59 protein-coding genes and 1 tRNA gene (2 of these 60 cut by a window edge) are annotated in these 57,671 nt (G+C 32.8%); 33 read left to right on the plus strand and 27 right to left on the minus strand.

Annotated features, from left to right (window positions below; all coding sequences use genetic code 11):
- The 3 genes from QLQ96_RS08765 to QLQ96_RS08775 all read right to left on the minus strand — a co-directional run.
- A protein-coding gene (locus tag QLQ96_RS08765) for a hypothetical protein (protein ID WP_482496314.1) crosses the window boundary here: on the minus strand, positions 1 to 421 show its 5' portion. Its footprint begins 1,028 nt before the window's first position; only the first 421 of its 1,449 coding nucleotides appear in the window; the start codon lies at positions 419 to 421; its stop codon lies off the left edge, out of view.
- A gap of 3 nt (positions 422 to 424) precedes the next feature.
- The gene (locus QLQ96_RS08770; protein WP_482496315.1) at positions 425 to 994 is read right to left on the minus strand and encodes a YceI family protein; all 570 of its coding nucleotides are present in this window, start codon (positions 992 to 994) and stop codon (positions 425 to 427) included.
- 291 nt (positions 995 to 1,285) lie between these two features.
- On the minus strand, positions 1,286 to 1,846 hold the full coding sequence (locus QLQ96_RS08775) for a YceI family protein (protein WP_482496316.1): 561 nt from the start codon (positions 1,844 to 1,846) through the stop codon (positions 1,286 to 1,288).
- 372 nt (positions 1,847 to 2,218) lie between these two features.
- Between QLQ96_RS08775 and rlmN the strand changes: the two genes are divergently transcribed.
- The 4 genes from rlmN (at position 2,219) to QLQ96_RS08795 (ending at position 7,233) form a co-directional block, all read left to right on the plus strand.
- Positions 2,219 to 3,262, plus strand: a complete 1,044-nt coding sequence (gene rlmN, locus QLQ96_RS08780) for a dual-specificity RNA methyltransferase RlmN (protein ID WP_482496317.1) — start codon at positions 2,219 to 2,221, stop codon at positions 3,260 to 3,262.
- Positions 3,263 to 3,716: 454 nt separating this feature from the next.
- Positions 3,717 to 4,694, plus strand: a complete 978-nt coding sequence (locus QLQ96_RS08785) for a polyprenyl synthetase family protein (RefSeq protein WP_482496318.1) — start codon at positions 3,717 to 3,719, stop codon at positions 4,692 to 4,694.
- A 58-nt stretch (positions 4,695 to 4,752) separates the two neighbouring features.
- The gene (locus QLQ96_RS08790; protein WP_482496319.1) at positions 4,753 to 5,304 is read left to right on the plus strand and encodes a LemA family protein; all 552 of its coding nucleotides are present in this window, start codon (positions 4,753 to 4,755) and stop codon (positions 5,302 to 5,304) included.
- Between the two features lie 12 nt (positions 5,305 to 5,316).
- Positions 5,317 to 7,233: a DUF2207 domain-containing protein gene (locus QLQ96_RS08795; protein ID WP_482496320.1), complete on the plus strand. Its 1,917-nt coding sequence runs from the start codon at positions 5,317 to 5,319 to the stop codon at positions 7,231 to 7,233.
- Between the two features lie 130 nt (positions 7,234 to 7,363).
- Here QLQ96_RS08795 and QLQ96_RS08800 read toward each other — a convergent pair whose 3' ends face one another.
- Positions 7,364 to 7,876: a hypothetical protein gene (locus QLQ96_RS08800; RefSeq protein ID WP_482496321.1), complete on the minus strand. Its 513-nt coding sequence runs from the start codon at positions 7,874 to 7,876 to the stop codon at positions 7,364 to 7,366.
- A 282-nt stretch (positions 7,877 to 8,158) separates the two neighbouring features.
- On the opposite strand from QLQ96_RS08800, the gene QLQ96_RS08805 reads away from it, so the two are divergent.
- From QLQ96_RS08805 to dnaG, 4 genes are all read left to right on the plus strand, one after another.
- On the plus strand, positions 8,159 to 8,719 hold the full coding sequence (locus QLQ96_RS08805) for an RNA polymerase sigma factor (protein WP_482496322.1): 561 nt from the start codon (positions 8,159 to 8,161) through the stop codon (positions 8,717 to 8,719).
- Positions 8,706 to 9,446: a hypothetical protein gene (locus QLQ96_RS08810; RefSeq protein WP_482496323.1), complete on the plus strand. Its 741-nt coding sequence runs from the start codon at positions 8,706 to 8,708 to the stop codon at positions 9,444 to 9,446. Before QLQ96_RS08805 ends, QLQ96_RS08810 begins: the two co-directional genes overlap by 14 nt.
- A gap of 32 nt (positions 9,447 to 9,478) precedes the next feature.
- Entirely contained in the window at positions 9,479 to 10,567 is a 1,089-nt protein-coding gene (locus tag QLQ96_RS08815) for an OmpH/Skp family outer membrane protein (RefSeq protein WP_482496324.1), read from the plus strand.
- A 130-nt stretch (positions 10,568 to 10,697) separates the two neighbouring features.
- Positions 10,698 to 12,770, plus strand: a complete 2,073-nt coding sequence (gene dnaG, locus QLQ96_RS08820; RefSeq protein ID WP_482496325.1) for a DNA primase — start codon at positions 10,698 to 10,700, stop codon at positions 12,768 to 12,770.
- Between the two features lie 94 nt (positions 12,771 to 12,864).
- Here the strand turns inward: dnaG and QLQ96_RS08825 are convergent, their stop codons facing one another.
- Entirely contained in the window at positions 12,865 to 13,494 is a 630-nt protein-coding gene (locus tag QLQ96_RS08825) for a response regulator transcription factor (protein WP_008467169.1), read from the minus strand.
- A 92-nt stretch (positions 13,495 to 13,586) separates the two neighbouring features.
- Positions 13,587 to 14,393 (minus strand): NAD(+) synthase, encoded by an 807-nt coding sequence (gene nadE / locus QLQ96_RS08830; RefSeq protein WP_482496326.1) that lies wholly within the window; start codon positions 14,391 to 14,393, stop codon positions 13,587 to 13,589.
- A 100-nt stretch (positions 14,394 to 14,493) separates the two neighbouring features.
- Between nadE and gldB the strand changes: the two genes are divergently transcribed.
- Together gldB and gldC are read left to right on the plus strand one after the other, a co-directional pair.
- On the plus strand, positions 14,494 to 15,450 hold the full coding sequence (gldB, locus tag QLQ96_RS08835; protein ID WP_482496327.1) for a gliding motility lipoprotein GldB: 957 nt from the start codon (positions 14,494 to 14,496) through the stop codon (positions 15,448 to 15,450).
- The gene (gene gldC, locus QLQ96_RS08840) at positions 15,450 to 15,782 is read left to right on the plus strand and encodes a gliding motility protein GldC (RefSeq protein ID WP_482496328.1); all 333 of its coding nucleotides are present in this window, start codon (positions 15,450 to 15,452) and stop codon (positions 15,780 to 15,782) included. The genes gldB and gldC overlap by 1 nt, the downstream gene beginning before the upstream one ends.
- Before the next feature lie 783 nt (positions 15,783 to 16,565).
- Here gldC and QLQ96_RS08845 read toward each other — a convergent pair.
- From QLQ96_RS08845 to QLQ96_RS08855, 3 genes are all read right to left on the minus strand, one after another.
- Complete coding sequence (locus QLQ96_RS08845) at positions 16,566 to 17,123, minus strand: hypothetical protein (RefSeq protein WP_482496329.1); 558 nt, start codon at positions 17,121 to 17,123, stop codon at positions 16,566 to 16,568.
- A gap of 209 nt (positions 17,124 to 17,332) precedes the next feature.
- On the minus strand, positions 17,333 to 17,953 hold the full coding sequence (yihA, locus tag QLQ96_RS08850) for a ribosome biogenesis GTP-binding protein YihA/YsxC (RefSeq protein ID WP_482496330.1): 621 nt from the start codon (positions 17,951 to 17,953) through the stop codon (positions 17,333 to 17,335).
- 45 nt (positions 17,954 to 17,998) lie between these two features.
- Positions 17,999 to 18,763, minus strand: coding sequence for an alpha/beta fold hydrolase (locus tag QLQ96_RS08855; RefSeq protein ID WP_482496331.1), 765 nt, complete (start codon positions 18,761 to 18,763; stop codon positions 17,999 to 18,001).
- Positions 18,764 to 19,140: 377 nt separating this feature from the next.
- On the opposite strand from QLQ96_RS08855, the gene mraZ reads away from it, so the two are divergent.
- From mraZ to QLQ96_RS08935, 16 genes are all read left to right on the plus strand, one after another.
- Positions 19,141 to 19,614 (plus strand): division/cell wall cluster transcriptional repressor MraZ, encoded by a 474-nt coding sequence (gene mraZ / locus QLQ96_RS08860; RefSeq protein ID WP_482496332.1) that lies wholly within the window; start codon positions 19,141 to 19,143, stop codon positions 19,612 to 19,614.
- On the plus strand, positions 19,589 to 20,497 hold the full coding sequence (gene rsmH, locus QLQ96_RS08865; protein ID WP_482496333.1) for a 16S rRNA (cytosine(1402)-N(4))-methyltransferase RsmH: 909 nt from the start codon (positions 19,589 to 19,591) through the stop codon (positions 20,495 to 20,497). Before mraZ ends, rsmH begins: the two co-directional genes overlap by 26 nt.
- Before the next feature lie 22 nt (positions 20,498 to 20,519).
- Entirely contained in the window at positions 20,520 to 20,867 is a 348-nt protein-coding gene (locus tag QLQ96_RS08870; protein WP_482496334.1) for an FtsL-like putative cell division protein, read from the plus strand.
- A complete protein-coding gene (locus tag QLQ96_RS08875; RefSeq protein WP_482496335.1) occupies positions 20,858 to 22,864 on the plus strand; it encodes a penicillin-binding protein in 2,007 nt (668 codons plus the stop codon). The genes QLQ96_RS08870 and QLQ96_RS08875 overlap by 10 nt, the downstream gene beginning before the upstream one ends.
- Positions 22,861 to 24,324 carry a UDP-N-acetylmuramoyl-L-alanyl-D-glutamate--2,6-diaminopimelate ligase gene (locus QLQ96_RS08880; RefSeq protein WP_482496336.1) on the plus strand — a complete coding sequence of 488 codons (1,464 nt, stop codon included), beginning with the start codon at positions 22,861 to 22,863 and terminating at the stop codon, positions 24,322 to 24,324. Before QLQ96_RS08875 ends, QLQ96_RS08880 begins: the two co-directional genes overlap by 4 nt.
- 72 nt (positions 24,325 to 24,396) lie before the next feature.
- Positions 24,397 to 25,629 carry a phospho-N-acetylmuramoyl-pentapeptide-transferase gene (gene mraY, locus QLQ96_RS08885; protein ID WP_482496337.1) on the plus strand — a complete coding sequence of 411 codons (1,233 nt, stop codon included), beginning with the start codon at positions 24,397 to 24,399 and terminating at the stop codon, positions 25,627 to 25,629.
- Positions 25,630 to 26,961 carry a UDP-N-acetylmuramoyl-L-alanine--D-glutamate ligase gene (gene murD, locus QLQ96_RS08890; protein WP_482496338.1) on the plus strand — a complete coding sequence of 444 codons (1,332 nt, stop codon included), beginning with the start codon at positions 25,630 to 25,632 and terminating at the stop codon, positions 26,959 to 26,961. It abuts the gene before it with no gap.
- A 60-nt stretch (positions 26,962 to 27,021) separates the two neighbouring features.
- Positions 27,022 to 27,381, plus strand: a complete 360-nt coding sequence (locus tag QLQ96_RS08895) for a four helix bundle protein (RefSeq protein ID WP_482496339.1) — start codon at positions 27,022 to 27,024, stop codon at positions 27,379 to 27,381.
- Between the two features lie 51 nt (positions 27,382 to 27,432).
- Positions 27,433 to 28,743: an FtsW/RodA/SpoVE family cell cycle protein gene (locus QLQ96_RS08900; protein WP_482496340.1), complete on the plus strand. Its 1,311-nt coding sequence runs from the start codon at positions 27,433 to 27,435 to the stop codon at positions 28,741 to 28,743.
- A 45-nt stretch (positions 28,744 to 28,788) separates the two neighbouring features.
- Positions 28,789 to 29,874, plus strand: coding sequence for an undecaprenyldiphospho-muramoylpentapeptide beta-N-acetylglucosaminyltransferase (murG, locus tag QLQ96_RS08905; protein ID WP_482496341.1), 1,086 nt, complete (start codon positions 28,789 to 28,791; stop codon positions 29,872 to 29,874).
- 155 nt (positions 29,875 to 30,029) lie between these two features.
- Entirely contained in the window at positions 30,030 to 31,379 is a 1,350-nt protein-coding gene (gene murC, locus QLQ96_RS08910) for a UDP-N-acetylmuramate--L-alanine ligase (RefSeq protein ID WP_482496342.1), read from the plus strand.
- On the plus strand, positions 31,366 to 32,088 hold the full coding sequence (locus tag QLQ96_RS08915) for a cell division protein FtsQ/DivIB (protein WP_482496343.1): 723 nt from the start codon (positions 31,366 to 31,368) through the stop codon (positions 32,086 to 32,088). The genes murC and QLQ96_RS08915 overlap by 14 nt, the downstream gene beginning before the upstream one ends.
- 6 nt (positions 32,089 to 32,094) lie before the next feature.
- Positions 32,095 to 33,501 carry a cell division protein FtsA gene (gene ftsA, locus QLQ96_RS08920; protein ID WP_482496344.1) on the plus strand — a complete coding sequence of 469 codons (1,407 nt, stop codon included), beginning with the start codon at positions 32,095 to 32,097 and terminating at the stop codon, positions 33,499 to 33,501.
- Between the two features lie 78 nt (positions 33,502 to 33,579).
- Complete coding sequence (gene ftsZ / locus QLQ96_RS08925; RefSeq protein WP_482496345.1) at positions 33,580 to 35,559, plus strand: cell division protein FtsZ; 1,980 nt, start codon at positions 33,580 to 33,582, stop codon at positions 35,557 to 35,559.
- Positions 35,560 to 35,753: 194 nt separating this feature from the next.
- On the plus strand, positions 35,754 to 36,203 hold the full coding sequence (locus tag QLQ96_RS08930) for a GatB/YqeY domain-containing protein (RefSeq protein WP_482496346.1): 450 nt from the start codon (positions 35,754 to 35,756) through the stop codon (positions 36,201 to 36,203).
- A gap of 64 nt (positions 36,204 to 36,267) precedes the next feature.
- Positions 36,268 to 36,341 (plus strand) — tRNA-Arg (locus QLQ96_RS08935).
- 239 nt (positions 36,342 to 36,580) lie between these two features.
- On the opposite strand, the gene QLQ96_RS08940 is transcribed toward QLQ96_RS08935, so the two are convergent.
- The 4 genes from QLQ96_RS08940 to QLQ96_RS08955 all read right to left on the minus strand — a co-directional run bounded on the left by QLQ96_RS08940 (position 36,581) and on the right by QLQ96_RS08955 (position 39,652).
- On the minus strand, positions 36,581 to 37,339 hold the full coding sequence (locus tag QLQ96_RS08940; protein ID WP_482496347.1) for a hypothetical protein: 759 nt from the start codon (positions 37,337 to 37,339) through the stop codon (positions 36,581 to 36,583).
- Positions 37,340 to 37,626: 287 nt separating this feature from the next.
- Positions 37,627 to 38,520: a hypothetical protein gene (locus QLQ96_RS08945; protein WP_482496348.1), complete on the minus strand. Its 894-nt coding sequence runs from the start codon at positions 38,518 to 38,520 to the stop codon at positions 37,627 to 37,629.
- A gap of 324 nt (positions 38,521 to 38,844) precedes the next feature.
- Complete coding sequence (locus QLQ96_RS08950; RefSeq protein WP_482496349.1) at positions 38,845 to 39,207, minus strand: DoxX family protein; 363 nt, start codon at positions 39,205 to 39,207, stop codon at positions 38,845 to 38,847.
- Between the two features lie 7 nt (positions 39,208 to 39,214).
- On the minus strand, positions 39,215 to 39,652 hold the full coding sequence (locus tag QLQ96_RS08955) for a nuclear transport factor 2 family protein (protein WP_482496350.1): 438 nt from the start codon (positions 39,650 to 39,652) through the stop codon (positions 39,215 to 39,217).
- A gap of 98 nt (positions 39,653 to 39,750) precedes the next feature.
- On the opposite strand from QLQ96_RS08955, the gene QLQ96_RS08960 reads away from it, so the two are divergent.
- A complete protein-coding gene (locus tag QLQ96_RS08960) occupies positions 39,751 to 40,152 on the plus strand; it encodes a winged helix-turn-helix transcriptional regulator (protein WP_482496351.1) in 402 nt (133 codons plus the stop codon).
- A gap of 134 nt (positions 40,153 to 40,286) precedes the next feature.
- On the opposite strand, the gene QLQ96_RS08965 is transcribed toward QLQ96_RS08960, so the two are convergent.
- From QLQ96_RS08965 to QLQ96_RS09005, 9 genes are all read right to left on the minus strand, one after another.
- Positions 40,287 to 40,472, minus strand: coding sequence for a hypothetical protein (locus QLQ96_RS08965; protein ID WP_482496352.1), 186 nt, complete (start codon positions 40,470 to 40,472; stop codon positions 40,287 to 40,289).
- Positions 40,473 to 40,488: 16 nt separating this feature from the next.
- Positions 40,489 to 40,923: a hypothetical protein gene (locus QLQ96_RS08970; protein ID WP_482496353.1), complete on the minus strand. Its 435-nt coding sequence runs from the start codon at positions 40,921 to 40,923 to the stop codon at positions 40,489 to 40,491.
- Between the two features lie 2 nt (positions 40,924 to 40,925).
- Positions 40,926 to 41,783, minus strand: coding sequence for a hypothetical protein (locus QLQ96_RS08975; protein WP_482496354.1), 858 nt, complete (start codon positions 41,781 to 41,783; stop codon positions 40,926 to 40,928).
- A 96-nt stretch (positions 41,784 to 41,879) separates the two neighbouring features.
- The gene (locus QLQ96_RS08980; RefSeq protein ID WP_482496355.1) at positions 41,880 to 42,389 is read right to left on the minus strand and encodes a thioredoxin family protein; all 510 of its coding nucleotides are present in this window, start codon (positions 42,387 to 42,389) and stop codon (positions 41,880 to 41,882) included.
- A 50-nt stretch (positions 42,390 to 42,439) separates the two neighbouring features.
- Complete coding sequence (locus tag QLQ96_RS08985) at positions 42,440 to 42,904, minus strand: Mpo1 family 2-hydroxy fatty acid dioxygenase (protein ID WP_482496356.1); 465 nt, start codon at positions 42,902 to 42,904, stop codon at positions 42,440 to 42,442.
- A gap of 45 nt (positions 42,905 to 42,949) precedes the next feature.
- Complete coding sequence (locus tag QLQ96_RS08990) at positions 42,950 to 43,465, minus strand: DUF2199 domain-containing protein (protein ID WP_482496357.1); 516 nt, start codon at positions 43,463 to 43,465, stop codon at positions 42,950 to 42,952.
- Between the two features lie 2 nt (positions 43,466 to 43,467).
- Entirely contained in the window at positions 43,468 to 44,715 is a 1,248-nt protein-coding gene (locus QLQ96_RS08995) for a TMEM143 family protein (RefSeq protein ID WP_482496358.1), read from the minus strand.
- Positions 44,716 to 45,191: 476 nt separating this feature from the next.
- Positions 45,192 to 45,707: a hypothetical protein gene (locus QLQ96_RS09000; protein ID WP_482496359.1), complete on the minus strand. Its 516-nt coding sequence runs from the start codon at positions 45,705 to 45,707 to the stop codon at positions 45,192 to 45,194.
- 91 nt (positions 45,708 to 45,798) lie between these two features.
- Positions 45,799 to 46,263 carry a hypothetical protein gene (locus QLQ96_RS09005; protein WP_482496360.1) on the minus strand — a complete coding sequence of 155 codons (465 nt, stop codon included), beginning with the start codon at positions 46,261 to 46,263 and terminating at the stop codon, positions 45,799 to 45,801.
- 326 nt (positions 46,264 to 46,589) lie between these two features.
- On the opposite strand from QLQ96_RS09005, the gene QLQ96_RS09010 reads away from it, so the two are divergent.
- Positions 46,590 to 47,018 carry a DoxX family protein gene (locus tag QLQ96_RS09010; RefSeq protein ID WP_482496361.1) on the plus strand — a complete coding sequence of 143 codons (429 nt, stop codon included), beginning with the start codon at positions 46,590 to 46,592 and terminating at the stop codon, positions 47,016 to 47,018.
- Between the two features lie 168 nt (positions 47,019 to 47,186).
- On the opposite strand, the gene QLQ96_RS09015 is transcribed toward QLQ96_RS09010, so the two are convergent.
- The 3 genes from QLQ96_RS09015 to QLQ96_RS09025 all read right to left on the minus strand — a co-directional run bounded on the left by QLQ96_RS09015 (position 47,187) and on the right by QLQ96_RS09025 (position 50,415).
- Positions 47,187 to 48,404: a hypothetical protein gene (locus QLQ96_RS09015; protein ID WP_482496362.1), complete on the minus strand. Its 1,218-nt coding sequence runs from the start codon at positions 48,402 to 48,404 to the stop codon at positions 47,187 to 47,189.
- A gap of 239 nt (positions 48,405 to 48,643) precedes the next feature.
- Positions 48,644 to 49,357, minus strand: a complete 714-nt coding sequence (locus QLQ96_RS09020; protein WP_482496363.1) for a LytR/AlgR family response regulator transcription factor — start codon at positions 49,355 to 49,357, stop codon at positions 48,644 to 48,646.
- Entirely contained in the window at positions 49,333 to 50,415 is a 1,083-nt protein-coding gene (locus tag QLQ96_RS09025; RefSeq protein WP_482496364.1) for a sensor histidine kinase, read from the minus strand. The genes QLQ96_RS09020 and QLQ96_RS09025 overlap by 25 nt, the downstream gene beginning before the upstream one ends.
- Positions 50,416 to 50,517: 102 nt before the next feature.
- Here QLQ96_RS09025 and QLQ96_RS09030 point away from each other — a divergent pair, with 102 nt between their 5' ends.
- From QLQ96_RS09030 to QLQ96_RS09050, 5 genes are all read left to right on the plus strand, one after another.
- Positions 50,518 to 51,492 (plus strand): hypothetical protein, encoded by a 975-nt coding sequence (locus QLQ96_RS09030; protein ID WP_482496365.1) that lies wholly within the window; start codon positions 50,518 to 50,520, stop codon positions 51,490 to 51,492.
- Position 51,493: 1 nt separating this feature from the next.
- Positions 51,494 to 51,739 (plus strand): hypothetical protein, encoded by a 246-nt coding sequence (locus QLQ96_RS09035; RefSeq protein WP_482496366.1) that lies wholly within the window; start codon positions 51,494 to 51,496, stop codon positions 51,737 to 51,739.
- 239 nt (positions 51,740 to 51,978) lie between these two features.
- A complete protein-coding gene (locus QLQ96_RS09040) occupies positions 51,979 to 53,508 on the plus strand; it encodes a SulP family inorganic anion transporter (protein ID WP_482496367.1) in 1,530 nt (509 codons plus the stop codon).
- A 277-nt stretch (positions 53,509 to 53,785) separates the two neighbouring features.
- Positions 53,786 to 54,694: a helix-turn-helix domain-containing protein gene (locus QLQ96_RS09045; RefSeq protein ID WP_482496368.1), complete on the plus strand. Its 909-nt coding sequence runs from the start codon at positions 53,786 to 53,788 to the stop codon at positions 54,692 to 54,694.
- A gap of 92 nt (positions 54,695 to 54,786) precedes the next feature.
- On the plus strand, positions 54,787 to 55,626 hold the full coding sequence (locus QLQ96_RS09050; protein ID WP_482496369.1) for an SDR family NAD(P)-dependent oxidoreductase: 840 nt from the start codon (positions 54,787 to 54,789) through the stop codon (positions 55,624 to 55,626).
- A 297-nt stretch (positions 55,627 to 55,923) separates the two neighbouring features.
- Here the strand turns inward: QLQ96_RS09050 and QLQ96_RS09055 are convergent, their stop codons facing one another.
- A complete protein-coding gene (locus tag QLQ96_RS09055; protein WP_482496370.1) occupies positions 55,924 to 57,123 on the minus strand; it encodes an alkaline phosphatase family protein in 1,200 nt (399 codons plus the stop codon).
- Positions 57,124 to 57,456: 333 nt separating this feature from the next.
- On the minus strand, positions 57,457 to 57,671 hold the 3' end of the coding sequence (gene groL / locus QLQ96_RS09060) for a chaperonin GroEL (RefSeq protein WP_482496371.1). The gene runs 1,414 nt beyond the window's last position; only the last 215 of its 1,629 coding nucleotides appear in the window; its start codon lies beyond the right edge, outside the window; it ends in the stop codon at positions 57,457 to 57,459.

Raw genomic sequence — 57,671 nt, forward strand, 5'->3', positions numbered from 1 at the left:
CTTTCACATAAGAATCATTGTGGTGTCTAGAAGCTAAATAAATATCTAAATTTACTCTTACTCCGTCAAACAATTGAGCACCAATATACATATCAGCTCCAGGAAGAGTAAAATTGTTTTCAGTATTCATTAAACGATATCCAGTAATTGTTCTAACAGTTGTTGTACCTGCATTAGTCATTGTGGTAGTAGAATTAGCAGCTTGGTCGTTGAATGAATTTGTTGCTTGAAAATCCATGTTGAAAGCTCCACCAAGGTCAATGCTTAAACCTTTAAATTCTCTATCATCTTTTTGAACATCGAAAACGTTGATACCGTCTTTTCCTCGAGAGATTTGGTTTTGCATATTTCCAAAGCTAACTTGTGCCTGAACTGTAAATGTGCTAATTACTGTAATAAGTAGGATATAAATCTTCTTCATGGCTTATAAATTAAAGGTTAAATTAAATTTTATAGTTAGGTCCTGACCTGTTTTTATGGTTCCAAGCATTGCTGTTGGAGATTTCATTCCGAAGTCTGCAAAAGTGATTTTATTAGACCCTTGAAGGTTTAATCCGTCTTTTGTAACCGTTGTTTTTACAGAAGTTTTGTAAGCTTTGCTAACTCCGGCAATGGTATAAGTTCCAGTTAATTCCCAAGTCGTTTCGTTTACTTTTTCAGCAGATTTCAAAACATATTTAATTTGTTTGTTTTTATCTGTTTTTAAAGTCTCATAAGCCACTTTATCCATGCTTTTTTTCTCGCTTTTTACGCTTTCCGCTAAAAGAGTAATTGTCAAAGTTTCAATATCAGTTAGCTTTCCATTAGCGATGTTCAATGAGGCAGTTCCCGTTCCAGACGCTGATTTCATTTCCCAGTCATGAAGCGTAGATGTACCTGCTACAGAAAAAGTTGATTTGTTATCTAAAGTGTATGATTTTTGTGCTGTCGCAAGTGACGTAATTCCAAAAATTGCAAACACAAGGGCGAATAATTTAATTTTATTAGGTTTCATTTTAATTGTGATTTTGATTAAAAAAAATAGATAAACTCGGCCAATTCTATCTCTAAGTATTTATTGTTTACTTTTAACTTGTATCAAAGATCTACTTATAAACCAGCTTGGTACATGATAAAAATCATTGTTAAAATTTTATTAAATTGGTATTTAATAACTACAACGTTTTCATTTTTTGCAAAATCAGTAAACTGGGGATTGAATTTTATTAAATTGATAATTTTAACACTTGCTTGAATATGAGAAAATTTTAAAAGAATGTTATTTTTAACATTAGATAGAATTTTTTTAGCTTAAAATGATATTGAAGATTAGAGTTAAATCTTTTCCAGCTCTTACAACCCCAAGAGCAGCTTTAGGAGGTGTCATTTCAAAATCTCCAAAAGTAATTTGGTTAGAACCTTGCAGAATAATACTTCCTTTATTGGCAGTTACTTTTACCTGAGTTTTATATTCTTTGCTTACACCTGCAATGGTGTAAACTCCAGTTAGGTTCCAAGTGTTCTCGTCAATTTTTTCAGCAGATTTTAAAACGTATTCAATATGTTTATGAGTTTCGGTATCTAAAGCTTCATAAGCCACTTGGTCCATACTAGTTTTGTAGCTTTTTAAACTTTCTGCCAATAATGAAACTCTTAAGCTATTTATGCTAGAAATTTTAGAATCCTTAATGATTAAATTGGCCATGCCTGTTCCTTCTGTAGATTTCATTACCCAGTCGTGTACTGTAGAAGTTCCTGCTACTTCAAAAGTTGAGTTTGCAGCTACGATATAATTTTTTTGTGCATTTGCCTGTAATGCCATTGTTGTGAAAATTACTGTTAGTAAAAATGATTGAATTGCTTTCATGTTGATAAGTATAGGTTAGTCATTCAAATAAGGAAGATTAAAAATTCAATTAGTGGTTAAAGAATCAAAAGCTATCCGTATTTCTTAGACCAAAATTATCGCGCGCGCGAATAAAAAGGAATGATAAAAATCATGGCTAAAGTTTTATTAAATTCTTATTGTAAAGACAGCGAAGCCTTATTAATGCCGTGATTGTATCTTTGAGTAAAATAATTTGAAGCGTAAGTAATTGCTTGATAGTTTGTTGTGTGTCTTTAATTGAAACACGGAGTATTGTTTTTTTGAGCCCATTTTTTTCGGAAGAAATCAAGAAAAAAAGCTGTAAAGTGTTTTAAGTTTTAGAAAACACTGGAAATAAATTAACTTTGCAGCATGCAAATGGAGAAAAAAGACATACGAGCCTTATCAAAAGATCAGCTTCGCGATTTTTTTGTTGAAAATGGCGATAAAGCTTTTCGCGGAAATCAGGTTTATGAATGGTTATGGAGCAAAGGCGCTCATAGTTTTGAAGACATGACAAATGTGGCAAAAGCCACAAGGTCTATGCTTGAAAATAATTTTGTAATCAATCATATTAAGGTTGATACAATGCAGAAAAGTAGCGACGGAACAGTAAAAAATGCAGTGAGGCTTCATGATGGACTTGTGGTTGAATCTGTTTTGATTCCTACAGATACCAGAACTACTGCTTGTGTTTCTAGTCAAGTTGGCTGTAGTTTAGATTGTAATTTCTGTGCGACAGCAAGATTAAAGAGAATGCGTAATCTGGAACCAGGAGAAATTTACGACCAGGTTTTGGCTATCGATAAAGAAAGCCGTTTGTATTACAATCATCCGCTTTCAAATATCGTTTTTATGGGAATGGGAGAACCTTTAATGAACTATAATAATGTCATTAAAGCAATCGACATGATTACTTCAGAGGAAGGTTTAGGAATGTCTCCAAAACGAATCATGGTTTCGACTTCAGGAATTCCGAAAATTATTAAAAAAATGGCAGATGATGATGTTAAGTTTAAACTCGCAGTTTCTTTGCATTCGGCTATAGATGAGACTCGTGCGCGCATTATGCCTTTTAGTAAAAATTTCCCTTTAAAAGATTTGCGAGAAGCTTTAGAATATTGGTATAGAAAAACGAAAAGTAAAATCTCTTACGAATATGTAGTTTGGAAAGGAATTAATGATGATAAAGCTTCGGTTGATGCTTTAGTTAAATTCTGTAAATATGTACCATGCAAAGTCAATTTAATTGAATACAACCCAATTGATGACGGCGAATTCCAACAAGCTTCAGAAGAATCAATTATGGCTTACATAAAAGCGCTTGAAAATATTGGAATAGTAGTAAAAGTGAGAAGAAGTCGAGGAAAAGACATCGACGCCGCTTGCGGACAACTAGCGAACAAAGAAGCATAAAATATACTACTGAAGTTCTCATCACCAGATTTGCTTCGCTAGAAGCATTTCATCGGTAGGAAAAAAATGGAATGTATTTATAAAATGTTCCAGCGGAACATCTGATTTAATTGGTCTCAGATTCGGGTTTAAAACCCTGCAATTTATTGCAGTACTTTAGTAATGCGAAAAAATAAAATCTTTGAGTTTTTTTATCATTGCTAATAAGTTTTCGAAATTGAGAGACTTTCAGTCTCTCGTCAAACAAACCTCTGCACTTTCAGTGCAGAGTGATTTAGTTAATAAAAAAGCATTAAGAACAAGATTTTCATGTTCTTAATGCTTTTTTGTTAGGCAAAAAGGGTTTTTATTAATGCTTTTTTGCATTTTTTTTCAGTTAAAGGCATAAATTATTTAAATCCTAACCTAAAATACACAACGTATTTTTATTTAAAATAGTATATTTGGTGATTAAATGAATATTACGTCACAAATAAAGCAGCCTATTTTTAACGAGATGGAACTTTTCGAAAAAAAGTTCCATGAGTCGATGACTTCTAAGGTTGCATTACTAAATCGAATCACATATTATATTGTAAACCGCAAAGGAAAACAAATGCGTCCGATGTTTGTTTTTCTTACTGCAAAAATGGTTTCAGGCGGTACTGTGAACGAAAGAACCTATCGCGGAGCTTCAGTAATTGAATTAATTCACACGGCAACTTTAGTACACGATGATGTTGTAGATGATAGTAATCGCCGTCGCGGATTTTTCTCAATCAATGCGCTTTGGAAAAATAAAATCGCCGTTTTGGTTGGAGATTATTTATTGTCTAAAGGTTTATTGCTTTCTATTGATAATGGCGATTTCGATTTGTTGAGAATTATTTCCGTAGCTGTTCGCGAAATGAGCGAAGGCGAATTGCTTCAAATAGAAAAAGCAAGAAGACTTGATATTACCGAAGACGTTTACTACGAAATCATCAGAAAAAAAACCGCAACTCTTATTGCAGCGTGTTGTGCGCTTGGCGCGAAAGCCGTAATCGAAGATGATGCTAAGGTAGAAAACATGCGCAAATTCGGCGAATTGATCGGAATGGCTTTTCAAATCAAAGATGATTTATTTGATTATAGCGACGAAGCGATCGGAAAACCAACTGGAATAGATATTAAAGAGCAAAAAATGACTTTGCCTTTAATTCATGTTTTAAATACTTGCACTCCACAAGAAAAAAAGTGGCTGATAAATTCTATCAAAAACCACAACAAAGACAAAAAACGCGTAAAAGAAGTGATTGCCTTTGTGAAAAATAATAATGGTTTGGCTTACGCCGAAAACAAAATGGTAGAATTCCAGCAGGAAGCACTTGCATTACTTCAAAATTTTGACGATTCAGAATACAAAGACGCTTTGACTTTGATGGTGAATTATGTTATTGAAAGAAAGAAATAATTCTTGATTTATTAATATTTTTATTGTTAAATTTGGACTCCGAATTTAATTCTAAACTATGACTACCTTAATTATTACAGTTTCTTTTCTACTTATCATTATTTTCATTATTGTGCTTTACAACGGTTTTGTTTCCAAAAGAAATCGTGTAGAAGAAGCTTTTAGCGGCATCGACATTATCTTAAAAAAGCGATTCGATCTAATTCCGAATCTTTTAGAAACTGTAAAAGGGTATATGGAACATGAAAAGGAAACGCTCATGTCTATTGTAAACCTTCGAAATCAGGCTTTGAACACTAATAATTCAGACGAAAAATTAAAACTGGATCAACGGCTTAATAATGCTGTGGGATCAGTTTTCGCATTGGCAGAAAACTATCCTGACCTAAAAGCAAATACTAATTTTTTAAATCTCCAGTCAGATTTAGGAGAAATAGAAACTGAAATAGAACGCTCAAAAAGATATTATAACGGGACAGTAAGAGAATATAATATTGCAGTTGAATCTTTTCCAGGTAATCTGATTGCTGGAATCTTTGGTTTTTCGAAAAAAGATTACCTCGAATTAGAAGAGCAAAATCAAAGAGAAACACCAAAAGTTCAGTTTTAATTCCTTAATTATATGCAACTAAAAAATATATTTTTAGTATTATTTTCTGTTTTATTTTATCAGATTCAGGCGCAGGAGCGAATTTTAGATTTTGACGTTAAAGTTCAAATCGAAAAATCAGGAACCATTCAGGTTATCGAAAATATTACGATAAAAGCAGAAGGAAATGTTTTTAAACACGGACTTTTAAGAACTTTTCCATTAACCCGAAAAGATAAAGACGGGAATGATATCGATGTGAAATATTCGATAAACTCCATTAAAAAAGACGGATATACCGAAGATTATTTTACAGAAGAAGATGAAGATTATTGGAAAGTTTACATTGGAAGCGCAGCCGTTGAATTAGAAAACGGAACATATAAATACCAGATCAGTTATAACGTTCCGTTTCAGATTGGCTCTTTTGACAATTATGATGAACTGTATTGGAATGTAACTGGAAATGGCTGGAATTTTCCTATTGATAAAGCAACCTGCCAAATTTATCTCCCATCTGAAGAGAATAAATTTGAAAACTTACATTGTTATACCGGTAGTCAAGGGTCTTCTGATTCAAATTGTATTAGTTCCTTAAATGACAGTAAAACAATTGTTAGTTTTTCGGCACTCCAACTTAAAGCAAATGAAGGGTTAACAGTCGCGGCTTCATTTTCTAAAGGAATTGTTGATCCCTCAGCTCATGTTCAAAAATCAAGTTTTTTTTATAAACTAATAAAAACCTATTTCTGGTCTGTTGTTTTTGTAACTGGAATGTTTCTTTTTTTCTTTTTTAGTTGGAGAGAACATGGAAAAGATCCCGTTCAAACAGTGATACCCGAATTTTTGCCTCCTTTTGATTGGTCTCCTGCACTTGTAGGGTATGTTTATCATAGAAAGCTCAATTCAAAAATACATATGGCCTCAATTATAAATAGTGCAGTAAAAGGCGCTATCAAAATTTGTTCTACCATAGAAAGCGGCATTTTTGTAAAAGAAAACAAATACGAAATTGAAGTTTTAGAAAAAGAATCGAAATATTTAAGTTCTGAAGAATCAGCTATAGTAGATAGTTTTTCTAAAAAAGCAAAAATAAAAGTGCAGGATTCTAACTATAGGATTTTTGAGAAAGCTTATTCTAAATGGACTACGGCGATAAAAGATCAAATTGATTTAGAGGAAATTTACCAAAACAATACGCGACTAAAGTGGATTGGTTTTGTGATTTTTGTAATTGGAGGATTGATTTATGAGATATTGTCCAAAGATAAAGGATTCGTAAATCATGGTTTTTATACAGTATTAATTTGTGCTGTGGCAGGATTAACCTATTGGTTTTCAGAAGGAGAAAAGAGAGTTGGTTTGCAGATTTTAAGATTCGTTTTAGCTTTCTTTATTTATTCACTGGCAATCGGAATATTTTTAATGACAATTCCTTTTTTAGGCGCAATAGAAATTATAATAATTGGTGTCGTTTTTTTAATGTATATCATCTACGTAATGACATTGGGGAAATTTACAGAAAAAGGAGCGGAAGAATTTAATCGATTAGAAGGATTTAAGTTATATCTCGAAACTGCGGAGAAAGACAGAATGAATATGTTGAATCCGCCTGAGCTGACACCTCAATTATTTGAAAAATTACTTCCGTACGCAATTGCATTGGGAGTCGAAATAAAATGGGGAAAACAATTTGAAGAAATTTTAGAACTCGCAAAATTTAATCCAGATTGGTATCAAGGAACCGATACTTTTTACAAGCAGCCAACACTATTTTTATCTGGTTTTGGAAATTCTGTAAGTTCAGCAGGAACCGATCCAACTCCCCCTAGATCATCGAGCTCTTCATCAAGTTCTTCATCAGGAAGCAGTGGTAGTTGGAGCAGCGGCAGCTCTGGTGGCGGCAGTTCCGGCGGAGGTGGCGGAGGTGGCGGAGGCGGAGGTTGGTAAAACCAGTTCCGAAGCTATTATTTAAAGGAAATTTGCATACAGAGAACTTCCAGTAGTTGGATTTTGATTAGAAATAATAAAGCCTCTTTTAGATTTAAAAGAGGCTTTATCCATATAATAATGTAGCAAATTACTCTGCAGTTTGTACTTCAGGTTCTGGTTTGTCTTTTTTCTTAAATTCATCAATAATTCCCAGAAGCATTAATAAGGCAAATATACCCCATCCAATTGCCCAGTATAAACTACTGTTTGAAGTGTTTTTTTCTTTTTCTGCTTCTAATTTTGCTTTCGGATCCTCAATATTAAAGTTTGGATCATCTTTTAAATAATAAACCTTTAATGCATTTGATGTTGGCAATTTAGAGGTAAACGTATGCTCTCCTTCATATTTGTTTCCGTTAACTTCAAAATGATATCTGAAATCATAAGTTTTCATAGGCAATCCAGCAATTTTAACCGTAGTTTCTTTGTATTCAGGATACAATTGCGCTTCTGCTGTAGAATTGTCAAAAATCATTTTTTCATAGTTAGAAATAGCTTTATTGTCACCGCCTTTAATGTACTCAGATGTACATTGTTTACAGCATGCAATTGCTACAATAAGGATTATTATTCCTCCAATTTTGTCTTTTAAGTTTTTCATTTTAAATTAAGATTATGAGTTTGTTTTGGGAACTTGAGGTTATAAATATAATCTTTTTAACAAATAATTAAGTTTTTATTTTAATAATCAGCAGAGAAAATAAATGCTTGTACACCGATTTTGTCAGAGTTTCTTAAGTTTACATTAGATAAAATCAAGATTCGAAATCAGTTTTGGAATTTATTTTTTTGAAAATTTTAAAACCTCATGCAACCATTTCAAATCGACAATCGTCTATGCTAATAGAAGTCTGTTTCTAAACCAAAACCGAAAAGCTTATTAATGAAAATTATAGCATTACATCAAGAAGAAACCAAAATCATAAAGCTGGCTGCCGAGAACAATCGTCAGGCACAGCAACAGATTTATAGTAAGTTTTCTTCGAAAATGTTAAGTGTGTGCCGTCAATATATAAAGGACATACAATTGGCAGAAGATGTAATGATTACGGCTTTTATGAAAGTGTTCACCAATTTAAGCAAGTTTGAACATAAAGGAAGTTTTGAAGGCTGGATCCGCCGAATTATGGTTAACGAATGCATTTCTTACTTAAGAGTTCAGAAAAAAGTAAAATTTGCCGAAGATGAATTTTTTGTTGAAGAAAGCTTTAATGAAATCGACAGCCAATTTACAGTAGAACAGATTCAGTATTTAATTGATGCTTTACCAGATGGCTACAAAATGGTTTTCAATTTATATGCGATTGAAGGTTACAAACACAATGAAATTGCCAAGATGTTAGGAATTAATGAAGGAACATCAAAATCGCAATTATCACACGCTAGAAAAATGCTGCAAACACAAATTACAATTTTAAAAAAACAAGATAATGGAACCGAATAATTTTGAAAAGGATTTCCGTGAGAAACTAAACCAACGCGAAATTGAACCAAGCAGCAAAGCCTGGGATCGATTGGATGCCATGTTGAGTGTAGCAGAAGAGAATAAGCCGATTAAATTGGATTCAAAAAAATCAAAAAGGAAATGGTTATTTATAGCAGCGAGTTTCATTGGGTTTTTATTGGTTGGAACGTTGTTTTTCAATCAAAATCAAAATACGTCTGAAACGCCAAAACCTATTGTAGTTGAAAAAGAAATCGAAAAAGAATCGGTTTCAGAACCTGTTATTCATAATGTTAATTCAGTAAAAACAGAAACTGCGATTGCTGTAAAATCTTCAGTGGAACCTCCAAAAAAACAAGAAAAAAGTAATTCCGAAGCTTCACGACAAATTTCAAATAAAATCATTAAAAATGAAGTAAATCAAATAGCGGAGTCTTCAATCATCATCAAAAACAATCAAGAAAAACAATCAGCAGAGAATCAGGTTTTAATTGCAGAAACTTCAAAGAAAGAAAATGTCGATCAGTTGTTAGAAACGGCTGAAAACAAGATTTTAGCACAAAATGCAGTTAAAACAAAATCAAAAATCAAAATTAATTCTAACGATTTATTAGATCAGGTAGACGGTGAACTGGAACTTTCTTTTAGAGAAAAAATGATTGCAAAAATCAATAAAAGTTACCGCACGGTTAAAGTCGCTGTTGAAAATCGAAACATTAAAAATTAAATCATCAATCAAATCAATCAAAAAAAGTAATCATGAAAAATTTTACAATTTATCTATTTCTCTTAGTATTCCTATTTGTTACAAAAATGGTAGGACAAGAAACTTTTGAGAACAAAGCAAAAGCAATTGCGGTTAATATCGAAAAAATAACGAATGAAGAGAAAGCTGCTTTAAAAAAAGAAGTCGATGAGGTTAATAATCAGTTAGTCGAAGGAACAATTTCTAGAGAAGAAGCAGAGAAAAAGAAAAAAGATTTTGCCGAAAAAAGAGCTCGTAACATCGAAAACAGAGTGGCAATTGAGCAAGAAAAATTGCAAGAATTAGTTCAAGAAAAAGTAGATGGAAAAGTAAATTACACTAAAGAAAAAGGCGGGACGGTATTGTTAATTGGAAGCAAGGATTCAATCAGGCCAAATCAGACTGAAATAAAAATTCCAGCAATGAAAGTGTACGAAGGACAAGATGAAAAAGTAAGAAGAGAATCTAAAAGAACAACTTCTCAGTTTGTATTTGCAATGGGGTTGAACAGTGCAATGGTTGATGGGAAACTTCAGGATTCGAATTATGATTTTATCGGGTCGCATTTTTACGAATGGGGTTTGACTTTAAATTCCAGAATTCTAAACGACAACAATTTGTTGCATGCTAAATACGGACTTTCATTAATGTATAATAATCTTCGCCCAACAGACAATCGTAGTTTTATAGTAAATGGCAATCAGACAGATTTGGTAACAAATCCGATACACTTAAAAGAATCTCGTTTTAGAAATGTGTATTTGGCAGTTCCTGTTCATTTAGAATTTGATTTTTCGAAAGATGGAAACCATGACGGGAAAAGTTACTTCAGAACACACAAAGGATTCAGAATGGGATTTGGAGGATATGCTGGAATCAATGTAAAATCGAAACAGATTTTAAAATTTGAAGACAATGATTATAAAACCACTCAAAAAACAAAAGGCGATTATAATGTAAATAATTTTGTTTACGGATTAAGTACTTATATAGGATATAAAGCGACAAGCCTGTATTTAAAATATGATTTAAATCCAATATTTAAGAATAATACAGTAGACGAAAACAATATTTCATTAGGTATTCGCTTCGATTTCAATTAAGAAGAAAATTAAGTTTAGTTAGTAAAAAGGGCATCTCGAAAGAGGTGCTTTTTTTTGGTTTAAAATCATAAAAATTCCAACAAGATTTACGTATTTTTGCAAGCTCTAAACTTTTAAAATTTAATACATTTTGATTTCACAAGCCACCATTGATTCTGTTTTTGAAACTGCTCGAGTAGAGGAGGTTATTGGTGATTTTGTGAACTTGAAACGAGCAGGAAGTAATTTTAAAGGTCTGAGTCCATTCTCAGACGAGCGTTCACCTTCGTTTATGGTGTCACCTGCAAAAGGAATCTGGAAAGATTTTAGTACAGGAAAAGGCGGGAATTCTGTTAAATTCTTAATGGAGCATTCGCAATTTACCTATCCGGAAGCCATCCGATATTTAGCTAAAAAATATAATATCGAAATTGAAGAAACCGAACAGACAGAAGCCGAAAAAGCAAACACAGATCTTCGCGAAAGTATGTATTTGGTTTCCGAATTTGCAGCCAAATATTTCCAGGATGTTTTGGTTAATTCTGAAGAAGGAAAAGCAATAGGTTTATCGTATTTTAAAGAAAGAGGATTTACGAATGAAACCATTAAAAAATTCAATTTAGGATATTCTCCAGAAACTTGGGATGCTTTGACGAAAGAAGCCTTAGGGAAAGGTTATAAATTAGAGTTTTTAGAAAGTACAGGATTAACAATTCCGAGAGAAGACCGTCCGTTTGATAGATTTAAAGGACGTGTAATGTTCCCGATTCAAAGTATGTCGGGACGTGTTTTAGGTTTTGGAGGGCGTATTTTAACCAATGATAAAAAAGCAGCAAAATACCTAAACTCGCCAGAAAGTGATATTTACCATAAAAGTAAAGTCCTTTACGGAATTTATCATGCAAAACAATCTATAGCGAAACAAAACAATTGTTATTTGGTTGAAGGGTATACCGATGTAATTCAGTTTAGCCAAGCTGGAATCGAGAATGTTGTGGCATCGTCTGGAACTGCATTAACGCCAGATCAGATTCGTTTAATAAATCGTCTTACTCGAAATATCACCGTTCTTTTTGATGGAGATGCGGCTGGTTTACGAGCGGCCATTCGTGGAATTGATTTGATTTTGGAAGAAGGTATGAATGTTCGTGTTTGTTCTTTTCCTCAAGGAGAAGATCCAGACAGTTTTGCACGAAAAAATTCGCATGATGATTTAGTTGCTTATCTAGAAAACAACAGTAAAGATTTTATACAGTTTAAGGCTTCGATTTTAATGGGCGAAGCTAAAAATGATCCGATAAAAAAGGCCGATTTGATTCGCGATATGGTTACGAGTATTTCCAAAATTCCAGATCGTATTCAGCGTGAAGTGTATATTCAGGAATGTGCCCGAATCATGGATATTTCGGAGCAGGTTTTGACAAGCACTTTGGCGCAGCTGATTCAGAAAGATATTGCTGACGCGAATAAAAAACAGAAACAGGATCAAAGACCTTTTGAGGTGGTTAGAAATCAGCCTACGCAAGCAGGGACGTTTTCAGGAGGAGATCCGGATGATCCAAGAACAGGCCCTCCTGAAGGTTACGATTATCCTGGAGATATGGGGAATTATCCGCAAGAGCAAAATCAAAAAGTAGATATTTTATATGGTTTCGAAAGGAAAATTATTGAGGTTTTACTTTTGTACGGAAGTGTCGTAGAAAATTTTGAAGATGTTTTTTTGAAGGCAGATGAAGAAGGAAATGTAAAGGAAGTTTCAGAAAAAAGACAATATAAAGTATTTGAAAAAATATATTTAAGTCTACAGGAAGATGAAGTAGAACTGTCAAATGCGTTATTTCAAAATATTTATAAGAACATTATTGATTTTTACAATCAGAATGAAACATTTAGTTTAGATAAATATTTGATGCATTTAGAACCTGAATTTGCTCAGGAAGTAACCAATATTTTGATGGAAGACGAAAGATTGACCATTCATAATTGGGAAGGACAGAATATTTTTCCGAAACAAAAAAGTGAAACTATCGAACAGAATGTTTCTGAAACGATATTTTCTATGAGATGGTATTTGGTGTCTGGAATTATTGCAGAATTAAAGAATTCTCTTTTAACCGATCCGCAAGAAGATAATTCAGAAATTTTGAGTATGGTTATCGATTATTCTAAATTGCTGAATAACTTTTCGAAGAAATTAGGCCGTGTAGTAGTGCCTTATCACTAAAAAGAAAAAACTCTATCTAATTTGATAAATCAAAGTAGATAGAGTTTTTATAATTTTTTTCGATTCTCTTAAAGGTTAAGATTTTCGATTTTGATTAAATAATTTCTAAAGTCTTAGCTTTGTTCACTAAGTCAACCAAATTAGTAACGTTTAATTTAGTCAATAATCTTAGTTTGTAAGTACTGATCGTTTTTTCGTTCAGATTTAAGATTTTAGAGATTTCGTTGTTTTTCTTACCATCACTTAAATAACGTAAAACCTCAATCTCGCGGTTAGAAAGTTTTCTGTACAGACGCTCACTTTTGCTTTGTTTAGCAATAAGTGCCATGTTTTTACGTACTGTTTCGTTGATGATAATTTTTCCTTCGTGTACTTTAATAATAGAATGACCTAATGTTTCAAGTTTTTCTGTTTTGTGTACATACCCAGAAACTCCTGCTTTAATTGCGTTTGGAGCGTACATTTGCTCAGCAAGATCACTGAAAATAACAATTTTTGTTTTTGGGAAATTTTTCAGGATTGATTTAATTTCAAAAATGCTTGAAAGACCTTCTAACTCTAAATCTAGAATTAAAATGTCGATTTCCTTTGTTTGAAGGATATCTCTAACCATTGAAAAATTGCCGACATTGGCAACAATTGAAATTTGATCGTGGTCTTTGAAATAAGACTTAACGCCAAAGTGCGTAACAGGATGATTGTCTGCTAGACATACTTTAATCATAATTTTTACCTTTTTTAGAATTGTTCATGTTTTTGGAACTGTAAAATTAATAAATAAATTCTGTAATATCCAGCAGAGAATGTTAAAATGTATTATTTTAACGTTTTTGGTATTAAACAAACCGGAATTGGATCCATTTTATGCTTGTTGTTGGTGTTTAGTCGTTTATAAATTTCAAAGACAGATTTTTCTCTCCCTTCGAAGTCAGATGCCGTCTTTCCTGACTCCGCGGCTAACATTGCCCACTCCAATTCGTCATAGCTTGCGCCTAATTGGTCTTCATCTGTACGGTTGTCTCCAAACAATCCATCTGTAGGTGCTGCTGTTAAAATTGACTGTGGAATTTGTAAAAATTCTCCTAAAGCATATACATCAGATTTCATTAAATCAGCAATCGGACTTAAATCTACGCCGCCATCTCCATATTTTGTGTAAAAACCTACACCAAAATCTTCAACTTTGTTTCCTGTTCCGGCAACAAGCAAGCCATGAACTCCTGCTAAATAATATAAAGAAGTCATTCTGATGCGTGCACGTGTATTAGCTAGAGCTAAATTTACTTTCGCTGCATCATCTGTAGAAGGTACGGCATTTTTAAACGATTCAAAAGTTTCTGTTAAATCGGTCTTAACATCAGAAACATTTGGGAAACGTTTTTTTAATTGTTCAATATGTTCTCTTCCTCTTGAAACTTGGCTTTCTGCCTGATGAATTGGCATTTCTACACATAAAACATTCAGTCCTGTCTGCGCGCATAAAGTTGAAGTTACTGCAGAATCTACACCTCCTGAGATTCCAATTACGAAACCATTTACTTTTGCATTAGCAGCGTAATTTTTTAACCACTCTACAATGTGCGTATTTACTTTTTCTGTCTGAATTGTGCTTTTTTTAGCCATAATAGTTTAAGTTTTAAGATGTAGGGATGTATATTTGCAGAATTATTTTGAGTATATAATTACTTGAAAATTCTGATAACACAAATCTAATTAAAATAAAATGAAAATATATCGCTTTGCAGTGGTTCTATCCCTGATTTTTTTGTCTTGCAACCAAAAAAGCAAGGTTGAAAAAGAAGTAGAAGAAATTCCTGTTGATATTAAAGTAGAACGATTCGACAAGGTGTTTTTTGAAACCAAACCGCAAGATCTTGCGAAAGTAAAAAAGCAGTATCCATTTTTCTTTCCTGGCAACGATGATAATATCTGGATTCAGAAAATGAATGATCCAATTTGGAGAGAAGTTTATGATGAAGTTCAGAAAAAATACAGCGATTTTGAACCTGTTCGCAAAGAGTTTAATGAGCTTTTTCAGCATGTAAAATATTATTTTCCTAAAACTAAAATTCCGAAAGTAATTACTGTTATTGGAGAAATGGACTATAACGCAAAATCAATTTATGCGGACAGTCTTGTAGTAGTTTCATTGGAATTATATTTAGGAAAAAATCATAAGTTTTATGAGTTTCCAAATTACTTAAAAGAGAATTTTGAAGAAAGACAAATTATGCCAGACGTGGTTTCTAGTTTTTCGTATCGAAATATTCCAAACTCTATGGACAAGAGTTTGGTTGCTCAAATGGTTTTTGAAGGAAAACAGCTTTACGCAAAAGATTTGCTGATTCCTGAATATACAGATGCAGAAAAAATGGGGTATACTCCTGAGCAGATAAAATGGTGCGAAGAAAACGAAGCGTATATGTGGCGTTACTTCATAGAAAATGAAATGCTTTACAGCGACGATCCGAAATTGAGAGCACGATTTATAGCTCCAGCACCTTTTTCTAAATTCTTTTTAGAAATAGATAACGATTCTCCAGGGCGAGTGGGAGCTTGGATTGGCTGGCAGATGGTACGTTCTTACATGAAAAACAATAGTGATGTTTCTTTGGCAGAGTTGTTTAAGATTCAGCCAAAAGAAATCTTCGAAAAATCAAAATATAAACCTAAGAAATAATGGCAAATATAAATTCAGAGATTAAATTTAATATAGAATTGGACGAAAACCGTGTTCCTGAAAAATTAACATGGAGTGCTCAAGACGGTGGGGTAAAGGCTGAAGAAGCTAAAGCGATTATGTTGTCTATCTGGGACAGCAAAGTAAAAGAAACAATGCGTATTGACTTGTGGACAAAAGACATGCCAGTAGACGAAATGAAGATTTTCTTTCACCAAACTTTAGTAGCAATGTCAGATACTTTTAGACGTGCAACAGACGACGAAAAAATGTCTGATACCATGAAGGATTTTTGTGATTATTTTGCAGAAAAATTAGAGCTTACAAAATAGTCAAATTTCAAATAAACAAAATCCCAGATTCCAATCTTAAATATTGGGTTTGGGATTTTTTTTGTTTTTTATTTGTACATTGTCTGAGTAAAACAAATTATATGTTGTTTCCTTTTCTAGTAAGCCTTGTCGGATTGTTTTTTTTGCTTGCTAATGCGATACGGTTTTACACGACCTGCAAAAACAGAGATGTATTATACCGTATTATTACGGCCTATTTGGTTCTTCTTTTTTGCGTAGAATTACTTTGCAATATTATCGGATTTCTTTATCCTAATTCAAATTTTTTTCTTTCACATTATTACTTCATTTTTCAGTTTGTAGCACTAAACTTATTCTTTTATAAGAGTTTTTCAAACGAGATGCTAAAGAAAATTATGGTAATTGTGTTTGTTTCAGTGTTACTTTTTTTAGGATTTCAATATTATGACAGGCCTTCGCTTTATTGGGAATTTAATCTAGTTGAAGTGGCCATAACATCTACTCCATTACTATTTTATGCTTTTTATTTTATTATATCAAATCTAAAAAGTGACAGGCATAATTATTTCTATTTCTGTAACGGACTTATTATTTATGTAACAAGCAGCGCTGGGATATTTTTAAGTGGTAACACCGAATCGATATTGTTTACAGAACCATTTATACTTGATTTATGGTTTTTCAATTCACTCTTTTACATCCTCTATCAATTTTTGATTTATAAAGAATGGAAGGCTTTGAATTTTAGAAGAACAAAGAAGAAGAATGTTCAATAAAAATCAAAACCCAAATTTTAAAGCATTATTTTATTGATCTTTTCTTTAGATCTTTCAAAATACGTTTTAGAGCGCCAATCATTAAAGCGTTTGAGTTTTTATAAAGCGTTATATTATCTATAAGCTTATCCGATTTTTGAGTTTCCCACATTGATTTGGTATTTCCTTTATTGGTTATACCAACAACATTTTGCGAATAGATAATTTGCTGTAGATTTAAATCGTAGATTTCTAAAATTACCGAAGCTTCGTTTCTTTCAGATCCATATTCATTTTGATACAGTTCAATTGAAGATAAATCGCTTTTGTTTTTTCTGGTCGAAATATTGATAAAAAAATCAAAACCAGTTCCGTCTTTCAGTTCTTTTAATTTTACACTGTTCGGATTTAAGCTGATTTTTCTCGGAACAAGTAATCCATTAACATCATTTATGTAAAATATTCGATCGCCTAAATTCTTTCTAAAGAATTTTAAAGACTCTTCAGTTAGTTTTTCTTTAGAATTTTTTGGGCAGTCCAATTCATTTAAAAGCCATTTTCCAGAAGAGAAATCAACTCCAGTTCGCTGTCCTGTCATTAACATATAGTGTGAGGATTGACAAGAAGAGAAAAATAACAGGAAAGAAATGCAAACAAGAAAACAAGTTGATTTAAAATTGCTCATGAATTAAATTTGGTTTGCTCCAAATATAGATCAAAAAAAATTTCTTTAAGATTATTCTGTAAAATAAAAATTCCAATCGTTAAGATTGGAATTTTTAATATTGTGTGTTTTTAAATTTGAAATATTTATTAGAATCCTGAGTTATTTTTAAAAACTTCCTGATTCACTTCGTCTATATAAGATAAAAGTTCCTCTTTACCTATTGATTCTGTAGATGAGGTTACAAAGTATTGTGGCATTTCTGCCCAATTGTTAGCGTACATTTGTTTTTTGTAAGCTGCAATATGTGAATCAACCTTTACTTTACTGATTTTGTCTGCTTTGGTAAAAATGATGCAAAACGGAATTTCGCTTTCTCCCATATAAGACATGAATTCAATATCGATTTTTTGAGCTTCATGACGAATATCAATTAAAACAAAAGCACAAACTAATTGCTCTCTGTTTTCGAAGTAATCGGTTATAAATTGCTGAAAAACAGATTTTGTTTTTTTAGAAACTTTAGCGTAGCCATAACCTGGTAAATCGACCAAAAACCAGTTATTATTGATTTTAAAGTGATTTATTAATTGTGTTTTACCTGGTCTTCCAGATGTTTTTGCTAAGTTTTTATGATTGGTAATCATGTTGATCAAAGATGATTTCCCAACGTTTGATCGACCTATAAACGCATATTCGGGCAAAAATTCTGACGGACATTTTGATGCGTCAGAATTGCTGATAATAAATTCGGCGGTGTTAATTTTCATATTCCTTCGTTTTACAACCTCCTTAAAAAATTAAAATTATATTGGCTAAAAATTCTTTTCGGTAAGCCATTTTTCAAGAATTTCGTTGAATTCTTGTGGGTGTTCCATCATTGCTGCGTGTCCGCATTTGTCAATCCAGTATAAAGTTGAATTGGGTAATAATTTATTAAATTCTTCAGCTACATTTGGCGGTGTTACAGAGTCATTTCGACCCCAAATAATACACGTTTCAACGTCCATTTTTGGCAAATCTTTAGCCATATTATGACGAATTGCACTCTTTGCTATGGTTAAGGTTTTGATTAATTTGATGCGGTCGTTAGCTGTTGCGTAAACTTCATCAATCAAATCAGGAGTAGCAATTTTTGGGTCATAAAATACAGCTTCAGCTTTTGTTTTGATGTATTCGTAATCGCCTCTTCTTGGGTAACTGTCTCCCATTGCGCTTTCGTAAAGTCCAGAACTACCAGTAATTACAAGTCCGGCAACTTTTTCAGGATAAAGTTTCGTGTGGTACAAAGCAATGTGTCCTCCTAGAGAATTTCCTAGAAGAATAACTTTGTCAAACCCTTTAAAAGTGATAAAGTCTTTTACGTATTTCGCAAAACTTTTTACGTTTGTTTTTAAAATGCTTTGGGTGTATATTGGCAAATCTGGGATAACAACTTTATATCCTTTCGTTGGGAAATATTGTGCTACACCATCAAAGTTACTTAGACCTCCCATTAAACCATGCAGAATAACGATCGGAGTTCCTTCTCCAGCTTCAAAATAGCTGTATTTGCCTTCTTTTTTATAGTGTTTGTCCATCTAATCTAATGCCAATTTCAATTTCGACAAATATAGGGTTAATTACACAAAAATGAATTTTTGATGCTGTTTTTTAACTAGATAATTTAAGTAGAACTTCTAATTGATTAAAAATCAGTAACTAAACCTGTATTTGTTGGAATCTTTAAATGTTAAGAAATCTGCATTATAATCAATTTTTTAAGAAAATTAGCGCATTATTTTTTTGAATGAATAACGTATTTAAGAATCTGCTAATTAATAGTTAAGGTATTGATTGCATGTGAATTACGGAAAGTGGTAGTAAAGTGGTTAAACTTATTAACAAAGTGGTATAAAGTGGTAGAATGTGGTAATATTTTTTATATTTTTGCTGTATAACATGTTAACTAGTTTTTTTGAACACAATTGTTGGAACATATGAATGTAAAGTCGACGCTAAAGGAAGGCTAATGATGCCTGCCCCTTTAAAAAAGCAGTTGACGGCTTCTCTTCAAGACGGATTTGTTTTGAAGCGTTCTGTTTTTCAGCCGTGTTTGGAGTTGTATCCTATGGAAGAATGGGATTTAATGATGAAAAAAATCAACAAGCTTAATCGCTTTGTAAAAAAGAATAACGATTTCATTAGAAGGTTTACTGCTGGTGTTAAAGTAGTTGAGGTTGATGCATTGGGGAGATTGCTTGTTCCAAAAGATTTGGTAACGTTTGCAAGTATTTCTAAAGATGTAGTTTTTTCATCAGCGGTTAATATAGTAGAGATCTGGGATAAGGATTTATACGAAAAATCAATAAGTGGCGAAGATATGGATTTTGCAGATCTAGCCGAAGAAGTAATGGGAAATATTAATGACGACGAAGATGGAATATCATAATCCGGTTTTGCTTCATCCAACAGTAGATGGCTTAAATATTAAGCCTGATGGTGTGTATGTAGATGTTACGTTTGGAGGCGGCGGTCATTCAAAAGAGATTTTAAAAAGATTAGGGCCAAACGGAAGGCTGTTTGCATTTGACCAAGACGAAGATGCGCTTGCCAATGCACTGCCAGATGAAAGGTTTACTCTGATAAACGAGAATTTTAGGTTCATAAAAAGATTTTTACGTTTTCACGGTGTAAAAGAGGTAGATGGAATCTTGGCAGATTTGGGAGTTTCATCACATCAGTTTGATGTTCCTGAAAGAGGTTTTTCTACAAGATTTGATGCCGAACTAGATATGCGGATGAGTCAAAAAAATGATTTGAATGCTTATCGGGTGGTTAACGAATATGAAGAACAGGATTTACGTCGTGTTTTTTTTGATTATGGGGAGTTGAAAAACGCACCAGTTTTGGCAAGAACAATCGTAGAGGCAAGAAAAGATTATCCGATCAAAACGACTGAAGAATTGAAAGAAATTTTGAAAAAGTTTTTGCCAGAGAAAGTTCGAAACAAAGTTTTGGCTCAGATTTATCAAGCAATTCGAATCGAGGTAAATCAGGAAATGGACGTTCTAAAAGAATTCATCGAGCAGTCTTTAGAAATTTTAAAGCCTGGAGGAAGATTCTCGGTAATCTCTTATCATTCTTTAGAAGATCGTTTGGTGAAAAGATTCATTAAAAACGGAATGTTTGAAGGAGAACCAGAAAGAGATTTTTACGGAAACTTTTCAGTTCCATTTAAAACTATCGGAAAACTGATTGTTCCAGACAACGAAGAAATCAAAATTAATAATAGAGCAAGAAGTGCCAAATTAAGAGTAGCAGAAAAGCTATAATATATATTTAAGGTAGGAAATAATGAAAAGTGGTGTATTTAGCATATTAAAAGCAAGATTCCTGATTCATGAAGATGCAGTAAAAAATTGGCGATTTATCGTTTTTATAATTCTGCTGGCCATTTTGATGATTGCCAATACACAGCGATACGAACAAAAGGTTTTTGAAATCGCGAAATTAAATAATGAAGCAAAAGAATTGCGATCAGAATTTGTAGATCGTCGTTCAGAATTAATGAAGTTAAAAATGGAATCAACGATTTCGGATAAAATGTTAGAAAAACAAATTTTTCCGTCGACAGTTCCTCCAGTGAAAATAGAAGTTAAAAAAGAAGAAGAAAAAAGTTTCTTTAAAAGAATATGGCAGTAGAAGATAAACATATATCCTACAGAATTTACCTCGTAGCAGTTTTCATCTTTGTGATGGCAATTGCTATTGTCGTTAAATTAACCAATATTCAATGGGTTGAAGGCGATTATTATAGAAAACTGGCGAAACAGCGTACAGTTAGAAATTTTGTAATTCCAGCCAACAAAGGAAATATTTATTCTGCTGACGGAAGTTTATTAGCGACATCAATTCCAAATTATGAAATTCGTTTTGATGCAAAAGCTCCAAAAACAGAAACTTTTGAAAAACATATAAAGTCTTTGTCAGATTCTCTGGCAACTATTTTAGAGAGACCAAGCGGTTATTTTGAAAAAGAATTAAGAAAAGCGCGCGAGAATAAAAATCGTTATTATTTGATTGCCCGTAATTTAAGTTATACAGAATATGTGAAAATTAAAGGTTTTCCATTATTCAATTTAGGAGCTTTCAAAGGCGGAATTATCGTTGAGCAAGAAACGGTTAGAAAACATCCGATAGGTAAAATTGCAGAAAGAACGATTGGTTATGACAGAATTGATCCAGCAACTGGAGTAGAAGTAGGAAAAGGAATCGAATGGGCTTTTAAAAACTATTTGAACGGAAAAGATGGTAAAATTCTGAAGCAAAAAATCGCAAAAGGGCAGTGGAAACCGATTCGCGACGTTAATGAAGTAGATCCAATTGATGGTTACGATGTTATTTCGACTATTGATGTTTTTATTCAAGATATTGCACACCATGCTTTATTGAAACAACTTGAAGATTATCAAGCAGATCATGGTTGTGTTGTGGTAATGGAGACGGAGACAGGTTATGTAAAGGCGATTTCAAATTTAGGAAGAGCTGAAGATGGATCGTATTACGAAACAACAAATTATGCAATTGCAGAATCTCACGAACCAGGATCAACTTTTAAGTTAGTTGATTTAATAGCAATTTTAGAAGATAAAGTAGCGGATACAAGTACTGTTTATGATAGCCACAATGGTGTGGTTAAGTATTATGGAAGATCTGTACGTGATTCGCATCATGGCGGTTATGGAAAAATTTCGTTAGCCCGCGGATTTGAACTTTCATCAAATACAGTAATGGTTCAGGCGGTTTATGATAATTATAAAAACAATCCGTCAAAGTTTGTAAATCACATCAAAGACCTTGGTTTAGATAAAACTTTAGGATTGCATTTTAAAGGAGAGGGAAGGCCAATTGTTCCGCATCCTGGAGATAAAAGCTGGTCGGGAATTTCCCTTCCGTGGATGGCTTTTGGATATTCAGTATCAGTTACGCCAATGCAGACTTTGACACTGTATAATTCAGTTGCGAATAATGGTGTGATGGTAAAACCGCAGTTTGTTTCAGAAATTAAAGAATGGAATAAAACCATTAAAAAGTTCGATACAGAAGTTATAAATCCTAAAATTTGCTCGCCTGAAACGCTTAAAAAAGTAAAAGCAGTTTTAGGGAATGTGGTCAAAAAGGGAACAGGTTCTAAGCTGTACTCAAAAGATTTTTCGATGGCAGGAAAAACGGGAACAGCTATGGTAAATTACGGCAAAGCAGGTAGAGAAGGAATGTATTATGCTTCTTCTTTTGCAGGATATTTTCCAGCTGATCATCCAAAATATTCTTGTATTGTAGTGGTTCATAAACCAAATACAGCTAAGAATAATTATTACGGAGCAGACGTTGCGGGACCGGTTTTCAAAAGAATCGCACAAAAGATTTTTACTGATGCGCCTTCGACAAATAAGATTAAAAAATTAGACACTAGAATTCCAAAACAGGACGCTAGTTATGATAAATATACTGCTGAGGCCAATAAAAAAAGCAGTCAGATTCCAAATTTAAAAGGAATGCCTGGAATGGACGCAATTGCTTTACTGGAGAATTTAGGTTTAAAAGTAAAAGTAAATGGAATGGGGAAAGTAAAGAATCAATCGATTCAAGCAGGAACCAGTATTAGCAAGAACACAACAATTGTATTAGAATTATCGTGAAAGTATTAAAAGACATATTATATAAAGTAGCAATTGAATCTGTAAAAGGTTCAACAGATGTTGCTGTTCATAAAATTGAATTTGATTCTCGAAAAGTGGAAGCAAATGACATTTTTGTGGCAATTCGCGGTTCACTTTCTGATGGACACGATTATATAGAAAAAGCAATTCAGCTAGGTGCAAAGGCAATTATTTGCGATACACTTCCTGAAAATGCAATTGATGGCGTAACATATATTCAAGTAAAAGATACGAATACAGCTTTGGCTTTTATGGCGGCTAATTATTTTGAAGATCCTTCTTCAAAATTAAAATTAGTAGGTGTAACAGGTACAAATGGAAAAACAACAATTGCCTCTTTATTGTTTCAATTGTTTCAAAAAGCAGGTTTTAAAGTTGGTTTATTATCGACTGTAAAAATTGTAGTTGATGAAAAAGAATATCCAGCAACGCATACAACACCAGATTCTTTAACAATTAATGATTATTTAAATGAAATGGTTGAAGCAGGAGTTACGCATTGTTTTATGGAAGTAAGTTCGCACGGTATTCATCAAAAACGTACTGAAGCTTTGCATTTTGTGGGTGGAATTTTTACGAATCTTTCTCACGATCACTTGGATTATCATCCAACATTTGCAGAATATAGAGACGTTAAGAAATCATTTTTTGATTCGCTTCCAAAATCAGCATTTGTTTTATCAAATATTGATGATAAAAACGGAGCGGTAATGTTGCAAAATACTGTTGCTAAAAAACTGACTTATGCTTTAAAATCGTATGCAGATTATAGAGCACAGATTTTAGAAAGTCAATTATCGGGTTTATTGTTGAAAGTTAACGACAATGAAGTTTGGGTGAAACTGATTGGTACTTTCAACGCTTACAATGTTTTAGCTATTTACGGAACAGCTGTCGAGCTAGGAATTGATAGTCTAGAAGCGTTGCGTTTATTGTCTGATTTAGAAAGTGTTTCGGGTCGTTTTCAATATATCGTATCAGACGGAGGGATTACGGCTGTTGTAGATTATGCGCACACACCAGATGCACTAGAAAATGTTTTGAAAACGATAAATGACATTCGTACCAAAAACGAGCAATTAATTACTGTTGTTGGATGCGGAGGAAATCGAGATAAAACAAAACGTCCGATTATGGCAAAAATCGCTTCAGATCTAAGTGATAAAGCTATTTTGACTTCGGATAACCCAAGAAATGAAGATCCAGAAGTTATTTTAGACGAAATGGAGCAGGGTGTTGAGCCTCAGAACTATAAAAAAATGATGCGAATTACGGATAGAAAACAAGCAATTAAAACGGCTTGCCAATTGGCTCAGCCAAAAGACATCATCTTAATTGCAGGAAAAGGACACGAAACATATCAGGAAATAAATGGGGTTCGCCATCATTTTGATGACATGGAAACGATAAAAGAGATTTTAGAGCTACTAAAAAAATAATAATAAAATTTTAAGTTCAAATGCCACCATTGGATTTGGAGTTTCAAACTGGAATTTAAAAAATAGAAAAATATGCTGTACTATTTATTCGAATATTTTGATAAAACATTGGACATTCCTGGAACAGGAGTTTTCCAGTACATCACATTTAGATCAGCTTTGGCGTTTATGCTTTCGTTGCTTTTGTCGACTATTTATGGTAAAAGAGTAATCAACTTTTTACGCCGTCAGCAAGTTGGAGAAACAGTTCGAGAGCTTGGTCTTGCTGGTCAGAATGAAAAAGCTGGTACGCCAACAATGGGTGGATTAATTATCATTTTTGCTACTCTTATTCCTGTTTTATTATTCGCAAGATTGCATAACATTTATATTGTTTTGCTGATTGTAACGACTTTATGGATGGGAACAATTGGTTTTGTTGACGATTATATCAAGATATTCAAAAAAGATAAACAAGGATTAAAAGGTATTTTTAAAGTAATTGGTCAAGTTGGTCTCGGAATCATCGTTGGAGCAGTTCTTTATTTTAATCCAGCTGTGACAGTAAGAACAGATACAGGTCGTGCAGATATTTTTAAAGCAGCTACAAATTCAACAATTATTGTTCCTGCAGGTATCGAAGAAAAATCTACAGCGACGACAATTCCTTTCGTAAAAAACAACGAATTTGATTATGCTGAAGTATTGTCTTTTATGGGTGATGGATATGAGAAATGGGCTTGGTTAATTTTTATTCCAGTTGTAATTTTCATTATCACGGCGGTTTCAAACGGAGCAAATTTAACAGACGGAATAGATGGACTCGCGGCAGGAACCTCCGCAATATCGGTTCTCGCGCTCGGAATATTTACGTTCGTTTCAGGGAATATCATTTTCTCAAATTATTTGAACATAATGTATATCCCCAATTCGGGAGAAATGACGGTCTTTATTTCAGCTTTTGTTGGAGCTCTTATCGGATTTCTTTGGTATAATTCATTCCCAGCATCTGTATTTATGGGAGATACGGGAAGTTTGACCATCGGAGGAATCATTGCGGTATTGGCAATTGCAGTTCGTAAAGAAATATTAATTGTTTTATTCTGCGGAATTTTCTTAGCAGAAAGTGCTTCAGTAATTATTCAGGTAACTTATTTTAAATATACCAAAAAGCGTTTCGGTGAAGGTCGAAGAATTTTCCTAATGTCGCCTTTGCATCATCATTATCAGAAAAAAGGATATCACGAAAGTAAAATCGTAACTCGTTTCTGGATTGTTGCCGTAATGTTAGCCATATTATCAATCATTACTTTAAAACTAAGATAGATGAGATTGGTAGTTTTAGGAGGAGGAGAAAGCGGTGTAGGAACCGCAATCCTCGGGAAGAAACAAGGATATGATGTTTTTGTGTCCGATTTCGGAAAAATAAAAGAGAGTTATAAAGAAGTTCTTATCATTAATAAAATAGACTGGGAAGAAGAGCAGCATACAGAAGGTTTGATTCTAAATGCTGATGTGGTGATGAAAAGCCCAGGAATTCCAGACAAATCTCCGATAGTAAAAAAGCTGATTGCGGCAGGAATAAAAGTGATTTCGGAAATTGAATTTGCGATGCCTTACACAGAAGCATTGACCATCGGGATTACGGGAAGTAACGGTAAAACCACCACTACAATGCTGACCCATCACTTGCTGAAATATGCAGGATTGAATGTAGGATTGGGAGGGAATATTGGAAAGAGTTTTGCTTGGCAAGTAGCAGAAAACAAATACGATGCATACGTTCTTGAATTAAGCAGTTTTCAGTTAGACGGAATAATAAATTACAGACCAGATATTGCGATAATAACCAATATTAGTCCGGATCATTTAGATCGATACGAATATAAATATGAAAATTATATCAATTCGAAGTTCCGAATAACGATGAACCAGACGGAAAGTGATTATCTGATTTACGATGCAGATGATGAAGCAAGTACAGAATGGTTAAAAAAGAACAAAACAAAAGCAAAACTAATTCCTTTTTCATTGACGAAAAAATTTGATGAAGGGGCTTCTATAAATAACAACAAAATGGAAATTAAGATCAACCAAGAAGAGTTTACAATGGATACAGAACACATTGCGTTAGAAGGAAAACATAATATGAAAAACGCCATGGCAGCAAGCTCTGTAGCTAAATTGATGCAAATCAGAAATGCAACGATTCGTGAAAGTTTATCTAATTTCCAAGGTGTTGAGCACCGTTTAGAGAAAGTATTAAAAATACAAAACGTTCAATATATCAACGATTCAAAAGCAACAAATGTAAATGCTACCTTTTTTGCTTTAGACAGTATGAACGCTCCAACAGTATGGATTGTGGGAGGTGTTGATAAAGGAAATGATTACAACGAATTGATGTCATTAGTACGCGAAAAAGTAAAAGCAATTATTTGCCTTGGAATCGATAACCGTAAAATTATCGATGCTTTTGGAAACGTAGTTGACATCATGGTTGAAGTAAACAATATGAATGATGCAGTAAAAACTGCTCAAAGATTAACAGAAAAAGGTGATACTGTTTTATTGTCTCCAGCTTGCGCAAGTTTCGATTTATTTGAAAACTACGAAGACAGAGGAAAGCAATTTAAACAAGCAGTGCACAATTTATAATTTTAGAGTTCAGATTTTAGATTGTTTCCAATCTTTGAATTCAAATAAGTTCTTTTGATTATGACGACGAATGAAATGAAGATGAGAACAAAGAAGTTTTCTTTGATGGTAATTGATTTAGCAGAAAAACTTCCAAACACCAATGTGGTGAGATCTATCGCAAGTCAAATTGTAAGGAGCGGAACGTCTGTTGGAGCGAATTATCGAGCCGTATGCAGAGCTCGAAGTGATCGAGAATTTATTGCCAAAATGAATATAGTTTTAGAGGAAGCTGATGAAACTTTATTTTGGATTGAAATCATAAAAGAAAAAATGTGGTTAGCCAAAGAAGAATTGGAAATAGCATTTAAAGAAGCAAATGAATTAACTGCAATTTTTGTAAGCAGTCTAAAAACAGTAAACAGTAGAATCAATAAATAAAAAAATCGAAGATTTTAAAAATAATCTAAAATCTAAAATCAGAAATCTAAAATGAAGGAACTCGTTAACAAATTAAAAGGAGATAGAGTAATATGGTCATTCGTGGCTTTATTGGCTTTGTTTTCGTTTATGCCTGTTTTTAGTGCGAGTAGTAATTTGGCTTATATAGGGCACGGAACAGGAAATACATTAGGGTATTTGGTAAAACACTTGGCGCATATTTGTATCGGGTTTTTAATCATTTACTGGGTGCATAGAGTTCCCTATCATTATTTTAGAGCGATTTCTAAGATTGCGCTTCCAGTGGTTTGGATTCTGTTAACTTATACGCTTTTAAAAGGAACTGTAATTGCAGGAGCAAATGCAAGCCGTTGGATTCAGGTGCCTTTTATCGGAATCACATTTCAGACATCAACATTAGCAGCAATTGTTTTGTTTATTTATGTGGCAAGATATTTATCTAAAACGAAAGAAGAAAATGAGCCTTTTCAAACCTCATTCATTCAGCTTTGGGTTCCGGTATTTATTACATTAATATTGATTTTACCAGCGAATTTTTCAACCACAGCATTAATCTTTTCAATGGTTTTAATGTTGACATTTATTGGAAAGTATCCGTTAAAATATATTGCTTTTATCATTGGTTCAGGAATTGCAATGTTGGCATTTTTCCTTTTGGTGGCAAAAGCTTTTCCAGAGTCAAGATTCTTTAGTAGGGTTTCAACTTGGGAAAGTCGTATTTCGAACTTTACCACAGATAAGCCAGACGAAGACGATTATCAGATCGAAAAAGCAAAAATCGCAATCGCTTCTGGAAAATTAGGAGGATTAGGCCCTGGGAAAAGTGTTCAAAAGAACTTTTTACCACAATCTTCTTCCGATTTTATTTATGCCATTATTGTTGAAGAATATGGTTTGGTAGGAGGAGTTTCAATCGTGATTTTGTATTTATTGCTTTTGTTCCGATTTGTAATTGCTTCTCATAAAGCGCCTACTTTGTTTGGGAAATTAGTCGTCGTCGGTGTCGGATTTCCGATGATATTTCAAGCAATGATTAACATGGCAGTTGCCGTAGAATTATTACCAGTTACAGGACAAACTCTTCCGTTGATTAGTAGTGGAGGAAGTTCAATCTGGATGACTTGTCTTGGACTTGGAATCATCATTAGTGTGACCAAAAAAGAAGATGAGATTGCTGAAGAGAAATTAGAAAAAGAAAAAAGAAAAGAAGCCTTACAGCGATTAATTGATAAAGAATTGGCAGAAGACGATCTAATTCCTGAAGGAATTTATGATGAAGAGCCAGCTTATTCGATAGAAGATAATTCAAGAAACCCAATGAATGCGGTTTTAAACAAATAAAATTCAAAATATAATAATTTTTAAAAAGTTGTAATTTTTAGAAAGATGACAAAGTATAAATTCATACTTAGCGGAGGAGGAACAGGAGGACATATCTATCCTGCGATTGCAATTGCAAATGAATTAAAATTACAATTTCCTGATGCAGAATTTCTTTTTGTAGGTGCCAAAGATAAAATGGAAATGCAGAAAGTGCCTCAGGCAGGTTACGAAATTAAAGGTCTTTGGATTGCAGGTTTACAGCGAAAACTGACTTTACAAAATATGATGTTTCCTCTTAAGTTAGCAAGCAGCTTATTGGAATCAAAAAGAATAATTAAAAAGTTCAAACCAAATGTGGTAATCGGAACGGGTGGTTTTGCCAGCGGGCCTTTATTGCAGGCGGCGGGTTCTGCAGGAATTCCAACAGTTGTTCAAGAGCAGAATTCTTATCCAGGAATTACAAACAAATTGTTGAGCAAGAAAGCAAGTGCAATTTGTGTGGCATATCAAAATTTAGAGCGCTTTTTTCCAAAAGAGAAAATCGTTTTGACTGGAAATCCAGTTCGTCAGGATTTGATTGATATTGACAGCAAACGTGATGAAGCTATTTCATTCTATGGTTTAGATCCGAATAAGAAGACATTGTTGGTTCTTGGAGGAAGTTTAGGCGCAAGAAGAATTAATCAGTTAATTGAAAAAGAACTTCAAAATTTTCTTTCTCAGGAAGTGCAAGTAATCTGGCAATGCGGGAAATTATATTTTGAAGACTATAAAAAATACAATCAGCCAAATGTCAAAGTGGTTGATTTTATTGAAAGAATGGATTTTGTTTACGCAGCGGCAGATGTCATAATTTCAAGAGCAGGCGCTTCATCAGTGTCAGAATTATGCATTGTTGGAAAACCAGTGATTTTTATCCCATCACCCAATGTGGCTGAGGATCACCAAACTAAAAATGCGCAAGCAATTGTAGATGCAAAAGGTGCTATTTTGTTGAAAGAATTTGAGCTTGACAGTCAGTTTAGCATTGTTTTTGAAGCGCTGCTGAAAGATCACGGAAAACAAAAACAGTTGAGTGATAATATTAAAAAATTGGCGAGGCCAGATGCAACAAAGCAGATTGTTGAAGAAATTAAAAAGTTGTTATAATGTAATTTTAATCGAAAATTATACAACTTTAAATATAAAGCAGAACGTTATTTTAGTCAGTTTAGACTGAAATAATCGTCGTAATCGCAAAGGTTTAATTGCTAGAATCTTACAATAAGGATAAAAGTAATATAGTCTAAAAAACATATTTTAAAATGAATTTAAATCAAATACAAAACGTTTATTTTATTGGTATCGGAGGAATCGGAATGAGTGCTCTGGCTCGTTATTTCAAGTTTATTGGAAAACAAGTTTCAGGCTACGATAAAACGCCTTCTATGCTAACTAATGAATTGATTGAGAGTGGTATTGATATTCATTTTGAAGACAATATTAATTTAATTCCAAGTAGTTATTATGTGGAGAATACCTTGGTAATTTATACGCCAGCGGTTCCAAAAACACATTCGGAGTGGAATTATTTTATTGAAAGAAATTACGAGGTTAAAAAGCGTGCTGAAGTTCTTGGAATTATAAGTAAAGATACTTTCTGCTTTGCGGTTGCAGGAACGCATGGAAAAACTACAACGTCAAGTATTTTAGGACATATTTTATTTCAAAGTGGAGCTGATGTAACTGCTTTTATAGGTGGAATTGTAGAAAATTATAATTCAAATTTAATTGGAAGCGGTAAAACTGTGACTGTTGTAGAAGCAGATGAATTTGACAGATCATTTTTGCATTTGCGTCCAGATATCGCTTGTGTGACGTCTATGGATGCAGATCATTTGGATATCTATGGAACTAGTGATGCCATTCAGGCTTCGTTTAGAGAATTTGCTTCTAAAGTTGAAGATAAAAATAATCTCTTTATAACCAAAGAATTGCCTTTGGATGGTGTTCAATGTGCTATAAATGAGGATGCTGTATACAAGGCTTATAATGTTCGAATTGATGATGGGGCTTATGTTTTTGATGTGCAGACGCCATCAGAAATTATGAAAGATTTACGTTTCGGATTGCCTGGAAAGCATAATTTAATGAATGTATTAATGGCTATTGCGATGGCTAAAACTTATGGCACCCCAACTGATTCTATTGCAAAAGCCATTGCATCATTCAGCGGGATTAGAAGACGTTTTTCATATCAGATTAAGACTGAAAATTTAGTATATATTGATGATTATGCACATCATCCGACAGAAATAAACGCTGTTCATCAAGCAGTTAGCGAATTGTATCCAGGACGTAAAGTTTTGGCAATTTTCCAGCCGCATTTGTTTAGCAGAACAAGAGATTTTATCGACGGATTTGCTGAAAGCTTATCAAAGTTTGATGAAGTGTTTTTGATGGATATTTACCCTGCAAGAGAGCTTCCGATGGAAGGTGTGACTTCTGAGTGGCTTTTGGGTAAAATGACAAATTCGAACAAAAAAATTGTTGCAAAAGAAGATTTATTAGGTGAAATCAAATCCAGTGATGCACCTATTATTGTAACAATTGGAGCTGGTGATCTGGGAGAAATGGTTCCGTCAATTAAAAAGATTTTAAATGAAAATATTTAATTGGGCAAACGTAAGATTAGTACTTATTTTCGGACTGGTTTTGTTTCTGTATTCTTTCGCACAGCATCGAAATGGCGATCGAAAATTGAAAAAATCTATGGTTGTTTTTGTAGGAGAAAATACTCTTTTTGTAAAGCCAGAAACGGTTAATAAATTGTTGATAGAAAATAAAAGAGACGCTTCCAGTATTAGAAAAGATGAACTAGATTTGAATAAGATAGAGAAAACCCTAGATACGCAAGACATGATTGAGAAGTCAAATGTTTTTGTAAGTATCGATGGCGTTCTAAAAGCAGTAATAAAACAGAAGACGCCCATAGCAAGAGTTTATGATGGCGCTACTTCTTTTTATATTGACTATGAGGGTGATAAAATGCCCTTGTCAGACAATTTCACTGCGAGAGTTCCTCTTGTTTCAGGGGCAATAAATGCAAAAAATAACGAAGATTTAGCAGCTTTATTTCGCACAATTTACGACGATGCGTTTTTGAAAAAAAACATCATTGCTATAGAGATTATGCCGAATGGAAGCTTAAAAATGTTTAATCGTAACTATGATTACTTCATAGATTTCGGAAGAACGATGAATGTTGATAAGAAATTTAGAAACTATAAAGCTTTCTTTCAAAAAGCAGTTTTAGATAGTTCGTTATACAAATACAAAAAAATTGACCTTAGGTTTACGGAACAAGTAGTTTGCACTAAATAATAGAAAATGGAAAAAGATAATATTGCAGTAGGTCTAGATATTGGAACAACCAAAATCGTTGCCATGATTGGCAAAAAAAATGAATATGGTAAGTTGGAGATTTTGGGCATTGGCAAATCCAAAAGTTTGGGTGTTGCCAGAGGAGTAGTAAACAACATTACGCAGACTATTCAATCGATACAGCAAGCGATAGTCGAAGCAGAAAATAATTCAGGATATAAAATTAAAGATGTAGTTGTGGGTATTGCCGGACAGCACATCAGAAGCATTCAGCATACCGATTACATCAGCAGAAATAACCCTGAAGAAGTAATTGGAGAAAAAGATATTCAGCTCCTAATCGATCAGGTAAATAAACTTGCCATGTTACCAGGAGAGGAAATTATTCACGTTTTACCGCAAGAGTTTAAAATCGACGGGCAATCTGAGATTAAAGAGCCAATTGGTATGTACGGTGGAAGATTAGAATCTAGTTTTCACGTTGTGGTTGGACAAGCGTCTTCAATCAGAAATGTTGGAAGATGTATTCAAAGTTCAGGAATTGAATTGTCTGGTTTGACATTGGAACCATTAGCTTCTGCTGATGCTGTTTTAAGTCAGGAAGAAAAAGAAGCTGGTGTTGCGCTTATCGATATCGGTGGTGGAACAACAGATTTAGCGATTTTCAAAGATGGTATCATTCGCCACACAGCGGTAATTCCTTTCGGAGGAAATGTAATTACAGATGATATCAAAGAAGGCTGTTCGATTATTGAAAAACAAGCGGAGCTTTTAAAAATCAAATTCGGTTCTGCTTGGCCAGGCGAAAATAAAGACAACGAGATCGTTTCTATTCCTGGTTTAAGAGGAAGAGAGCCAAAAGAAATTTCGCTTAAAAATTTATCTAAAATTATCCACGCTAGAGTTGTGGAAATTGTAGAACAAGTTTTTGCGGAAATTAAAGCATACGGCCATGAAGATCCTCGTAAAAAGCTAATTGCTGGAATTGTATTAACAGGTGGAGGTGCGCAATTAAAGCACATTAAACAACTTGTAGAATACATTACAGGAATGGATACAAGAATTGGTTATCCTAATGAGCATTTGGCAGGAAACTCAGGAGAAGAAATCTCTAGTCCGTTATTTGCAACGGCCGTAGGATTAGTAATGAATAGTATCGAAAACAGTTCGCAAAGTGCAGTTAGAATGGAAATGGTAAATGAACAACCAAAAATTGTTTACAGAACCGCTCCGCCAGTGCAACGATACGAAGTTGAAGAAAACTACGTTGAAAGAGTAGAAACTATTGATGAACCTGAAGAAATTGTAAATCAGAGGGTGCCTAAAAATGAATCTACAGAAACAAAAATAAGAAGATCATTTTTTGATCGATATGTCGACAAAATCAAAGAATTTTTAGACAACGCAGAATAATAAACAGAGAAGGATTATTTCTTGCCCCAAGTCAAGAAGTAAAAAATGTACTAATAAGAATTTCAAAAAACCAAAAAGATGATGAGCAACTCAGAATTTGGAAGTATTTCATTTGATTTACCAAAAAATCAATCAAATGTAATCAAAGTAATAGGTGTAGGTGGAGGCGGAAGTAACGCTATTAACCACATGTTTAAGCAAGGTATTAAAGGCGTAGATTTTATCGTTTGTAATACCGATTCGCAAGCACTTCAAAATAGTTCGGTGCCCAATAAAATTCAGTTAGGAGTTAACTTAACAGAAGGATTAGGAGCAGGAGCAAACCCAGACGTTGGACAGCAGTCGGCAATCGAAAGTATTTCTGAGATTGAAAAAATGTTGGAACGTGGTACTAAGATGGTATTTATTACTGCTGGTATGGGTGGAGGAACTGGAACTGGTGCAGCTCCGGTAATTGCGCAATTAGCAAAAGAAAGAGAAATATTAACAGTTGGTATCGTGACGATTCCGTTTCAGTTTGAAGGGAAAGTACGTCAGGAGCAAGCTATTATTGGAATCGAGAAATTGCGTAAGCAAGTCGATTCTTTAATTGTAATCAACAATAATAAATTAAGAGAAGTATACGGAAATCTAGGTTTTAAAGCTGGATTCTCGAAAGCAGATGAAGTTTTGGCAACAGCCTCTAGAGGTATTGCTGAAGTAATTACGCACCACTATACTCAAAATATCGATTTACGTGACGCTAGAACTGTTTTGGCAAACAGCGGGACTGCAATTATGGGGTCTTCTGTGGCTGAAGGTGAAAACAGAGCTAAGGATGCTATCGTTTCAGCTTTGGATTCTCCATTGTTGAATGATAATAAAATTACTGGTGCCAAAAATGTATTGTTGCTTATCGTTTCTGGAACTAATGAGATTACTCTTGACGAAATCGGAGAAATCAATGATCACATTCAAGCAGAAGCAGGTTACAACGCAAACATTATCATGGGAGTTGGTGAAGACGAAAGTCTTGGCGAAGCTATTGCAGTAACTATTATTGCTACAGGTTTTGATGTTGAACAGCAAAACGAAATTGTAAATACCGAACCAAAGAAAATCATTCATACGTTAGAAGACGAGCAAAGAAGTGTTCATAATCTAACAAATAAACCGTTGGCATCTTTCGATTTAACTGTTGATACGCCAACAGCAAAAGTTGAAGATAAAGTTGTTTTTGATTTAATCGATGATGATGAAACATTTGCTCCAACTGCTCCAAAAGCTGTTGCTCCAGCTATCAATCAAGATGAGTTAGTTGTTATGTCTGAGTTTATCAAAAACTTAGATGTTACTTTCGAAATTGTTTCTCCAATTACAGATATTGATTTTACAATTTCTGCTCCTGAAGTTCCAGTAGCAAGAGAAGTGCAACAGCCTCCGGTACAACAGCAAAGAGTTTTTGAAAGAGAAGAACAAACAGCTTTCTCTTTTGATCTTCCTTTGTTCAAACAAGAGCCTGTAAAAAGAGAACCAGTTATTGAAGACAACAGAGTTTTATTTGAATTGACAAACGAAACTCGTGATATTAAAGTAAACGATCCAGTACAATTTGTTCCTGTAACTGAAGTTTCAGACAGCGGAATTATTAAATATTCTCTAGAAGAATATATGGAAGTTGAAAATGATTTATTGTCTTCTAAACCAGTTGAAAAAGTAGTTGAAGATACAATTCCAGAGGAATTAAACATTACGTTGAAACCAAGAGTTGATTTCGCTAGTCAGCCAGATTTAGCTACAACGTCTGAAGTTTCTCCTTTAGAATTAACTATCGAAGAAACATTACGTTTAAGAGCTGAAGAAAGAAGAAAGAAACTAAAAGAGTTTAACTATAAATTTCATAATAACGTTTCTAGAATTGATGAGTTGGAAAAAGAACCAGCTTACAAAAGATTAGGAATAGATTTATCTAATTCTCAATCTAACAATACAAATTCTAGAATTTCTGTAGGAACAGACAGTAACAATGATTTGCAATTACGTTCAAACAATTCTTTTTTGCACGATAATGTAGATTAATTTTAGAATCATAATATTTGGTAACCCGAAAATTGGATTTAATTTTCGGGTTATTTTTTTTATCTTCGCACAGAATTTCAAAATTTGACTTTTAAATAGTATTTTGAAAAAAAATATTGTCACTCTGAGTGAAGTCGAAGGGCTAAATTAATATATCAATTATAAGCGTAGCTTATTTTAAATAAAGCATAAACATGAGTTTACAAACACAAATCATGGACGAAATTAAAATCGCCATGAAAGCAAAAGATACTGTAGCTTTAGAATCATTAAGAGCTATTAAATCTGAATTATTATTGGCGTCTACAGCTTCTGGGTCTAAAGAAGATTTATCAGAAGAAGACGAAATTAAATTACTTCAAAGATTGGTTAAAACTCGTAAAGAAAGCGCAAGAATCTTTACAGAGCAAAACCGTCCTGATTTAGCAGAACCAGAATTGGCTCAAGTTGCTGTAATCGAGAAGTTTTTACCAGCTCAGTTAAGCGAAGAAGAAGTAGAAGCTGTAATAGCAAAAATCATTGCTGAAACAGGTGCTTCAGGAATTGCTTCAATGGGTAAAGTAATGGGATTAGCATCTGCACAATTGGGCGGAACTGCTGAAGGAAAAACCATTTCTACAATTGTAAAGAAATTATTATCATAAATAATTTTATATTGCAGATTTTAGATTTCAATAAGCAATCTAAAATCTGCAATATAAATTAACTGACCTCGTAGTTCAACTGGATAGAATATCAGATTTCGGCTCTGAGGGTTGGGGGTTCGAACCCCTCCGGGGTCACAATAAAATTTAAAAAGCCTGCAAAGTATATATTTTGCAGGCTTTTTTGTGGTTCGAAAATCTAGATGATCTTTTCTCTAGTTTTGAAAATGCCTATATTTAAAGGGAATTTTGGTTCGAAGCCCATCAAGGATTTATTTTTTACATTAATTATGCGGATAATATAATTTAAATTCACCTCCAGCTTATTTCAAATTCAAAATCATGATTAACGTTATAATAGTTGTTTTGGTGTGTAGTTATGTAGTTCTTTCTTTTAATATTTTGTCGAAATTTGTTCCCACTTTCTCAATCAGCCCCGAAAAATGGCAAAAATAAAGTTCGCCGTTTTTATCATTTTCTTTTATGGCAATTACACCATCGCCAAATTCCGCTAAATGAAAATAATCTCCATCATCTAATCCTGTTCTCTGTATTTCAGAGATTCCTGAAATTCGAAATTCCTGAAATTCCAAGCCCTCGGTTTGCTCAATGATTTGTATATAACCATGTGGAAGGAATGAGTCAATTTTCCGTTTAAATATCTCTATTTGCTGTGGAATTAACGGATTATACGCAGTTTTAATTGGTTTCACTTTTGCAATTTCTCTAATCACGCCATCAAAATTTGGAATCGTCTTGAATTTTGTTTTTTCGATACTAATTACAACTTTCTCATTTGGATCATTGTTAATCTTTTTACTTATTACTTCAATATTGTCTGTTTTTTGAATTCGCTTGGGATTGGGTCTTATTTTCCATCCCCAAATCCTACCGTCATAACTATCAAATTCAATGCTGTATTTTTCTTCGTTTACTTTAAATCTAATCGTTGCAATTTTACTTTCATCTTGTCTTGAGTATTTTAAGCCATGCGACATTTTTTTATCTCCATATAGTTCTATTGACATACTCTTCTCCCAGTACTGCCTCCATTTACGCTTATTTTCGAAGTATTCAATTTGCTTCTTGATTTTTTCAGCTAAATCAGTATCAAACATAGATGTAAAAATATCCAAAAGTTTTTTTTCGAGTTTCGTATAACCTTTTTTATTGAATTTTGGTCTGCGGATTTGAATTAAAATAAATGCTAATCCAAAATACAAAATTATTAATCCTATAATTATACTTAATAATATTATGAGTATTTTCATTGTTTAGTGTTTCAGTTATTTACTGTGCACTTCAAGCACTACAGAGGTTTTGAACTAAATTAAGCCTAATTCTTGAAATTTTTTGAATCATCCAAATACAAAACTAATTTCTATCAATTTTGATAATCATATTGTTAGATTCGGTATTAACGTTAACTTTTTTGTTTTTCATAGGTATTCAATATGGTTTCCATTATATTGTAAAATCCCTCCTTATTAAAATCCTTTGGCTTTCTTTTTAAGTCGTCATAATCGTTTATGCCTTCGAGTATTTTTGCTTTCAATAATCGATATTGTTGCTGTTCATCAAGTTTTTTTATTTCCGAATAATCAAAGTGTTTTACTACAAGATAGTTTTTGTATTTAGTTCCGTATCTTTTATAGTTCTCTGTTTGTTTCAAAAATGTTGCAAAGCCACCATTGAAGTCATAAAGTTCAAAACCAAAATCTACGGTAGTAACAGATTTACCGAATGTTTTGCCAGCAATCTTATTATTTATATAATCTTGGACTTCGTTAAGGTCAAAATAGATTTTGCTTTTGTCAACTTCGATTGTTTCTGTTCTTCTAAAAATAAATCGAGTGGAGTCAAAAAATTTGATAACAGCTCGATCGGTTTCATTTTGGTCTAATAGCAAAGATTGGCTTTTTAAATATTGTTTGTAGCTCGCATACAAATTTTCTGCATTAAAATCTTTTGGCAAAGGAACTCTTTGTTCTAAGTATTTCACTAGAATTAAAGATGCATTAAGGACTAACTTCAATTTTTCGTCATCACTTACTTTGTCAAAAAGTTGTTTGTCAATATGGGCAGACAAGTGAGCACAAGCGGAATAAAGATTATCAGTTTGTCGTCCAAAATTTATATTAGGTTCAACATAAATATCAAAACGAAAAAGATTAATACCTAAACCATAGTTTTTATCGGAAATAAAATCAAGAAAAATATTTATAGCTTTTTGTTGAATTGCCTCAAATTCTTTTTCAAAAATATGCTGGTTGATTAAAAACCAACATTCATATTTCTTTGTATTATCATTTTTCATTTTAGAGTCTAGGTTCTGTTGATACTGTTCTTCATAGAGTTGCAATTAATTTGTATGTACATCTGACATATCTTACATATAGTAGTTAGATCTGATAAATGGCAGTGGATTTTATTTTCAAAAATAGGATTTTATTTCGTAAACGATCAAAATGGAATTAGACATCATTTAAAATCTTTAAGTCTTCAAATAATTGGTTGGAATTCTGTACCGTAAAGGTCACAATAAAATTTAAAAAGCCCGAGAATGTAAATTCTCAGGCTTTTTTTATAGTTAGAAAATTATCTTCTAGGTATACTTTTCTTAAAGAAACATATAAAAAATTTACAAAGATTTCGTCGAAGGTAAAAACAAACTATTATCTCGAAGATATGCTGTGATCCAAATTAAAACTAAAGGCATTCCTGGATTAATCATAGAACCATCATGTGACAGCTCTGTTGCCATTGCTCCTGAAAAATAACAGGAGAGGAGAATAAAACCAATACGCATTGTTTTTGGAAAAATAAATAAGATTGCTGAAGTTACCTCGATTAAGCCCAATACTGTTGCAGAATGTGGCAGATTAAATTTGACCAATCCATTTACAGACCAAGGTAACTGAATAACTTTCATCAAACCACTTGCTATTACTATCACAATGGTTAACCATGTAAATAAAACAGTAACTATCTTTGTTATTTTCATTGAAATTTTAATTTAAAGTTTTTGTTTCAATAATTAAGAAATGACCTGTTCGCTCTTTTATCAGCCATTTTCCATCTTGAAAAACATACTTATCTTCATATTTTACACTGTAATCAGTTAGGATATTTTTTCCTTCATTTTCTCTAACCATTTTTAGTTGAGAAAAAGAAACACCTGTCGCAGAACTTCCGTCAATGCTTACTTTGTGTTGCCCATTTAATGTAAAATAAGTTTTCACTTCTGCGGCGTGCTTATTAAATTCGTTTTCCATATTTTCTCTTCCAGAAACAGATGATATTAACGAGTTGTTCATATAAACGTCGTATTTTACATCTGGACTGAATAAATCCATTACTTGAGCAATTTTTTTCTCGTCTCCTAACGTGGCATAATCATCGATTAAGGCTCTTAATTCTTCTTTGATTTTTAAAATTTCTAATGTCATGATTTTATTTTTTTAAATTATTTAGAGCAAAATTATCTTATATTCGCTTACAATTTATTAGTCGTTACCTAAAGGTTAGCGAGTTACAAAAACGTATTATGAAAGAATCTTCAAAAAAAGAAATTGACAATAAGGCATTTAGCGACGAATGTAATACAGTTTTAATGGCTGTTTCAGATGCTCTTTATGCAATTGGAGGTAAGTGGAAATTAATGATTATAATTTCAATGGCTAGAGGAAATAAAAGATTTACCGAGATTCAGCGACAAGTTGCCGGTATTTCAGCAAGAGTTCTTTCTAGTGAATTAAAAGAGCTAGAAATTAATGGTTTCATTGTAAAAAAAGTGGCTGTTGGATATCCCGTTAGTATTGAATATGAGCTACTTCCTTATAGTCAAACATTGCAAGAGGTTGTGGAGGCAATGACTAAATGGGGAATGCAGCATCGCCAAAAAATAAAAACTGAGAGGTCATCTGTAAACTTAAAAAAAGAACAATAATATCTCTTTAAAAAATCTCAAAGCCTTCTAATGCATGATTTAAATTGTTTGCCACAGCGGTCATAAAAAAAGTCTATTTCATATCGAAATAGACTTTTTTTATCTCAGAATTTTGCAAAAGAAACAGGAAATTCTCAAGGTTTTTTTCTAGAGTTTTTTATTAAATAATAAACCGAAAACACAAAGACAATAATATAAACAACGGCTAATGCTGGTTTCTCAAATTTTAAGTTTTGAAAATCGAATTGCTTGTATAAGGTTACGCCCAAAATAATAGCAATAATCCAAAAGACAAATGTGATTGGGTTTTTATTTTCCATGGTTTTAAGTTTTTAATTAATAATCTTCAAACGACTTGTCATCGTCCCATTTCTTTTGACTTAAATATTTTCCGCAAAAGTCATAGCACTTTATTATTCCTTTTTCTGAATTTCTATTGTATTGAAAAATCCATATTTCGTTTTCAATAATTCTAATTCTGCGAAAATTTCTGTTGTCGCAGGCATCCATTGAACAAATATGTACAGATTTTTTCTTGAAAACTGTATGACCATTTTCGTCAATTACTCGATCAATGATAATGATTTTTTTATGACGTAGCTTCCAAAAAATAAATTTTCGATCTTTCTCTGTTCTTTCAGTTTTAAGCACTGCGTTCTTAATAGAACATTTGTGTATTTTGAAATTGACACTTTCATCTTCATTAGATAATCCATTGGCATTTATTGCTTGAAGCGAAATAAAACTAAATAAAATTAATGTTCTAAGCATTGTTACAATTTATTCTGTTCAGCTCTTAAAATATCAAAAATACTCTCACTCTTAAAGTTCTCCATAAACAAATTGACTAAAGGAACAGTTGGACTATTTGGATACTTTTTCAAGAAACGATTAAACTCTTGAATATTTTCTGGATAAATATATTTTTCGTCTGAAGATCTTTCGGCAGTTGGCGTATTGTCTTGGCCAACTAAGTAATCCATTTGATAATTTTTGTATTCTTCTTTTACAGATGCAATTAGTTTTGAATTCGGATATTTAGTCATAAAATTTTCCCACGAAATTACTCTATCACCCAAATCTTTAAATGAGATTACAAGTCCAGCATCTGCAGAATATAGCGATTTATTTTCTTCGCTTTTTAAGTATAAATAATCTTTATAGTCATCTGTTACATAGTTTTTAAAAATCTTATAATAGAAATCAGGAAGGGGATCTATTTCAACATATCCTTCCCCAATTTCAGAAAATTCTAATTGATGTTGAGAAAGTCTTTCGCCTAAAAGTTTTACCGCTTTTTTGCTTGATTCATCTTCATTATAAAACTTATCCAATACTCCAGATTCTTTTCCAGCTATTTCTTGCAATAAAGAACTGCTTTCTTCAAAATATTTCTCATACAATGCATTGGCAGCTTCTTTATTTTGTATTGATTTTAATTGGAGAATAACTTCATTTTTGTTTTTAGAAAATTGTTCTAATAATCCAGCATTTAATGTTTCAGTTGTTGCCGATTGTACTTTAATGCTGTCATTTTTTACTTTATCGGAGTTGGAAATCGTTTTGTCATCATTTTTCTTGCAGGCAGAAAATAGAATTCCGAATGCTAACAGGGCAGATAATTTTCTCATGTTTTGAATTAATTCATTAGGCTAATATAAAAAATATTTGGAGCAGATTTTAATCGTAAAAAAAGGACAAAATAAGATTTTGCCCTTTTAACATTGTTATTTTAGATTTGGAAAAATATAACTGTCTTTGTTCGGAATCATGATTCTGCTGATAAATTCATCGGTTCGTAAAGGTTGTTGCATAAACCAGCCAGATCCCATAATGGTATTTATCTCAAGTCCGTTTTTATCTACTTTTGAAAATCTTGGTACCGAACCATGCCAATTTCTACAGCCCAATATGTTTCCTAAACGCGTGTTGTTATCGCAAGTGTTAAGATCAGATAAATCGGCTTGAATGAAAGTATAGTCTTTTAATTTGGCACTGAAAGCTTTGTCTTCCTTAAGCTTTTTTTTGAATTGGACACAAGGCCCGCACCAAGTTGCGCTAAAATATAAGATAGGGATTTTTCCGTTTTGAATTTCTTTGGTTACAATGCTTTCATATTGTTTAAGCGTTAAACTATCATTTAAAATAATTAGTTTGGCTTCTTTGTTTTTACTGGTTTGAGCATGTAAAGTAATGGTGCTTAATAGAAAAAAGAAAAAAATGTAAAAGTGCTTCATTGATTTTTTAATTGATTGATAATTTTTAATATTTAAGAAATAGGTAAATGTTATCTCTTCGAAAATAAATTCTCTACAACCCAAGCAGGACCAATCAATAAAAACTGAAGATCTTTAAGGAAAGAAGGTTTTTTACCCTCAATATTATGTCCGTAAAATTGTCCAACCCACGCCAAAGCGAAAACACCAAGCGAGAACATCCATAACGGAACAAATTGCGAGATATAATAATTTAGAATCAGGCAAAGAACAGAGAAAATAGCGATTTTAATAGCCATCGCAATTGACAATCTAATATAGAAAACTAGAACAAAAAGTAAAACTAAAAATGCCCAATTCTCGATAATTGGCATATTTAATTGTAGCGTATTAGCAATTATCGCACTCGGAATACTCATAAGCAATCCAACGATTGAAAAGTAAATAGCAGGGACACAAATATAATGTATCGCTTTATTTTTTGGGTTTTGATGACTTACGGCATATTCTGCAAACCATTGATCTAATGTTCTCATTTTTGTGGTTTTAAGGTTAGATGCGTAAATCTAATGAAATTTCTTTTAGGTTTTACCGTGCTGTATTTTCATTATTTGATCCACAATCGAAATTGCTTTTTCCAATGTAATTCCGTTTTCTTGATCTATGGTTAAAGGATGATTTTCTTCGGTCAATTTTATTTCTGGAATTAAGCCTAATTCTTGTTCAATAGCAATTGATTTAAGCGAAATAGTTTTGCCATAAGTTGGCACATCTGTCTGCATCCATCCAAAATAAGGTTCTTGATTTACTCGGTTTGGATCTTCCCATAAATCCATTCGAAGGCAGAAATTATCTTCGCTTATTGTAGTCCATACATTAAAAGCTAAATCTTCATGATAATCAATAATAGGAATGGTTAATCTGCCGCGATGAAAAAAATGCTCTTCATCTACATAACACCAACTTCCTCCATATTCAATTCTTTGTTCTCGTTCTTCGGGTGGAATGGCAAAATAATACGCAGGAAATTCATTTCCAAAACACAACGGCATTTGGTCAAAAACTTCTCCGCAACAAGAACATTTGTAAGTATACATTTTTAATTTTTTAAAGAATCAACTTTCTGATTGTACTGAAAAACATTATCCCACAATTCATCAATGGCAACAAGAGCTTCATTCACCGGAATCACATTCCATTTTCCGTTAATTTCTGTTCCTAAACCAATGCTTTTTAATTTTATTAAAGCATCATTTACGTCAAAATCCAAATCGGTATCGAATTTGGTTTGAAACCAAAGTTCAATTTGGTTGTCGAGTTCTTCAGCGGTTAAAGATTCTTCACTTTCGTGTAAAAAAGTATAGGCGAGAATAGTTTCTTTTAAAGCTTCTTCTTCGGAAGAATTCAATAAAGAATAAAATGCCCCACTATTGTTTCCGACATTTTTGAAATACAAACTATCTGAAAGTGTTTTAGAATATCTAATTTTTTTGTTGATGAAATTATTGTATTGGCGAAAACAATATGCTCCCAAAATTCCGAGTGCAATTAAACCTTGATTTAAGGAAGTCTTACTGTTTAATAAATCGATTGTTTCACCTGTTTGATAAGCATCGTACATATTGATCAAGGCCGGAATTACTTTAGCGCTTAATAACGAAAGTCCGCCAAAAACACCAGGAACCCAAAGCAGTAATTTATCCTTCAAAGACATTTTCGGAATCGCATTTGGGAAAGTTGTTTCAAGATCATTTTTAGGCACACGCTTAAAGATTTTCAATGCAATAGAACCAGGATCAATTGGCATTTTGCCTAATTTGACTTTCTTTTCTTTTAAATAATCTGCATCGCTGTAATTCAGATAAATCAAAACACGATCATAATATTCAATCTCGACTTCTTTGGTCCAGAAAAAGTATTTTTTGACTTTTTCTTTTGCTTTATGATGTCCGCGCGCGTAGAGTTCGAAATCTTTAAAAGCATTAAAATCAATAGAAAGATTCAGACCAATCAAATCAGATTCGTTAAACGCGTCATTTAAAGCTTTCTGGTTGATTCTATAGTAGTTACCACGTTCTAAAACTTTCAATAGTGTTTCCTTAAAAACAGGGAAGTTGCTTTTATTGATAAATTGCTCACGTTCTTTTTCACTTAAATCTGGATCGTAGAGCGCATAATGCTGTTTTAGATTTCGATTGAGATTAAAAGATTCGTAATGATAATAATGTTCGATAATTTCGAATAATTTCTTAAAATTATTAACCTTTTCAGGATTCTCAGCAAAAGCTAAAATTTGCTGTTCCAGCAAAAATTCTTTATTAAACGGAATATAATGTTCTCTAGTCATTTGGACTTAAATTTCATGGCATTTACAGAAAGCAAAAATACTGCCTGAAATTTGATTTTGAAAAGTTTTTGATTTAATAGTGATGATTTTTTAACGCAAAGAACGCAAGTTTTTTTTTCAATCGGATTGTATTACAATCGCAAAGTTCACAAAGCTTTGCGGTAAAATAGTTTCACGCAGATTTTGCAGATTAAGCATATAAAAATAAAATCTGTTAGATCTGCTAAATCTGCGAGAGAAAAAACTTAGCGAACTTTGCGTACTTCGTTGCGCCTTTGCGATTAAACAAAAAACAAAAAAAGTGAAATTTCCAATCGGTACCAGCGATTTGAAATCTCACTTCATGTTTCAAAAAAAAAGTGACAAAAAATTAAGAAGCTTTCTATTGGAAAATTTTATAGAAACTAAAAATTATTCGCAACAATATTAACACTAAATAAAATGGTGGCTATAGGTATTTTTACCTGTTTTTTGAATTATTTTTTTTGGACATAATATTTTACAGAAACGATTTTCACAGATTTTATAAATCCGTAATTTAATGAAGTTTCTTGGTCGAATTTAAAAATGCAACTTGATTTTGCCTCGATTCCATAACATGGTGAAGTGGCATTTGAAGCAAAATTTCCGTTAGATTCTGTTCCATCAACATTTAAAGTAATAAATGGAGAACCAACAATATTAAAATTATTAAGATTGTTTAATTTTATTTCCATCTGAAGTCGATTCGTATTCTTACCTGTGTCTGGAGTATAGACGAAATTTAAAATTTCATAAGAAAAATTTTCAAGTTCTTTAGTAGTTTCCTCGACAGGCTTAATTTCAAAATCACAAGGAACTTCTCTTTCATATGCTGGCATAGAAGATGATCCAGAAGGTGATTGAATAATCACTGCAGGTATGGTAATTATTTTAGTACAGTCTCCAGAAGAGCATCCCAAAAGGAATAAAAAAGATGTTGCTAAAAAAGTAAATTTTAAAGTTTTAATCATATGGTTTATTATTTGCGAATTATGTGCGCAAAATAAATCAAATAATATTTATTCTATTATTGAAAAATGATAATAATGTAGAAATTTTGCTTTACTGTAACACCGATTTCTTTAGTTCGATAACGCCTCGAATGTATTTTATTAATTCTTCTCTGGTTACAGCAAAAGGAGCTTTTTCGGCTTCGAATTTTAAATACAGATTGGCAATACTTTCGGCATCAAGATTTTGAGTGAGGAAATGATGTTCTGAATATTCTATAAGATGATCTACAAAAAGTTCACGTTGTTTTCCTTTTTCGACCGTTTCAGGATCGCCACCTTTTATTTTTTCGATAACAGATTCTGGCAAATCGATTGTGAGATACATGCAGTCAACGGCAACTTTAGAAAGTATGTCCTTGGAGACTCTTCCCGTTGCATCGCAGTAGGCGCATGGTGCAGGAACCCATTTTAATTGGCGGTTTAAACGGCGTATATCATCCCAATCAACAAATCTTTTTCCGAGGCATCTGGGGCATTTTGTTGTAGATCTTTTGAAAATATTAAAAATGGACATTGGTTTATAAGTAGGTTAGGGGATTGGCTGGGGGCGAATTTAAATAATTAAGTAGGAAAAATAACGAGATTTGTCATTTTTTTTAAGAAAAGAATTAACAAAATTGCAAATTTGTGTATTTTGAAAGAGGATTAGATGTAGGAAAAAAAATGATTTTCATAGCAATATTAATCGATCACATACAGCCAAAGGAATCTTTTGTGTTTCTATATAAAATTATAAGTAGATGGATATTAAACAAAAGAGCTATTAAAAATATACAAAAAATCTCACTTTAGTTGTTGTAATTTTGTTAGAAAGTTCATTTAAAAATTAATCTTTACATTATGGAAAATATAAAAACTTCAAAGCTTCAAAATTTTGTTCGAATAATTTTGGGATTATTTATGATAACAGCTGCAATCGGACATTTTACTTTTCAGAGAACAGATTTTCAGGCGCAGGTTCCCAATTGGATTCCTTTAGACAAAGATTTGATTGTTATTCTTTCTGGAATTGTCGAAATAAGTTTAGGTTTGGCAATGCTATTTTTAACGAAATATAGAGTTAAAGTCGGAATTGCGCTGGCAATATTTTACGTTTTAATTTTCCCAGGAAATATAGCACAATACCTAAACGGAACTTCTGCCTTTGGACTCGACACAGATCAGGCGCGTTTAATACGATTGTTTTTTCAACCCGTTTTAATTTTTCTGGCTTTGTGGTCAACTGGGGCGCTTGCTGTCTTGTTTAGAAATAAGAAATACAGAGATTGAATCTTATGATGAAAATAAAAAGCTTGATGAGCGTTTATTAGAATCTGAAAAGAGAAGATTTCTTATTTGGAGAAGTTGCTTAAAGCTAAATAACGACTTATAAAATATTATAAAAATGGAAAAAGAGACTTTTGTGAAGAAGTCTCTTTTTTATTATAATTTTTAACTTTAACGCCTTTCAACTAGAGCTTGATACATTAAAAATCGAAGGTATTCAGTGGTTTCAATATCTTCATTTGCTAATAGTTCTATTTTTTTAAATACATTTAAAAGCTCAATTAAATTTGAAACATTATGATTGAGTTCTCGTAAGATCTCTGCTCTGTATCTTTTTATTTCTTCACTTTTAGCTTTTTCAACTTTTCGTTTGACCAAAAATTTTATTTGTTCAGGTTCTTTTATAGTTGCAATTTTTGAAATGTCTTCAAATAAATTTTTATGTACTTTTTCTGAATTTTCAATGTTGCCTAGCTCTTCAATTGCTGTTTTAGGAATTTGATTATGCTTAATGGATAAGATTTTTGATTTTATTTCTTGTGGTTTTATAAATAATTCTTTCTCAATATCTTTATGTTTAAAAATTATTGAGCATATTCCTGAAAACTTTAAAGCTTCTCTTTTTATTTCATCATTAGATACTTCAATAATATTTTTAACATTGCCAACTTTCTCTAATTTATTAACTTCAGAACTTTCAAAAAACATTCTTATAAATGATTCATTATATTCACATAATTGTAAACCATAAGTTATTTTACTTTTCTTCATTTCATTGTGAAGTGTTAGTAAGCCAACAACAATTGCAATATTGTTATCGTAGTTAAAATAATTATTTAATGAAATAATTGCTCTTAAATAAAAGAGGTTTTCTACTTTATCATGTAAAATTCTATATTTCTTAATTGTTTGAGTAATACCTTTTAATAACTGAAGGTTAGTTTCTACAATCTCTTTGTATCCTTTATTTATAAGTCTTGTTGCATATTTATCCATCTGAAATAGTCCCGAGAAAAAATCTCTTTGGGCAGAATAAATAGGTGTCGTTGAAATTTTATTAAGTTTCAAATCACTGAAATACTCGTTGTCATTTATATTGTAAAAATTAATTGAAAAATCTTTATTATTAAATAGTGATATATTATTTAATTCGCTTTTCAGATCTTCTTTTTTATATCTCGTGTTAATGGAATTTTGAATATTAAATAATGTTGTAGCTCCTTTAATTTCAATAAACTCATCTTTTATAGATTCAAAATCTAAAAGATTTAATAATTTATTTGTGAATTCATTTCTTTCTACAAGTTTTATTAAATCTTGCACTTTTATTCCTTTATCAGTAGAAGGAATATTTTCTTTTTTAATAGTTTTTTTTCTAAATTTTTCCATTTTATATTGAATTGATTTTTATCGAAATTACTTACAAATATTACCACTTTTAAATAGTTTTTTTTACGGAAATCCGTAATCCAATAAATTTATTTTCAAGCAATTATACCAATTAATATAAACTCACCACCAAGTACTTCTACGCATTTTATAATCACAAAAAAAAACAAAAAAGCCCAACTTAAAAAAGTTGAGCTTTTCAAAAATTATCTAATTATCTAATTGACAAATTATCTCAATTACTTAACAGGCAGATTGGTTAAAAGAATCTGATATTTCCTTCCCACAGGAATTATTTCGTTATTGCACATCGTTAAAGTTTTCGAAGTTACACTTGTAATCTTTTCTTTATTTACAATATACGAGCGATGTACTTGAACGAAATTAGCGCTGTCAATTTCTGACGCAATACTCGAAAGTGAGCCGTAAATAATATGCGGTAAATTGAGTTTGGTGCTGTACAATTTCATGTAGTTTCCTAAACTTTCAATGTAAAGAATATCGCAAAGAGGCATTTCTATATTTTGTCCGTTAAGGCGATACGAAAATACTTTTGCGTTGGTTTGAACTTCTTTTTTAAGACTGTTTCCAGAAAAATAAGTTTTGGCTTTTTCTACTGCTTTGGCAAATTTATCTGGCGAAATCGGTTTTAAAAGATAATCAATCGCATCGTTTTGGTAAGCCGAAAGAGCATAATTAGAATAAGCCGTTGTTACAATCGTAAGCGGGCGATTGGGTTGTAATTCCATTAATTCTACACCCGAAATTACAGGCATATTAATGTCGAGAAAAATAATATCGTATTGGTTTTCGTTGAGCAGTTTTATGGCTTCCATACCATTAAAAGCACTTCCAGAATGTTCCAGTTCATCAAATTTGGAGATGTGCGAAATCAAGGCTTTGTGCGCCGGCGATTCGTCATCAATTATCAGACAGCGGTAGGTAAGTGCCATATGGTCAATTTTACGATAAACATGTTTTTTTCTTTTTTACAGCTCAAATTATGTTTTAAGCCGTAAACTTCCAAACGTCTTTTTAGATTTTCAATTCCGATTCCTGTGCTCGAAAGTCGGGAACCCGAATCGAGATAATTGTTTTTCAATGTAAAAATAACGCCTCGGCATCGTACTTTCAAATCCAAATTAATAAACGGTTCTGGAGTTTCGGCAGAAAATTTTACAGCGTTTTCAACCAAAGGAAGAAAAAATAAAGGCGGAATCTCAAGTTGATCGTCTAAACCTTCAATATTCTGTGTTACAGCGAGTCTTTCGTTTCTAAACGTATAATATTCGATATATTTTTTAATAAAGGCGATTTCTTCTTCCATTAAAACAAAATCCTTTTTAGAAGCTTCAATTTGATAGCGCAACATGTCTGAAAGATTCAGGATCCTGTCGGGAACTTTATCGGGTTCTGCAAGTGCTTCTCCATAAAGATTATTCATAGCATTCAATAAAAAATGCGGATTTAGCTGTTGTTTTAAAAATGAAAGTTCAGACTTAAAATTCATAATGTCTTTATCGGCCTGACTCATTTTTTTGGTAATCACAATGTGAAGAAAATAAAAGAACGAACCGTTTATAATAAGCGATAAAATCTGAAGTGTCTTGAGATTTCCCAGTCCGACAAGCGGGAAAAACCAATTCATAAAAAAATAAAAGCAAGTCCAATAAACGGCAAGAAGCGTAAAGAATATTTTAAACTTTTTATGAAATAAAAAAGGATTGATAATGCAGATGTTAAAAATTGTAATCCAGACAATACAAGGAAAATAGCCTACAGCAATTTTGCTTAGAATGTACGACCAGCTATGTCCATCGAGTTTTACTTCGTCGTAAACACAAGCCAGAATGACTAAGTAAACAAGAGCATTTACGAGAATATTTCGTAGAAAAAAGTTTTGGTAGATTTTTGCGATTGTCATAACGGCAAAAATACTATAATCGTATAGTTTATAATCATTTGAAAGCGATAATTTATACCAACGCCATTCGTATAAATCATACGCCATTGGTATAAAATTGCTATTAAAAGAGAGACATGTCAACTACTTTTGATTCAAGTTTTATTTATATCCCGAAATAATTTATTCTGACTTATGAAATCTAAAATCATGTCATTTTTGTTCATTTTTTCCACTTTTCAAATAATAGCTCAAGAAAAAGAGCCAGGTGTAAAAACCTTTGCAAAAGCCGTGGTTGACAAATTCCCGAACACACGAACTTTTGATGTGCAATATGAAGGTTTAGGGCCATCAAATTACGATTCAAGATTATTTGGAAATAAATTCGAAAGAGGAAGAATCGAGGATCATAATCGTTTTAAAGCAGCTTTTAATCTTCCGTTTTATGCTTCAAAATCTAAAAGGCTAGTTTTAACGACTTCACTTCGTTATAAATATGAAAATTTTGGATTTGGAGAGGTTCATAATTATCAAACGAATCAAACGTATACGAAAGAAAATCGAGAATTTCATTATTGGGCAGGGGCATTGACAGCAACTTATATGTCGACACTTTTTAAGAAACCAGTTATTTACAACGCAACGGCAACGATTGATGGCGACGAAGAAAAGTTGCAGCGTTTAAAAGGTTTTGCATCGGCAGTTTTAGTGCTTAAAAGAACACCTTCTACCACCATTACCGCTGGGGCTTTAGTATTGCTTGATCCATCATCGATTGTACCTGTTACGCCACTTTTTTCTATAAACCATAAATTCAAACAATCGAAATGGGATATGGACTTTATTTTGCCTCAGCGTATATTGTTTAGAAGAGAATTGTTAGAAAACGGAAGAATTTCGTTAGGAACAGAATTAAATACAGAAAGTTTTTACTTGAATTTAGATACTCCAACTTTAAAAGGCGTTTACGAATTGAACCAGTTAGAATTAAAATCTGGAATTACTTATGAATACAGTTTTACTCCAAAACTGATTGCGTTTGCAAAAGGCGGTTTTAACAATGTGGTAAGTGCTCGACTTACAGAAAAAGGAGAGCGAACAAACCGATATGTTTACGATCAGAAAGAAGATACGCAAGGGTATTTTAGATTTGGAGTTTCGTATAATCTTTTTAATCGAAAGTAAAATGTATAAGGTAAAAGAATTAAAAGAAGAAGAAATGGTAGTTGAAATTTTTAAAACCAACGTTCAGAAAAAATCTGATGGAGATTATGTAATTGCAGTCATGCAAAACCATTTTCCAAATTATAAAATTAATTTTGATTTGGAAGATTGTGATAAAATATTAAGAGTTGAAGGTTTTGATTTGCAGTGTAATAATGTGATGAGCCAAGTAAGCGGTTTAGGATATATTTGCGTGCGATTGGAATAATTTTACATTTTAAATCAGGTGTAAATACGCTAACATATTTGCTTTTTTTGTAAGTGTTTTGCGTGATATTCTAATTCTAAAAATAATACTTAAATGATAGATTTTATACTTTCACTTTTTCTCTTTCTTCTCGAACAGCTAGCCTGATTTAGCTGTTTATGTCTCGTAGAGGCTTCATGTTACTTTTATACTATAAAAGGTTTGTTCTTTTTTGCGTATTATTTGTTTAATTTTGCGCCATGAAAAAAGCATTCCAACTCTTTGATTTTAGCCAAAAAGTCAATTACAAAAACGAAATTTTAGCAGGTTTAACTGTAGCCATGACCATGATTCCAGAATCGTTGTCTTTTGCTATTTTAGCAGGATTTCCTCCTTTAGTTGGATTGTATGCCGCGTTTATTGCAGGTTTAGTTACGGCTATTTTTGGTGGAAGACCAGGAATGATTTCTGGTGGAGCAGGAGCAACCGTGATTGTTTTAATCGCCTTGATGAAATCGCACGGAATAGAATATGTTTTTGCTGCCGTGGCTCTCGGCGGTGTTGTCCAGATCTGCATCGGACTTTTTAAATTGGGAAAATTCATTCGATTAGTTCCGCAACCTGTAATGTTTGGTTTTGTAAACGGTTTGGCGGTTGTGATTTTTATGTCGCAATTGGAACAGTTTAAAACCGTTATTAATGGTCAGGTTTTTTGGCTTCAGGGAACTCCGTTGTATATAATGTTAGCCTTGGTTGCCTTAACAATTGCGATAGTTTTAATTTTTCCGAAGATTACAAAAGCGGTTCCTGCTTCTTTGGTTGCAATTATGGTCGTTTTTGCTTTGGTAATTGTTTTTAATATTGAAACCAAAACGGTAGAAGATATCGCTTCAGTTCAGGGCGGATTTCCTCCATTTCATATTCCGAATATTCCATTTTCTTTTGATACTTTAAAAGTGATTTTTCCGTATTCGGTAATTGTTGCCGCGGTTGGTTTGACGGAAGGTTTGCTTACGCTGAATTTAGTCGACGAAATTACTGGAACAAGAGGAAACAGTAACAGAGAATGCATTGCGCAAGGAAGTTCAAATATCTTAAATGGTTTTTTCTACGGAATGGGAGGCTGTCCAATGATTGCTCAAACATTAGTAAATCTTGGAGCAGGTTCTAGAGCAAGACTTTCTGGAATTATTGGTGCTTTGACGATTTTAATGATTATTCTTTTTGGAGCTCCAGTAATTGGAAAATTGCCAATGGCGGCTTTGGTTGGTGTTATGATGATGGTTGCGATTACCACTTTCGAATGGGCAAGTTTTAAGATTATTAATAAAATGCCTCGACATGATATTTTTGTTGGAATTCTAGTCGCTTTAATCACAATTGTTTTGCACAATTTGGCTTTGGCGGTTTTAATTGGTGTAATCATCTCAGCTTTAGTTTTTGCTTGGGAAAGTGCTAAAAGAATTCGAGCAAAACATTATATCGACGAAAATGGCGTAAAAAATTATGAAATTTACGGACCGTTATTCTTTGGTTCAATTGCTACTTTTCTAGAAAAATTTGATATCCAGAACGATCCAAATCACATTATAGTCGATTTTAAAGAAAGCCGTGTTTCAGATATGTCTGCGATCGAAGCCTTGAATAATCTAACCAAGAAATACAATCAGTTAAATAAAGTAGTTGAGTTAAAACATCTAAGTGAAGATTGCAGACAATTACTAAAAAATGCTAATGCAGTTATTAATGTAAATATAATTGAAGATCCAACGTACAAAGTGGTGTCCTAATTAGAGAATGTGTCAATTTGATAATTAGAAAATTATCTTAACAAACGTATATTATTTGCTGATAAACCCGACAGGTTTTTAAAATCTGTCGGGTTTATTATTTTATAAAGTATTAAGTTTTGTCAGGCTGAGCGTCCCGAGACTTCGGGAGAAGCCCGCGTTTCAATTGGAACGCCCTTCGACTCTGCTCAGGGTGACAAGTACATTGTCTAATTATCTAATTGACACATTTCCAAATTATCTAATTAAAATAATTTGATTTTCGTAACTTTGTAAAATGAAGCTAACAGAAACATTAGAAGATTTTTACACAGTTAAAATCAATGGAATGCCTGAGAATCTTAAAAAAGAAATCGGACATTTTAATGTTTTTAAACTGGATGAATACGTTGGAAGCACTTGCAACCCATTGCCTTATACTAGAAAAGACTTTTATAAGATAAGTTTAATCATTGGCAAAAATAAGGTGCATTATGCGGATAAAGTCGTAACGATTGAAGATCAGGCTTTATTCTTTGCAAATCCGCAAATTCCGTATAGTTGGGAACATATCGATGAAAATCAAACTGGGTTTTTCTGCATTTTTACAGACGCATTTTTTAGTCAGTTTGGGAATTTAAAAGAATATCCTTTGTTTCAGCCAGGCGGCAATCCTGTGGTTCCTGTTTCTACAGAATTAGCAGAATCTTTAAAGACAGTTTATTTAAAAATGTTAGAAGAAATCAATTCTGATTATGCTTTTAAATATGATGTGCTTCGAAATCTAGTTTTTGAAATCATTCATTTAGCATTAAAAACACAAACTGTAACTGCTTCATTATACAGTAAATCGAATGCTACAATTCGAGTTTCTTCTTTGTTTTTAGAATTGCTGGAAAGACAATTCCCTGTTGAATCTATTTCGCAGCAAATTAATTTTCGTTCACCTTCAGAATATGCGAGTCAGTTAAATGTGCATGTAAATCATTTGAACAAAGCATTAAAAGAAACGACTGGAAAGACAACTTCTCAGATCATTTCAGAAAGAATAATTCAAGAATCAATGATTCTTTTGAAACAAACCAATTGGAATATTAATGAAATTGCTTGGTGTTTAGGTTTCGAAGAATTGTCTCATTTTATTAATTTCTTCAAGAAAAATGTTCAAGTTTCACCCAAAAACTATCGTTTAGTGGAAATTGATTGATTTTTGCAACTTCTTGCTTGATTGCTTTAATTTTTAAGAAACACTTTGCCAATACCTTTGTCGTGTAATTATAAACGTAAAAATTTAAAGTCATGGGAAATAACAAAGTTTGGTTTGTCACAGGTGCTTCAAAAGGACTTGGATTAGAATTAGCTAAGAAATTATTAGCAGAAGGTTTTAAAGTTGCAGCAACATCAAGAAATGAAGCTACGTTAGTTAAAGAATTAGGAAATGCATCAGAAAATTTCCTTCCTCTTGAAATGGATTTAGTCAATGAAAAAAGTGTAAAAACAGCTATTGATAAAACCATAAATCATTTTAAAACAATCGATGTTTTAGTAAATAACGCTGGTTACGGATTATTAGGTGCTTTAGAAGAACTAACAGATGCGGAAGCCAGAAAAAATTACGAAGTAAATGTTTTCGGATTATTGAATGTAATCAGAAATACAATGCCAATTCTTCGTGCGAATCAATCGGGTCATATTTTTAATATTTCTTCTGTTGGAGGATATTATGGAGAATTTCCAGGTTGGGGAATTTACTGCTCAACAAAATTTGCAGTTGCAGGTTTAACGGAATCTTTAGCGGCAGAAATTAAACCTTTTGGAGTTCACGCTACAATCGTTTATCCAGGTTATTTCAGAACCGATTTCTTAAAAGAGAGTTCACTTTTAGTGCCAGAAAATCCAATTGAGGAGTATAAAGAAGTAAGACAATCTCAAAGTGCTCACAAAGATGATATCAACGAAAATCAACCAGGAGATCCAGTAAAATTGGCTGAAGCTTTAATTAAAATAAGTCAAGATCAAAATCCGCCTTTGCATTTGTTTTTAGGTGAAGATGCTTTTAATATGGCAAATCAGAAAATTGCAAGTGTTCAAAATGAATTAGGGAAATGGAAAGAGGTTTCTGTTGGAACTAATTTTTAATTAGAGAATTTGGCAATGTGGTAATGTGTCAATTTGAAAATTAGAAAATAATTTCACATATCGTATATCTGTAGAGATGCACTGAAGTGCGTCTAACGTTTGCAAATATAAACCTGACAGTTTTTTTAAACTTGTCGGGTTTATTGTTTTATAAAGTATCAAGTTTTTGTCAGGCTGAGCGGAGTCGAAGCCCACGTACCAATTGGAACGCCCTTCGACTTCGCTCAGGGTGACAAGTACGCTGTCTAATTATCTAATTGACACATTATCTAATTGACACATTATCAAATTGCCACATTATTTCAGCATTGCATCAACATCGCTCAATTTTCCGTCAATCTCTCCAATTTGTAAACCTAAAATATGAGCGATTAGTGGATAAACGGAAACATTTTGAAATGTTTTGACTCTTTTATTTACTTTAAAAGCCGGTCCTTTAGCATAAAAAATGGCGTGCATATCTTTCTCGTTATTGTCGTAGCCGTGAGTTCCGCCATTTATATGGGTGCTTTCTTTGCTTACTAAACTCCATCCTTTTTCTGCTTCGATAACAAAATCATGTACACGCGGATTGGTTCCGTAATGCAATCTTTCAGGAACTTCTGTCGATTTCCAGAATTTAATATGAGGCACTTTTTTCAACGCATTGGCAATAGAATCTTGATAGCCAGGTTTTGCCTGTAAACTCATAATAGGGTTAACAACATCTTTATAACCTAGCCATTCTGGTTTTAAATAATCTAAAACGGCTACTTTTTTGTCATTGCTAATATCAGCCATTCCGTGATCTGAAACGATGATTAGATTGATTTGTTTTCCGATAGGCAATTGATCTAATCTTCTTGAAATTTCGCCTATAATCGAATCCATTTTGATTACCGTTTTTCTGGGTTCTGGCGAAAGCGGACCAAAATTATGTCCTGTATGATCTGGTTCGTCAAAATATAAAGTGACTAAATGAGGTCTTTGTTTTTCAGGAAGCTGTAGCCATTTCATAACCGTATCAATTCTGGCGCCGTATGGAACTTTTCCATCATAATTTTTGAAGTAACTCGGATTTCTTTTATCAATATCAGAACCTGGCCAAAAGAAAGAAGCTGTTTTAACGCCTTGTTCTTCGGCTAGATTCCAAATCGGGTTTCCTCCATAAAATCTGGAATCGTTTTTAGCATTGCTTGACAATGAAAATGATTGGTTTAAAGAAGCGTCATAAAAAACATTATTGATGATTCCGTGATGATCGGGATAAAGTCCAGTAACTATAGAATAATGATTCGGGAAAGTTTTACTTGGATAAGACGGTTTCATTGATTTGGCATGAACGCCTTCTTTTTCAATCTGCTTCAAATTCGGAAGATTGAATTGTTTGCCGTAATCCCAGCGAAATCCATCCATCGAAATTAAAACTACATAATTGTCTTTGTTATTTTGGGCTTCTAAAAAAGTTGTAAGAAGTAAGAATGTAAAAGATAAAAGGTGAGTAGTGAATTTTCTCATTTTGCAATTTTAAATAGAAATGCAAAGATAGAGATAAGAGATTTTTTAAAGAAAAAGAGAATGTTAAATAAAAAAGTTAGCCACGAATTCACGAATTATTTATTCTAATCTTTGTGTTTAAAAATCACTGTCTTTAATTACGCGAATGCTTTGTGTGAAAAAAGTTTTCCACAGATTTAATTCTTTTAATTCGTGTAATCTGAACTAAAATATTCGCAAACATTTGGATAAATAATTCGTGAATTACTTCGTCTGTTCGCTATCGCTCGAGTCGTGGCTAAAAAAAACGCCAGACAATTTATCTGGCGTTTTAAGTTTTAAGAAGAGAATGAATTACATCATTCCTGGCATACCGCCACCCATTGGCATTCCGCCAGCGCTTTCTTCTTTAATATCAATTAATGCACATTCTGTAGTTAAGATCATTCCAGAAACAGATGCAGCGTTTTCAAGAGCTACACGAGTTACTTTTTTAGGATCGATAATTCCAGCAGAAAGCATGTCTACATATTCGTCAGTTTTTGCGTTGTATCCAAAATCACCTGAAC

Source organism: Flavobacterium sp. B167r (assembly GCF_056824315.1).

Excerpts from the sequence above, each read along its gene's own strand:
- nadE (WP_482496326.1), bottom strand. The coding sequence starts at position 14,393 with ATGGCTAAAAAAAGCACAATTCAGACAGAAAAAGTAAATACGCACATT.
- QLQ96_RS08950 (WP_482496349.1), bottom strand. The coding sequence starts at position 39,207 with ATGAAAATAACAAAGATAGTTACTGTTTTATTTACATGGTTAACCATT.
- QLQ96_RS08970 (WP_482496353.1), bottom strand. The coding sequence starts at position 40,923 with ATGCTTAGAACATTAATTTTATTTAGTTTTATTTCGCTTCAAGCAATA.
- QLQ96_RS08980 (WP_482496355.1), bottom strand. The coding sequence starts at position 42,389 with ATGAAGCACTTTTACATTTTTTTCTTTTTTCTATTAAGCACCATTACT.
- murC (WP_482496342.1), top strand. The coding sequence starts at position 30,030 with ATGAATTTAAATCAAATACAAAACGTTTATTTTATTGGTATCGGAGGA.
- QLQ96_RS09030 (WP_482496365.1), top strand. The coding sequence starts at position 50,518 with ATGTCATTTTTGTTCATTTTTTCCACTTTTCAAATAATAGCTCAAGAA.
- QLQ96_RS09005 (WP_482496360.1), bottom strand. The coding sequence starts at position 46,263 with ATGTCCATTTTTAATATTTTCAAAAGATCTACAACAAAATGCCCCAGA.
- QLQ96_RS09040 (WP_482496367.1), top strand. The coding sequence starts at position 51,979 with ATGAAAAAAGCATTCCAACTCTTTGATTTTAGCCAAAAAGTCAATTAC.
- QLQ96_RS08805 (WP_482496322.1), top strand. The coding sequence starts at position 8,159 with ATGAAAATTATAGCATTACATCAAGAAGAAACCAAAATCATAAAGCTG.
- QLQ96_RS08855 (WP_482496331.1), bottom strand. The coding sequence starts at position 18,763 with ATGGACAAACACTATAAAAAAGAAGGCAAATACAGCTATTTTGAAGCT.
- QLQ96_RS08955 (WP_482496350.1), bottom strand. The coding sequence starts at position 39,652 with ATGACATTAGAAATTTTAAAAATCAAAGAAGAATTAAGAGCCTTAATC.
- QLQ96_RS08775 (WP_482496316.1), bottom strand. The coding sequence starts at position 1,846 with ATGAAAGCAATTCAATCATTTTTACTAACAGTAATTTTCACAACAATG.
- QLQ96_RS08985 (WP_482496356.1), bottom strand. The coding sequence starts at position 42,904 with ATGAGAACATTAGATCAATGGTTTGCAGAATATGCCGTAAGTCATCAA.
- QLQ96_RS08990 (WP_482496357.1), bottom strand. The coding sequence starts at position 43,465 with ATGTATACTTACAAATGTTCTTGTTGCGGAGAAGTTTTTGACCAAATG.
- QLQ96_RS09010 (WP_482496361.1), top strand. The coding sequence starts at position 46,590 with ATGGAAAATATAAAAACTTCAAAGCTTCAAAATTTTGTTCGAATAATT.
- ftsA (WP_482496344.1), top strand. The coding sequence starts at position 32,095 with ATGGAAAAAGATAATATTGCAGTAGGTCTAGATATTGGAACAACCAAA.
- QLQ96_RS08930 (WP_482496346.1), top strand. The coding sequence starts at position 35,754 with ATGAGTTTACAAACACAAATCATGGACGAAATTAAAATCGCCATGAAA.
- murG (WP_482496341.1), top strand. The coding sequence starts at position 28,789 with ATGACAAAGTATAAATTCATACTTAGCGGAGGAGGAACAGGAGGACAT.
- QLQ96_RS08870 (WP_482496334.1), top strand. The coding sequence starts at position 20,520 with ATGAAAAGTGGTGTATTTAGCATATTAAAAGCAAGATTCCTGATTCAT.
- QLQ96_RS08895 (WP_482496339.1), top strand. The coding sequence starts at position 27,022 with ATGACGACGAATGAAATGAAGATGAGAACAAAGAAGTTTTCTTTGATG.
- QLQ96_RS08900 (WP_482496340.1), top strand. The coding sequence starts at position 27,433 with ATGAAGGAACTCGTTAACAAATTAAAAGGAGATAGAGTAATATGGTCA.
- QLQ96_RS08845 (WP_482496329.1), bottom strand. The coding sequence starts at position 17,123 with ATGTTAATGACAGGACAGCGAACTGGAGTTGATTTCTCTTCTGGAAAA.
- QLQ96_RS08785 (WP_482496318.1), top strand. The coding sequence starts at position 3,717 with ATGAATATTACGTCACAAATAAAGCAGCCTATTTTTAACGAGATGGAA.
- QLQ96_RS08945 (WP_482496348.1), bottom strand. The coding sequence starts at position 38,520 with ATGAAAAATGATAATACAAAGAAATATGAATGTTGGTTTTTAATCAAC.
- QLQ96_RS09045 (WP_482496368.1), top strand. The coding sequence starts at position 53,786 with ATGAAGCTAACAGAAACATTAGAAGATTTTTACACAGTTAAAATCAAT.
- ftsZ (WP_482496345.1), top strand. The coding sequence starts at position 33,580 with ATGATGAGCAACTCAGAATTTGGAAGTATTTCATTTGATTTACCAAAA.
- rsmH (WP_482496333.1), top strand. The coding sequence starts at position 19,589 with ATGACGACGAAGATGGAATATCATAATCCGGTTTTGCTTCATCCAACA.
- QLQ96_RS08960 (WP_482496351.1), top strand. The coding sequence starts at position 39,751 with ATGAAAGAATCTTCAAAAAAAGAAATTGACAATAAGGCATTTAGCGAC.
- murD (WP_482496338.1), top strand. The coding sequence starts at position 25,630 with ATGAGATTGGTAGTTTTAGGAGGAGGAGAAAGCGGTGTAGGAACCGCA.
- QLQ96_RS08915 (WP_482496343.1), top strand. The coding sequence starts at position 31,366 with ATGAAAATATTTAATTGGGCAAACGTAAGATTAGTACTTATTTTCGGA.
- QLQ96_RS09055 (WP_482496370.1), bottom strand. The coding sequence starts at position 57,123 with ATGAGAAAATTCACTACTCACCTTTTATCTTTTACATTCTTACTTCTT.
- gldC (WP_482496328.1), top strand. The coding sequence starts at position 15,450 with ATGGCAAATATAAATTCAGAGATTAAATTTAATATAGAATTGGACGAA.
- QLQ96_RS08795 (WP_482496320.1), top strand. The coding sequence starts at position 5,317 with ATGCAACTAAAAAATATATTTTTAGTATTATTTTCTGTTTTATTTTAT.
- QLQ96_RS09000 (WP_482496359.1), bottom strand. The coding sequence starts at position 45,707 with ATGATTAAAACTTTAAAATTTACTTTTTTAGCAACATCTTTTTTATTC.
- gldB (WP_482496327.1), top strand. The coding sequence starts at position 14,494 with ATGAAAATATATCGCTTTGCAGTGGTTCTATCCCTGATTTTTTTGTCT.
- mraY (WP_482496337.1), top strand. The coding sequence starts at position 24,397 with ATGCTGTACTATTTATTCGAATATTTTGATAAAACATTGGACATTCCT.
- QLQ96_RS09025 (WP_482496364.1), bottom strand. The coding sequence starts at position 50,415 with ATGGCGTATGATTTATACGAATGGCGTTGGTATAAATTATCGCTTTCA.
- QLQ96_RS08975 (WP_482496354.1), bottom strand. The coding sequence starts at position 41,783 with ATGAGAAAATTATCTGCCCTGTTAGCATTCGGAATTCTATTTTCTGCC.
- rlmN (WP_482496317.1), top strand. The coding sequence starts at position 2,219 with ATGCAAATGGAGAAAAAAGACATACGAGCCTTATCAAAAGATCAGCTT.
- QLQ96_RS08815 (WP_482496324.1), top strand. The coding sequence starts at position 9,479 with ATGAAAAATTTTACAATTTATCTATTTCTCTTAGTATTCCTATTTGTT.
- QLQ96_RS09050 (WP_482496369.1), top strand. The coding sequence starts at position 54,787 with ATGGGAAATAACAAAGTTTGGTTTGTCACAGGTGCTTCAAAAGGACTT.
- QLQ96_RS08825 (WP_008467169.1), bottom strand. The coding sequence starts at position 13,494 with ATGATTAAAGTATGTCTAGCAGACAATCATCCTGTTACGCACTTTGGC.
- QLQ96_RS09020 (WP_482496363.1), bottom strand. The coding sequence starts at position 49,357 with ATGGCACTTACCTACCGCTGTCTGATAATTGATGACGAATCGCCGGCG.
- QLQ96_RS08810 (WP_482496323.1), top strand. The coding sequence starts at position 8,706 with ATGGAACCGAATAATTTTGAAAAGGATTTCCGTGAGAAACTAAACCAA.
- QLQ96_RS08995 (WP_482496358.1), bottom strand. The coding sequence starts at position 44,715 with ATGACTAGAGAACATTATATTCCGTTTAATAAAGAATTTTTGCTGGAA.
- QLQ96_RS08770 (WP_482496315.1), bottom strand. The coding sequence starts at position 994 with ATGAAACCTAATAAAATTAAATTATTCGCCCTTGTGTTTGCAATTTTT.
- QLQ96_RS08875 (WP_482496335.1), top strand. The coding sequence starts at position 20,858 with ATGGCAGTAGAAGATAAACATATATCCTACAGAATTTACCTCGTAGCA.
- QLQ96_RS08965 (WP_482496352.1), bottom strand. The coding sequence starts at position 40,472 with ATGGAAAATAAAAACCCAATCACATTTGTCTTTTGGATTATTGCTATT.
- QLQ96_RS08790 (WP_482496319.1), top strand. The coding sequence starts at position 4,753 with ATGACTACCTTAATTATTACAGTTTCTTTTCTACTTATCATTATTTTC.
- QLQ96_RS08800 (WP_482496321.1), bottom strand. The coding sequence starts at position 7,876 with ATGAAAAACTTAAAAGACAAAATTGGAGGAATAATAATCCTTATTGTA.
- yihA (WP_482496330.1), bottom strand. The coding sequence starts at position 17,953 with ATGAAAATTAACACCGCCGAATTTATTATCAGCAATTCTGACGCATCA.
- QLQ96_RS09035 (WP_482496366.1), top strand. The coding sequence starts at position 51,494 with ATGTATAAGGTAAAAGAATTAAAAGAAGAAGAAATGGTAGTTGAAATT.
- QLQ96_RS09015 (WP_482496362.1), bottom strand. The coding sequence starts at position 48,404 with ATGGAAAAATTTAGAAAAAAAACTATTAAAAAAGAAAATATTCCTTCT.